Source organism: Stenotrophomonas maltophilia group sp. msm4 (assembly GCF_032025605.1).
In the GTDB taxonomy this organism is placed as follows: domain Bacteria; phylum Pseudomonadota; class Gammaproteobacteria; order Xanthomonadales; family Xanthomonadaceae; genus Stenotrophomonas; species Stenotrophomonas sepilia.
Window position 1 is genome coordinate 1 of sequence record NZ_JAVSKK010000005.1, and the last position, 57,031, is coordinate 57,031.

The following is a 57,031-nucleotide window of genomic DNA, read 5'->3' on the forward strand; positions in this document are numbered from 1 at the left end:
CCCCGGGGCCCCCCCCCCCCCCCCCCCCCGGCTCTACCTGGCTGACAGCACCTTCAGCACCGCCGCCTCATCCACGTCCGGCACCACTTCGGCGCGGCCCATGCCGCGCCACAGCACCAGGCGCAGGCGGCCGGCCACATTCTTCTTGTCCAGGCGCATGCGGCCGAGCAGGGCCTGCGGGTCCAGCCCGGCCGGGATCGCCACCGGCAGGCCGAGGCGTTCCAACAGTGCCTGCAGGCGAGCGCGGTCGGCGTCGTCGGCCAGGCCCAGGTCGGTGGACAGCTTTGCCGCCAGCACCATACCGACCGCCACGGCTTCGCCATGGTTCAGCGCATCGCGGCCCGGAGCCGAGTAGCCCTGCTCGGTCTCGATGGCATGGCCGAAGGTGTGGCCGAGATTGAGCAGGGCACGCTCGCCCTTCTCGAACGGATCGCGCTCGACGATGGCGGCCTTGTGCCGGCAGCTGCGCGCGATGGCTTCGGCCAGCGTGGCATCCTCGCCGGCCAGCAGCGCATCGGCATGCTGCTGCAGCCATTCGAAGAACACCGCATCGCCCAGCGCGCCGTACTTCACCACTTCGGCCAGGCCCGCGCGCAGTTCGCGCGGCGGCAGGGTAGCCAGCACGCGGGTATCAGCGATCACCGCACGCGGTGGATGGAACGCGCCGACCAGGTTCTTGCCGGCAGGGATGTCGACCGCGGTCTTGCCGCCCACCGACGAATCGACCATCGCCAACAGGGTGGTCGGCAGCTGCACGCAGTCCACGCCGCGCATCCAGCAGGCGGCGGCAAAACCGGCGAGATCACCGACCACGCCGCCGCCGAGGGCGAACACGCAGGCGTCGCGGGTGGCGCCGAGCGCGGCCAGCGCTTCGATGGCACGGCCGAATTCGGCCAGGGTCTTGGACGCTTCGCCGGCGGCCAGCACGTGCTCGCCGACGATCAGGTCGGGGCGTGCGGCGAGCAGCGTCTGCTTCACCGGCGCCAGATAGCGCGGGGCGACTTCGCTGTCGCTGAGCAGCAGCACATGGCGGCCGCGCACGTGTGAAACCAGTGCAGCGCCATCGGCCAGGGCACCGGCGCCGACGGTAATGGAGTAGGGGCGATCGCCGCCAACGGCGACCTGCAGCAGGGCGGGGGAAGTCATGCGGTCATGTCCTGGCGCTGCCATTGCGTGGCCAGCTTGACTACCAGTTGGGCAGTCGCGTCGGCAGCGGTATACGGGTCGGTATCGAGGGTGAGGTCGGCCAGTTCTCGGTACAGCGGGTCGCGCTGTGCGGCCAGATCATGCAGTACCTGCTCGCGGTCCGGGCGCTGCAGCAGCGGCCTGCCCTTGTCGCGGGCCAGGCGCTCCAGCTGCGCGGCCACGCCGACCCGCAGGTAGACCACGAAGCCGCGCCGGGCAATCAATGCGCGGTTGCCGGGGTCCAGCACCGCGCCGCCGCCGGTGGAGACCAATTGGCCGCGGCCTTCCAGCACGCGGGCCAGGGCCTGCCGCTCATGGCTGCGGAAGCCGGCTTCGCCGGTGTGCTCGAAAATGGTCGGGATGCTGGCGCCGGCGGCATCGACGATGGCCTGGTCGACGTCCACGAAGTCCAGCGTGAAGCGCTCGGCCAGGCGGCGGCCGATGCAGGTTTTGCCGGCGCCCATCGGGCCGATCAGGATCAGGTTCGGAGCAGGATTCATGCCCTGTGATGCTAACACCTCCGTGCCCTGGCCTTTACGTCCTTCACGTCAGGGTAGGTGTTCCTGCGGGGTCTCCCGCGCCAGCCGGAGTACAGGCCATGACGGTCGCCAAGGTCATCGAAATCACCGCCTCCTCGCCGAAAAGCGTGGAGGACGCCGTGCGCAGCGGGCTGAAGAAGGTCTCCGAGACGGTCAAGGGCATCCAGGGCGCCTGGGTGAACGAGACCAAGGTGGTCACCAATGGCAGCGGCGAGATCACCGAGTGGCGGGTCAACCTGCGGGTGACCTTCCTGGTGGAATAGGCGCGCTCAGCGCACGTCCTGCACCTGGCGCTGGCCATCCAGTACCACCACGTGGTCGGCGATGGCGGGCAGGGTGTGCAGTGCCTGCCGACTGACCCGCTCGTAGTACTGCACGAAGCGCTCCAGCTGTGGCCGGCTCATGCCGTGCCGGCCCGGCTGCGCGGCCTGCAGGTTCTGTTCCTGCTGCCAGCGCCAGCGCGGTACCACCGAGAAATCCGGCGGCTGAAGGAACCATAGCCGGTCGCAGCGCTGCCACAGCGCCGTGTAGTCGTGGGCCAGCGCCTGGTTGCACCAGCGCCGCCAGCGGCCATCAGCGTCGGCCTCGCGCTCCAGCGCGTTCAACGGGCTGTCCAGCGCGATGTCATCCTGCGCGGGCGTGCCCAGGAACCAGCCTTCGAACACCAGCAGGTCCAGCGGTTGTTGCAGGCGCGGCCATTGCGCTTCTGGCAGGCGTTCGTCGGCCAGCTTGTCGAAACGCGGCATCGCGAAGGGCTGGCGTGCGGCCACCGCATCCAGCACTGCGTGGGCCAGCGGCAGGTCATGGGTGCCCGGCGGGCCCCGAGTGATCAGCAGTGGATGCACCTGGCGGGCAAGCCGTTGGCGCTGTGCGCGGGTCAGGTATACATCATCGATCGACAGCGTGGCCGCGTTCAGGCCGCGTGCCTGGGCGCGTGCCACTACCTGCGTGGCCAGCGTCGATTTGCCGCTCCCCTGCAGGCCGCTGATCGCCAATACTGGAACCGCTGCGCCACTGCCCAGTGCGTCGTCCAGCACCTGTTCGGCCAATGTTTCGGGGAATCCTTTCACCTGGGGCATATACGCAGCAGCGACCATGCAGCCACAATAGCCCAATCCGTGTGAGAAGAACGCAATCATGAGCGACCTGTACGCCGAAGCCCTGTCCACGTTTGCCAGCCTGTTCGAAGAGGCCAGGCAGAGCCGCGAGGTCGAGCCGAACGCCATGACCGTGGCCACCGCCGATACGCACGGCCGTCCCTCGGCGCGCACCGTGCTGCTGAAGGCGTTCGATGAGCGTGGCTTCGTGTTCTACACCCACCTGGACAGCCACAAGGGCCGGGAGCTGCAGGCCAATCCGCAGGCTGCACTGCTGTTCCTGTGGCGCAGCCTGCGCGAGGCCGGCATCCAGGTGCGCATCGAAGGTCGTGTCGAGCAGGTGGCCGATGCCGAGGCCGATGCCTATTTCGCCAGCCGCCCGCGCATGAGCCAGATCGGTGCCTGGGCCTCGCAGCAGTCGAAGACGCTGGCCACGCGCGAGGAGTTCGACGCGCGCGTGGCCGAGGTCGAAGCCCGCTTCGAGGGCCAGGACGTTCCGCGCCCGGACGGCTGGAGCGGCCTGCGCGTGGTGCCTGACCGCATCGAGTTCTGGTACGGCGCGCAGTTCCGCCTGCACGAGCGCTGGTGCTATGAAGCCGGTGCTGAAGGGCGCTGGAGCAAGCGACTGCTGTACCCGTAAGGCTGACTGATGCAACGCCTGCCGCTGTACCGCGTGGTGGTGTTCGTGCCGTCGGCAGCACTGGACGCAGTGAAGCAGGGCATCCTTGCGGTGGATGCCCTGGCGGCGGGTGACTACGAGCACGGCATGTGGTGGTCGGCGCCGGGGTTCGAGCAGTTCCGCCCGCGGGTGGGTGCATCGCCCGTCCAGGGGGAGGAGGGGCGCACGGAAGTGGTTGACAGCGTGCGCCTGGAGTTCTGCCTGCCTCGGGATCCGCAGCGGTTGCAGCGCATCTTCGAGCAGGGCATCGTGCCGCATCATCCGTGGCGGGTGCCGGTGGTGCAGGTGGAGGAAGTCGAGCTGCTGCTGACGGGTGGGCAGCCGTTGTAGAGCCGAGCCCATGCTCGGCTGATGTTTCCGCACGCGCAGCCGAGCATGGGCCCGGCTCTACAGCCCCTCCGCGCGCAGCCAGCGCCACAGCGTGGTGCGGGATACCCCCAACGCCTGTGCCATGCCCTCACGGTCATTGCGGTGATCCTGCAACAGCGTTTCCAACTGCGCGCGCGGCGGACGCTTGCCGTTGCTTTCCAGCGGCAGCATGGTGGCGCTTTCTTTCACCAGTTCGGGCGCGAGCTGCAGCAGACGCGCTGCATCGATCAATCCTTCCCCAGGCTGCCAGTGGATGCGTAGTCGATCCACCAGATTGCGCAGTTCGCGCACGTTCCCGGGCCACTGGGCCGCGCTCAGCACCGCCAGTGCCTCCTCATCCAATGGCGCGTCGATGCCACGCAGCTGGCGGAAGAAGTGCTGTGCCAGCAGCGGGATGTCACTGCGCCGCGCACGCAGCGGGGGCAGGGCGATGCGTAGTGCGGCCAGCCGGTAATACAGGTCGCGACGGAAGCTGCCGGTCGCCGCGCGCTGTTCCAGCGACTGCAGGGTGGCGGCCACCACGCGCAGGTCGACTGCGGTCGGTTCGGTAGCGCCGACACGCAGCACCTCGCGTTCTTCCAGCACGCGCAGCAGGCGGGTCTGCAACGGCAGCGGCAGTTCGCCGATTTCATCCAGGAACAATGTACCGCCATCGGCGGCCTCGACCAGGCCGACGCGACCACCGCGCCGTGCACCAGTGAAGGCGCCATCGTTGTAGCCGAACAGTTCCGCTTCCAGCAGTGATTCGCTGATGGCGCCGCAGTTCAGCGCGACGAAGCGGCCACGGCGGCCGCTGGCCGCGTGCAGCTGGCGCGCCACCAGTTCCTTGCCGGTGCCGGTTTCACCGGTGACCAGTACGGTGCTGTCGTGCGGCGCATAGAGCGCGATCTGCGCGCGCACGTGCGCCATTGCTTCGCTGTCGCCGAGCAGTTCATGCGCATCGGCACGCGCTGCAGGGCGCCGGCGCGGGGCGGCGTGGTTGCCGCCGGAGCGGGCCAGGGCCCGGGTCAGCTCCAGCGCATGTTCGAACGCCTGCCGCACCGAGTCGGCCGAATAGAGCAGCACGCCGGGCAGGCCGGCCTGCTCGGCATGGTCAATGGCCATGCCGGTGCCGACGATCACCTCGATGCCATTGGCGCGCAGGTCGGCGATACAGTCGCGCGCGTCCTCACGGGTGACGAAGCGGCGATGCTCGATATCCAGGCCGAAACTCTGCTGGAAGTTGCTGAACACGGGCACGTCGCTGGCGTGGGTGACCAGGCCAATGCGGCTGGCGATGCGGCGGGCACGGGCCAGCGCTTCCATCAGGTCGAAGCCGTTGGCCTGGATCGGCACCAGTGGCAATTCCAGCCGGCCGCGCAGCCAGGCCGCGTTGGAGCCGCCGGCGATCACCACGTCGCAGTGCTCGCGGCGCAGCCGTTGGCCGATCACGTCCACCGCTTCCTCGAAGCCGAGGTTGATCTGCTCGATGCGCGCACGGCGGTCGAACTCGGGAATGACGTCGCCGAGCAGGCCGGTCAGGCGCGAAACGCTGACGGTCCAGATCACCGGGCGACCGGGGTCGGCGTCGGCGTGGCGCAGGAGGGAGCGGGGCAGGTACATGGCGGCGGGAGGTCGACGGAATGTTTCATGATACATCCGTTTCAATGTTTCATATGTTTCACTATCGCGTGGCGGTCATCCTCGTGAAATCAACGGCTTGCAGCTTGGCATGGTGCTTGCGGCTACCTATCCGTTCTCCAACCTGGATTGCCGCATGACCGCTTCCGCCCCTTTCTCCGCCGGTGCCCGCTTCCGTGAGGCGCTGGCTGCCGAATCGCCGCTGCAGGTGATCGGCGCCATCAACGCCAACCACGCCCTGCTGGCCAAGCGCGCCGGCTTCCGCGCCATCTATCTGTCCGGCGGCGGTGTTGCCGCGGGCTCGCTGGGCCTGCCGGATCTGGGCATCAACACCCTGGAAGACGTGCTGGTGGACGTGCGCCGCATCACCGATGTCTGCGACCTGCCGCTGATGGTTGACATCGACACCGGCTTCGGTCCGAGCGCGTTCAACATCGCGCGCACCGTGAAGTCGCTGATCAAGGCCGGCGCGGCCGCCTGCCACATCGAAGACCAGGTCGGCGCCAAGCGCTGCGGTCACCGTCCGGGCAAGGAAATCGTCTCGCAGGGTGAAATGGTGGACCGGGTGAAGGCGGCCGCCGATGCCAGGACCGATCCGGACTTCTTCCTGATCGCGCGTACCGACGCCATCCAGGTGGACGGCGTGGACAAGGCCATCGAGCGCGCCATCGCCTGTGTCGAGGCCGGTGCCGACGGCATCTTCGCCGAGGCCGCCTACGATCTGGATACCTACCGCCGCTTCGTCGACGCGGTGAAGGTGCCGGTGCTGGCCAACATCACCGAATTCGGTGCCACCCCGCTGTTCAGCCGCGATGAACTGGCTTCGGCCGGTGTTGCGATCCAGCTGTTCCCGCTGTCGGCGTTCCGCGCGGCCAACAAGGCGGCCGAGAACGTCTACCAGGCGGTGCGCCGCGATGGCCACCAGCGCAACGTGGTGGAAACCATGCAGACCCGCGAAGAACTCTACGACCGCATCGGCTACCACGCCTTCGAGCAGCAGCTCGATGCGCTGTTCGCCGCCAAGAAATAAGCAGTACCCTGCACCATCAAGTTTCGGAGGGAAACATGAACGATACGACCGCAACCCCGACCTTCAAGCCGAAGAAGTCCGTCGCCCTGTCCGGCACCGCCGCCGGCAACACCGCGCTGTGCAGCGTGGGCCGCAGTGGCAACGACCTGCATTACCGTGGCTACGACATCCTGGACCTGGCCAACACCAGCGAGTTCGAGGAAATCGCCTACCTGCTGGTGCACGGCAAGCTGCCGACCCGCGCCGAGCTGGTTTCGTACAAGGCCAAGCTGAAGTCGCTGCGTGGCATCCCGGCCGCGGTGAAGGCCGCGCTGGAAGAACTGCCGCCGTCGGCACACCCGATGGACGTGATGCGCACCGGTGTGTCCGTGCTCGGCTGCGTGGCGCCGGAGAAGGATGACCACAACCATCCGGGCGCGCGCGACATTGCCGACAAGCTGATGGCCTGCCTCGGCTCGATGCTGCTGTACTGGTACCACTGGAGCCACAACGGCCGTGCCATCGACGTGGAAACCGACGATGACTCGATCGGTGGCCACTTCCTGCACCTGCTGCACGGCGAGAAGCCGCAGGACTCGTGGGTGAAGGCGATGCACACCTCGCTGATCCTGTACGCCGAGCACGAGTTCAACGCCTCGACCTTCACCTGTCGTGTCATCGCCGGTACCGGCAGCGACATGTACAGCGCGATCTGCGGTGGCATCGGCGCACTGCGTGGCCCGAAGCACGGCGGCGCCAATGAAGTGGCGTTCGAAGTGCAGAAGCGCTACGACAATCCGGATGAGGCCGAGGAAGACATCAAGGCCCGCGTCGAGCGCAAGGAAGTGGTGATCGGCTTCGGCCATCCGGTCTACACCGTGTCCGATCCGCGCAACAAGGTGATCAAGGACGTGGCCCGCGAGCTGTCCGAAGAACAGTCGAGCATGAAGATGTACGACATCGCCGAGCGCCTGGAATCGGTGATGTGGGACATCAAGAAGATGTTCCCGAACCTGGACTGGTTCAGCGCCGTCAGCTACCACATGATGGGCGTGCCGACCGCGATGTTCACCCCGCTGTTCGTGATCGCGCGCACCGCCGGCTGGAGCGCGCACATCATCGAGCAGCGCATCGACGGCAAGATCATCCGCCCGAGCGCCAACTACATCGGTCCGGAAGACCGCGACTTCGTCGCCATCGACAAGCGCGTCTGATCCACCTGCTGTCCCCATCCGGCCGGCCGCGTGCCGGCCGGATGCTTTCGCCGCCGCACCGCCGGCACCCGGCCCGCCCCAAGCATTCCGCCAGCCCATGAATACCGATTACCGCAAGAACCTCCCCGGCAGCGCGCTGGACTATTTCGACGCGCGCGCCGCCGTCGATGCAATCCAGCCCGGCGCCTACGCCACTCTGCCGTACACCTCGCGCGTGCTGGCCGAGAACCTGGTGCGCCGCTGCGATCCGGCCACGCTTGGCGACTCGCTGAAGCAGCTGATCGAGCGCCGCCGCGACCTCGATTTCCCATGGTTCCCCGCGCGTGTGGTCTGCCACGACATCCTCGGCCAGACCGCACTGGTTGACCTGGCCGGCCTGCGCGATGCGATCGCCGACAAGGGCGGTGACCCGGCCAAGGTCAATCCGGTGGTGCCGGTGCAGCTGATCGTCGACCACTCGCTGGCGGTGGAGTGCGGTGGTTTCGACCCGCAGGCGTTCGAGAAAAACCGCGCGATCGAGGATCGCCGCAACGAAGACCGTTTCCACTTCATCGACTGGACCAAGCAGGCGTTCCAGAACGTGGACGTGATTCCGCCGGGCAACGGCATCATGCACCAGATCAACCTGGAGAAGATGTCGCCGGTGGTCTACGTGCAGGACGGCGTGGCCTTCCCGGATACCTGCGTGGGCACCGACAGCCACACCCCGCACGTGGATGCGCTGGGCGTGATCGCGATCGGTGTGGGCGGCCTGGAAGCCGAGAACGTGATGCTCGGTCGTGCCTCGTGGATGCGGCTGCCGGACATCATCGGCGTCGAGCTGACCGGCAGGCCGCAGGCGGGCATCACCGCCACCGACGTGGTGCTGGCGCTGACCGAATTCCTGCGCAAGGAGCGCGTGGTCGGCGCGTACCTTGAATTCTTCGGCGAGGGGGCGGCGGCACTGACCATCGGTGACCGCGCCACCATCTCCAACATGTGCCCCGAATACGGCGCGACCGCCGCGATGTTCTACATCGACGGGCAGACCATCGATTACCTGCGCCTGACCGGCCGCGAGGAATCGCAGGTGGCGCTGGTGGAGAACTACGCCCGCACCACTGGCCTGTGGGCTGACGACCTGGCCACCGCGCAGTACGAGCGCGTGCTGCGCTTCGACCTGTCCAGCGTGGTGCGCAACATGGCCGGCCCGTCCAACCCGCACAAGCGCGTGGCCACTTCCGAGCTGGCCGAGCGCGGCATCGCCGACGAGGCCAAGCTGGCAGCGGGCAAGGCCGAGCAGGCGCAGGGCCTGATGCCGGATGGCGCGGTGATCATCGCCGCCATCACCAGCTGCACCAACACCTCCAACCCGCGCAACGTGATCGCTGCCGGCCTGCTGGCACGCAAGGCCAACGAGCGCGGCCTGCTGCGCAAGCCGTGGGTGAAGTCCTCGCTGGCGCCCGGCTCGAAGGCGGTGCAGCTGTACCTGGAAGAGGCCGGCCTGCTGCCGGACCTGGAGAAGCTGGGCTTCGGCATCGTCGCCTTCGCCTGCACCACCTGCAACGGCATGAGCGGCGCGCTCGATCCGGCCATCCAGCAGGAGATCATCGACCGGGACCTGTACGCCACGGCCGTGCTGTCGGGCAACCGCAACTTCGATGGCCGCATCCACCCGTATGCGAAGCAGGCGTTCCTGGCGTCGCCGCCGCTGGTGATCGCCTATGCCATCGCCGGCACCGTGCGCTTTGACATCGAGAAGGACGTGCTGGGCGTGGACGCCGACGGCAACGAGGTGCGCCTGAAGGGCATCTGGCCGAGCGACGCCGAGATCGACGCCGTGGTCAAGGCATCGGTGAAGCCGGAGCAGTTCCGCCGCGTCTACAACCCGATGTTCAATGTGCGCGTGGAGCACGGCGCCGCGGTCAGCCCCCTGTACGACTGGCGCCCGCAGAGCACCTACATCCGCCGTCCGCCGTACTGGGAGGGCGCACTGGCCGGTGAGCGCACGCTGTCGGGCATGCGCGCGCTGGCGGTGCTGCCGGACAACATCACCACCGACCACCTGTCGCCGTCCAACGCGATCCTGGCCTCCAGTGCCGCCGGTGAATACCTGGCGAAAATGGGCCTGCCCGAAGAGGACTTCAATTCCTACGCGACCCACCGCGGCGACCACCTGACCGCGCAGCGCGCCACCTTCGCCAACCCGAAGCTGTTCAACGAGATGGTGCGCAACGACGACGGCAGCGTGAAGCAGGGTTCGCTGGCGCGCGTGGAGCCGGAAGGCAAGGTGATGCGCATGTGGGAAGCCATCGAGACTTACATGGAGCGCAAGCAGCCACTGATCATCATTGCCGGTGCCGACTACGGCCAGGGCAGCTCGCGTGACTGGGCCGCCAAGGGCGTGCGCCTGGCTGGTGTGGAGGCGATCGTGGCCGAGGGCTTCGAACGGATTCACCGTACCAACCTGATCGGCATGGGCGTGCTGCCGCTGGAGTTCAAGCCGGGCACCACCCGCCTGACCCTGGGCATTGATGGCACCGAAACCTTCGATGTGGTCGGCGAGCGCACCCCGCGCGCCGAGCTGACCCTGGTCATCCACCGCCGCGACGGCCAGGACGTGATCGTGCCGGTCACCTGCCGCCTGGACAGCGACGAGGAAGTGGCGATCTACGAAGCCGGTGGCGTGTTGCAGCGCTTCGCCCAGGACTTCCTGGAAGGCGCCAAGGTGGCGTGATACCGGCCTGAATGCCTGCCCCCGGAGGCCGGGGGCGGGCTTGTCCGACACCTGGGCAGGGCGCACACTGACTTGGCAAAAACTGCCATTGGAGAGTCTCATGGCCACCATGAACATTTCGCTGACCGACCCGCTCAAGCAGTTCGTGGACGAGGAAGTGCGTGAAGGCGGCTATTCCAGTACGTCGGACTACGTGCGTGACCTGATCCGCCAGCGCCAGCGCAGCAAGGCCGAAGAACTGCTCAAGCAGCTGATTGCCGAGGGTCTGGCTTCTGGGCCTGGCGTCCCGGTGACGGCCGACACATTCGAGCGCATGCGTCGTGAACTGACCGAAAGGATGGAGCGTGAGGGCGATTGAATGGCGACCCAGGGCCGAAGCCGACGCAGCCGATGCCGCACTGTGGTTCGCACGGCAGGGTGGGCTGATACTGGGTCGGCGCTTTCTCGCCGAGTTGGAGGCCACGCTTCAACGCATCGCGGTATTTCCAGGCTCGGGTTCCACCCGGCACGCCGACCTCGCAGCACAGCTACCGGTGCCGTTGCGGTTCATGCTGGTTCCGGGCTTCGAACGCTACCTCGTCTATTACCTCGATCTACCGGACCGCGTGGACATCATGCGCGTGTGGTGCGTTGATCGTGGTCTTGACGCACTGATGCAAGACATTTCCTGAAATTCAAACGCGTGGATTCGACCATGACCTTCCTCCCGCAACTCCGTATTCCCGCCACCTACATGCGCGGTGGCACCAGCAAGGGCGTGTTCTTCCGCCTGCAGGACCTGCCCGACGCCGCGCAAGTGCCGGGCGCCGCACGCGACGCGCTTTTGATGCGCGTGATCGGCTCGCCCGATCCGTATGGCAAGCAGACCGACGGCATGGGCGGTGCAACGTCCAGCACCAGCAAGTGCGTGATCATCTCCGCCGCCTCGGTGCCGGACCACGATGTGGACTACCTGTACGGCCAGGTCTCGATCGACACCGCCTTCGTCGACTGGAGCGGCAACTGCGGCAACCTCAGCACCGCGGTGGGTCCGTTTGCGATCGCCAATGGATTGATCGATCCGGCCCGCGTGCCGCGCGATGGCCTGTGCACCGTGCGCATCTGGCAGGCCAACATCGGCAAGACCATCATCGCCCATGTGCCGATGCGCGACGGCGAAGTGCAGGAGATCGGCGATTTCGAGCTGGACGGCGTGACCTTCCCGGCGGCCGAGATCCAACTGGAATTCATCGATCCGTCCGATGACGGCGATGCGGGCGCGATGTTCCCGACCGGCAACCTGGTCGACACCCTGGACGTGCCGGGCGTGGGCAGTTTCGAGGTGACCATGATCACCGCCGGCATCCCGACGATCTTCCTCAATGCGGCCGACCTGGGCTACACCGGCACCGAACTGCAGCCTGCGATCAACGAGGACAAGGGGGCGCTGGAGCGCTTCGAGAAGATCCGCGCCTACGGCGCCTTGCGCATGGGGCTGATCAAGAACCTGGAAGATGCGGCGACCCGCCAGCACACGCCGAAGGTGGCCTTCCTGGCCCCGGCGCAGGACTACGTGTCGTCCAGTGGCAAGGCCATTCCGGCCTCGGCGATCGACCTGCATGCGCGTGCGTTGTCGATGGGAAAGCTGCACCACGCGATGATGGGTACCGCTGCCGTGGCGATCGGCACCGCAGCAGCGATTCCTGGCACGCTGGTCAATCGCGCGGCCGGTGGTGGCGAACGTGAAGCGGTGACCTTCGGTCATCCCTCCGGCACGCTGCGTGTCGGCGCACAAGCCGGGCTCGTTGACGGCCAGTGGACAGTGACCAAGGCCATCATGAGCCGCAGCGCCCGTGTGCTGATGGAAGGCAAGGTGCGGGTGCCGGCCGAATAGTGCTCTGGTAGATGCCAACCTTGGTTGGCATGCAAGCGCCAACCAAGGTTGGCGACTACCGGGACACGCGGCCTGACCTGCTTTCCGGCGAGGAGATCGACGATGTCCGACAGCCACACCCCATCCAACGAGCGTGCAGCGTGGGATGCGCTGCTGGTGGGCATCGTCGACTACGTGCGCGACGCGCGCATCGACTCACCGCTGGCGTTCCAGACCGCGCACCACTGCCTGCTCGACACGCTGGGCTGCGGCCTGGAAGCGCTGTCCTTCCCGGCCTGCAGCAAGCTGCTTGGTCCCCTGGTGCCGGGCATCAGCGTGGTCAACGGCGCCCGCGTTCCGGGTACGCATTACGTGCTGGACCCGGTGCAGGCCGCCTTCAACATCGGCGCGATGGTGCGCTGGCTGGATTTCAACGATACCTGGCTGGCGGCCGAATGGGGGCACCCTTCGGACAACCTGGGTGGCATCCTTGCCGTCTGCGATTGGCTGGGGCGCAACGCGCAGGCTCTGCGACGCCCACCGCCGACCGTGCGCGACGTGCTGCTGGCGATGATCAAGGCGCACGAGATCCAGGGCGTGCTGGCGCTGGAGAATTCCTTCAACCGGGTCGGGCTGGACCACGTGTTGCTGGTCAAAGTGGCCACCACCGCCGTGGTTGCGCAGCTGCTCGGCCTGGATCGCGAGCGCATGCTCAATGCGTTGTCGCTGGCCTGGGTCGATGGCCAGTCCCTGCGCACCTACCGGCACGCACCCAACACCGGCTCGCGCAAGAGCTGGGCCGCCGGCGACGCGACCAGCCGTGGCGTGCGCCTGGCGCTGATGGCGGCCAGTGGCGAGATGGGCTACCCCAGCGTGCTCAGCGCGCCGACCTGGGGCTTTGAAGCGGTGTCGATGCATGGCAAGGCACTGACGCTGGGGCGACCGCTGGGCAGCTACGTGATGGAGAACGTGCTGTTCAAGATCAGCTACCCGGCCGAGTTCCATGGCCAGACCGCGGTGGAGGCGGCCATCACGCTGCACCAGCAGTTGCGCGCGATGGGGCGGCGGGTCGAGGACATCGCGCATATCGCGATCCGGACCCAGGAAGCCTGCATCCGCATCATCGACAAGCAGGGCCCGCTGCATAACCCGGCCGACCGCGACCACTGCGTGCAGTACATGGTCGCCATCGCGCTGCTGCACGGGCGGCTGGTGGCCGAGGATTACGAGGACGACGTTGCAGCTGATCCGCGCATCGATGCCCTGCGGGCGAAGATGGCCTGCCATGAGGATCCGCAACTCAGCGCCGACTACCTGGACCCGGACAAGCGCAGCATCGCCAATGGCCTGGGCGTGCGCTTCAGCGACGGTACTGAGCTGCCCGAGGTACTGGTGGAGTACCCGCTCGGCCATGCCCGGCGCCGGGCGGAAGGCATTCCGCTGCTGATGGACAAGTTCCGCCGGCACCTGGCCCACCGCTTCCCGACCGTCCAGCAGCAGCGCATCCTGGCGGCCTCGCTGGACCTGGTGGCGCTGGCGGCAATGCCGGTGACCGACTATGTGGACCTGTACCTGCCGGGGTAGGGCCGCTCTGGTAGAGGCCAACCTTGGTTGGCAAGTGGGGGGGCGCCAACCAAGGTTGGCGGCTACCGGGTCCCGGGCGGGACCGGGTTTCCGACCGCCGGGGCGCCAACGCCTTGACGCGGCCTGCCTATAATGACCACCTCGATCAAGGAGTGACGACATGAGCGGTCCGGCACGGCGGAAGCGGTGGGGATGGGCGGCGGCGGTACTGGCAGGAGGCCTGTTGCTGGGCCTGGCCGGCTGCCGCAACGACAGCGGGCAGTTGCCCAAGGCCAGTGGCGAGGCGATCACCACCAAGGCCGAGCAAGTGAAGGAATTCACCCTGCTGCGCGCCTACCCGGACCAGAAGAATGACGGCCTGTCGCTGGCGCTGGAGTTCTCGCGCCCGCTGGTCGGCACCCAGGATTTCGACACGCTGGTGCGCTTCGAGGAGAAGGTCGGCACCGAGGACAGCAGCTGGACGCTGTCCGATGACGGCCTGACCCTGCGCTACCCGTTCGTCGAGGCCGGCAAGGAGTTCAGCCTGGTGGTCTCGCCGGACCTGCTGGCCGCCGATGGCAGCCGCCTGGGCAAGGAACTGAAGCAGAAGGTGTTCAGCGGCGAGCTGAAGCCGGTGGTTGGCTTCGCCTCGCAGGGCAGCGTGCTGCCTGCCAAGGACAGCCGTGGCCTGCCGGTGGTCTCGGTGAACGTGCCGGAAGTCGACGTCGAATTCCTGCGCGTGCGCGAGAAGGATCTTCCGACCTTCTTCAGCCAGTACCAGCGCGGCGGCCGCCGTGGCAGCTGGGAGCTGAGCAGCGACTACGAGCGCAGCCCGATCAACAAGCTGGCCGAGCCGGTGTACGTCAACCGTTTCATCCTGGGGGGCAAGAAGAACGAGCGGGTGCTGACCTACCTGCCGACCCAGGACATCAAGGAACTGCAGGAGCCGGGCCTGTACTTCGCCCTGCTCAAGCGCACCGGTGACTACGAAGGCGAGTTCGACACCGCGTTCTTCTCGGTCAGCGACATCGGCCTGCATACCCGCGCCTACAAGGACAAGCTGTTCGTCCATACCGCCGGCCTCAAGGACGGCGCGCCGCTGAAGGGCATCGACCTGCGCGTGCTCGACGCCAAGGGTGAGGTGGTGCTGAAGGGCAGCACCGACGGCAACGGCAATGCGCTGCTGAACTACACCCTGGATGCCACCCACGTGCTGGTCGCCAGCAGTGGCAAGGACACCAGCTTCCTGCCGTTCAACCAGCCGGCGCTGGACCTGAGCGAGTTCGCTGTGGCCGGCCGCGACAACGCGTGGTTCGACGTCTACGCCTGGTCCGGCCGCGACCTGTACCGCCCGGGCGAGACCGTGCGCCTGTCCGCGCTGCTGCGCGACAACGACGGCAAGCCGGTCAAGGCACAACCGGTGTTCCTGCGCCTGAAGCAGCCCGACGGCAAGACCTTCCGCGAGACCCGCCTGCAGCCGGGCGACCAGGGCTACATCAATTTCGAGCAGGTGATCCCCGCCGAGGCGCCGACCGGCCGCTGGCAGGTCGAGTTCCGCACCGACCCGGCCAGCAAGGAAGCGATCCAGGGCATGACCCTGCGCATCGAGGAGTTCCTGCCCGAACGCATGAAGCTGGACCTGGACAGCGCGCAGAAGACGCTGAAGCCGGGTGAGGACCTGCGCCTGCAGGCCAATGGTGCCTACCTGTATGGCGCACCGGCCGATGGCAACCGCTTCACCGCACGCATGGCGGTTGCCGCCGAACAGAAGCCCGTGGAAGGCCTGCCGGGCTATTTCTTCGGTGACCCGACCCTGCAGCTGCCGCGCGAGGCCAAGGACGTGATCGATACCACGCTGCCGGCCAATGGCCAGCTGCGTGAGGATGTGGCGCTGCCGGAAGAGGCGGCCAAGGCCAAGGCGCCGATCGCCGTGGTGCTGTCCGGCAGCCTGTATGAAACCGGTGGCCGCACGGTCACCCGCACCCTGAAGCGGGTGATGTGGCCGGCCAACGCGCTGGTCGGCGTGCGCCCGCTGTTCAACCCGGACGATGGTGCCGATGCCAACGGCAACGCACGCTTCGAGCTGATGCGCGTGGATGCCGCTGGTACGCCACAGCCGGCCAAGGGCCTGAAGATCACCCTGGTGCGCGAGCTGCGCGACTATCACTGGACCTTCAACGACAACCGCTGGGATTACGATTTCACCCGCCGTTTCGAGAACAAGGAAACCCACACCGTCGATGCCGGCAACAGCGCGGTCGCCTTTGATTTCCCGGTGGAGTGGGGCGAGTACCGGGTGGACGTGTTCGATCCGTCCACCGGCCTGACCAGCCGCTACCCGTTCCATGCCGGCTGGAGCTGGGGCGATGACAACCGTGGCCTGGATGCACGCCCGGACAAGGTCAAGCTGGGCCTGGACAAGACCGGCTACAAGGCCGGTGACACCCTGGAAGTGACGGTGACCCCGCCGCACGCCGGCAAGGGCATCCTGATGGTCGAGACCGACCGCATGCTGTACGTGCAGGACATCGACGCCAAGCCGGGTTCGACCTTCAAGATTCCGGTCACCGCCGACTGGGAACGCCACGACGTCTATATCACTGCGCTGGTGTTCCGTGGCGGCAGTGCGCCGAGCAAGATCACCCCGGCCCGTGCCGTGGGCGTGGTGCATGTGCCGATGGACCGCAAGGGCCGCACCGTGGCCGTCGGCCTGGTCGCGCCCAAGCAGATGCGGCCCGAGCAGGACCTGCCGGTAACCGTCAGTGCGCCGCAGCTGGCCGGCAAGACCGCGCACGTCACCGTTTCGGCGGTGGACGTGGGCATCCTCAACATCACCCGTTTCCCGGTGCCCGACGCCGGTGCACACTTCTTCGCCCAGCGTCGCCTCGGTATCGATGCCTACGACATCTACAGCCGGGTGATCGAGAGCTTCGATGGCGGCAGCGGCAAGCTGAAGTTCGGCGGCGACATGGCGCTGCAGGCATTGCCGCAGGCCAAGCGCCCGACCGCGCGCGTGCAGACCGTGGACCTGTTCTCCGGCCCGGTACAGCTGGATGCCAAGGGCAATGCCCGCATCCGGCTGAAAGTGCCGGACTTCAACGGCACCCTGCGCGTGTCGGCGCTGGTCTACAGCGATGACCAGTACGGCAAGCGCGACGTGGAAACCATAGTGCGCGCACCGATCCTGGCCGAAGCCAGCATGCCGCGCGTGCTGGCCCCGGGCGACCGCAGCACGGTGACTCTGGACGTGCAGAACTTCACCGGCAAGCCGGGGCAGTTCAACGTGAAGGTGGAGAGCGAAGGCCCGCTGAACCTGGGTGAGGGCAGCCGCAGCGTGCAGTTGAATGCCGATGCCAAGACCACGCTGAGCTTCCCATTGTCGGCACGCGAAGGCCACAGCGTGGCCAAGGTGCGGGTGCGGGTGGACGGCAACGGCTTCAAGGCCGATCGCCGCTACGACCTGCCGGTGCGTGCGGCGTGGCCGCAGGTGCTGCGTTCTCAGGTGCGTACGCTCGATCCACTGGCCGCAGTCAGCCTCGACAACAGCCTGACCGATGGCCTGATGTCCGAGTCGGTCAATGCCCGCCTGCTGGTCAGCCCGCTGCCGCCGATCCCGTTCGCCAGTGCACTGCAGGGCGCGCTGAACTATCCATATGGCTGCGCCGAGCAGACCACCAGCAAGGGTTACGCCGCGCTGATCCTGGACCAGGCCACCTCGTCGATGCTCGGCGCCGATGGCCTGGATGCCAAGACCCGCCGCGAGCGCATGGAAGGTGCGTTCGGTCGCCTGGCGTCGATGCAGGTGGCCAACGGCAACTTCTCGATGTGGGGTGACGACGGCTACGTGAACCCGTGGCTGACCCCGTACATCACCGAGTTCCTGCTCGATGCCAAGGACGCCGGCTTCGCCGTGCCTGACAACGTGCTGCAGAAGGCGCTCAACCGCCTGAGCGAGGATCTGCTGTCCGGCGGCAATCAGTTCTATGGCCAGGAGGATCGCGAGAAGCTGAAGTTCGCCAACCAGGCGTATTCGGGCTACGTGCTGGCTCGGGTCAATCGTGCACCGCTGGGTACCCTGCGCACGCTGTACGACAACGAACGCAGCAAGGCGGTCGGTGGCCTGTCGCTGGTCCACCTGGGCGTGGCGCTGTCGCTGCAGGGTGATGCCAAGCGTGGCCAGGCCGCGCTGGCGGCGGCCTTCGCCAAGTCCAGCAGCGAGCGCCCGTCGTACTTCGGCGACTACGGCAGCGCGATCCGCGATGACGCGCTGATGATCGCGCTGACCCACGAGAACAAGTTGGCCAAGCCGGCCTGGGACGCGCGCGCGGTCGACCTCGGTCGTGGCCTGGATGCGCGCCGCAATGCCGGCTGGATGTGGCTGAGCACGCAGGAGCAGGTGGCGATTGCCCGCCTCGGCAAGGCGCTCGCCGCCAACCAGAAGGCGCTGGTAGCCGGTGAGCTGGTGATCGGTGGCACCACCGAAGCGATCGGCGAGCGCAAGCTGTTCGGACGCAACTTCAGCGCCAGCGAGCTGGCCAGTGGCGTGCGCTTCACCCCGCAGGGGCAACCGCCGATGTTCGCCAGCATCGACGTGGCCGGTATCCCGCGCAGTGCACCGGCACCGGACAACAGCGTAGTGGGTATTGAACGCAGTTACTTCGGTACCGATGGCAAGCCGTGGTCGCCGCGCCCGCTGAAGGAAGGCGAAGCGCTGATCGTGCGCGTCACCGTCACCGCCGACACCACGATGCCCGATGCACTGCTGACCGACCTGCTGCCGGCGGGTCTGGAGATCGAGAACTTCAACCTGGGCGATGCCAAGCAGTGGGCCGACGTGGTGGTCGATGGCATCACCATCAGCGACCGGGGTGAGGCCGCCGATACCAAGCACGAGGAGTTCCGCGACGACCGCTACGTGGCTGCGCTGAAGCTCTCGCGTGGCAGCAAGGCCAACGTGTTCTACCTGGTGCGCGCGGTGACCCCGGGTACCTACTCGGTGCCGCCGCCGCTGGTGGAGGACATGTACCGGCCGCAGCTGCGCGGTGTCGGCCGCAGCAACCCGACCACGATCACGGTGGTACAGCCGTGACCGCGCGGACGGGCCGCGACGGCGCGGCCCGTCCTGCTGGCAACCCGCAATGAAGAACACGATGACGACCCGGCTGGCGACCCTGCGCCGCCGGTGGCGGCCGCTGTGGCCGTGGCTGCGCTGGGGCATGGCCGCTGCGCTGGCGCTGCTGCTGGTGCTGGATTTCGCCTTCCCGCCGCCGCTGCCGAAGCAGCGTGATACCAGCACCCTGGTGGTGGCTGCCGACGGCACGCCATTGCGGGCGTTTGCCGATGCCGAGGGCGTGTGGCGGTATCCGGCCTCGGTCGACAGCGTCTCGCCGCTGTACCTGCAAGCGTTGCTGACCTACGAAGACCGCTGGTTCTGGCGCCATCCGGGCATCAACCCGCTGGCGATCCTGCGGGCCAGCGGCCAGCTGCTGCGCGGCGGCCGCATCGTGTCCGGTGGCTCGACCCTGACCATGCAGGTCGCGCGCATTCTCGATCCGCACTCACGCACCCCGTGGGGCAAGCTGAAGCAGATGCTGCGTGCAGTGCAGCTTGAGGTGCACCTGAGCAAGCAGCAGATCCTGGCCCTGTACCTGGAGCGTGCACCCTACGGCGGCACCATCGAAGGCGTGGAAGCGGCCAGCTGGGCCTATCTGGGCAAGCCGGCGGCGCAGCTGTCGCATGCCGAGGCTGCGCTGCTGGCGGTGCTGCCACAGGCGCCCAGCCGGCTGCGCCCGGACCGCCATCCGGAAGCTGCGCAGAAAGCGCGCGACAAGGTGCTGTCACGCATGGCCGAGCTGGGCGCGTGGACACCGGAAGAAGTGGAGGATGCGCGCATCGAGAACGTGGTGGCGCGTTCGCTGCGCCCTCCCTTGCACGCCGCGCTGCTGGCGCAGCGCCTGCACTCGGCGCATCCGGGCCAGGCACGCATCCAGAGCAGCATCGACATCGGCCTGCAGCGCACGCTGGAAGAGCGCGTGGCCAGCTATTTCTCGACGCTGCCCGAGCGTACCTCGGCGGCCCTGCTGGTGGTCGACAACCGGACCCTGCAGGCACGCGCTTATGTCGGCACATTGTCCTTCGGTGACCGCCAGCGGCTGGGTCACGTGGACATGGTGCAGGCCTGGCGTTCGCCAGGCTCCACGCTCAAGCCGTTCCTGTACGCGATGGCGCTGGACGATGGCCTGATCCATTCGGAAAGCCTGCTGGTCGATGCACCGCAGAGTTTCGGCAGCTACCGCCCCGGCAACTTCGACATGGCCTTCAATGGGCCCATCGGTGCCTCTGCCGCATTGCGGCTGTCGCTCAACGTACCGTCGGTGGACCTGCTGCAGCGGGTCGGCGCCGCGCGCTTCGCTGCCCGGCTGTCGCACGCGGGCATCCAGCTGCGCTTCCCGCCGGGCAGTACGCCCAACCTGTCGCTGATCCTGGGCGGCACCGGCGCGCGCCTGGAAGACCTGGTCGGCGCCTTCGCCGCGCTCAACCGGAGCGGTATCGCCGGCCGCGTGCGTTACACCGACGACGAGCCGATGATCGAGCGGCGCCTGGCCTCGCCGGGCGCCAGCTGGATCGTGCGCGAGATGCTCGAATCAAACCCGCGCCCGGGATACAGCGCCGGGACGTTCGATGTCGGTGGCCGCCCGCGCGTGGCGTGGAAGACCGGCACCAGTTACGGGTACCGCGATGCGTGGGCGATCGGCAGTACCCGCCACTACACGGTGGGCGTGTGGGTGGGCCGGCCGGACGGTACTCCGTTGCCGGGCCAGTACGGCGCGGTCACCGCGCTGCCGCTGATGTTCGAAGTGGTGGACAGCCTGCCGCGCCAGCGTGGTGATTCGGCGGCCGCGCCGATGCCGGCCAGTGTCAGCCAGGAAGACATCTGCTGGCCCACTGGCGAACGTGCCGAGGGGCTGCCGGCGGCACTGTGCCAGCGCAGGATGCCAGCCTACCTGCTCGATGGCGCCGCACCGCCGACCTTCCCGGAGCGCGAGGCGCGGCGCTGGCAGCCGGGGCGGCAGCGCTACCTTGCCGACGCGCGCACCGGCTTGCGTGTATCCGCCGATTGCCGCTTGCCGCACGAAGAAGTCGCGCGTGAGATCGCGCGCTGGCCGGCGCTGTTGTCGCCGTGGCTGCCCAAGGCCACACGCGACGCCTCGCAGCTGCCGGCGCTGTCGCCGGACTGCCGTGATGATGGCCGGGAGGCCAGCGTCGCGCTGCACATCGATGGCCTCAATGATGGCGCCGCACTGGCGCGTGCGCCCAACGCCGAACATGGCGTACGCCTGCAGCTGCGCGCGCTGGGCAGCGAGCAGGCGGTGGACTGGTTGCTGGATGGACGCTGGATCGCGCAGACCCGCGGCGCACAGTTGATGCAGCGTGAGTTCGCCGATCCCGGGGCGCATACCCTGACCGCCTTGGCCGCGGACGGCGCGTGGACGCAGGTACGGTTCACTGTCCTCCGGTAGGTGCCGGGCCATGCGCGGCGGGATGGCATTGCTCCGCTTTGGTGGGTGCCAACCTTGGTTGGCACGCGAACGGCAAAGCGCCCACCAAGGTGGGCATCTACCAGAGCATCCGCAGCGCAATCATTCCCCGATCCACCCATCCAGCAGATCGGCGAACTCGTCGGCGTGTTCCTCTTCCTGCGCCAGGATCTCTTCGAGGATGCGCTTGGTGGTGGTATCGCGGTCGCCGATGAAGTTGATCATCTCGCGGTAGCTGTCGATGGCGATGCGTTCGGCCACCAGGTTCTCGCGGACCATGTCGCGCAGGTCGCTGCCTTCCTTGTATTCGGCATGCGAGCGCGCGGTCAGCGTATCCGGGTTGAAGTCGGGCTCGCCGCCGAGCTGCACGATGCGCTCGGCCAGCTTGCCGGCATGCGCCTGTTCCTGCTGTGCATGTTCAAGGAATTCGGCTTTCACCGCGTCGGCCAGCATGCCCTTGGCCATGAAGTAGTGCCGGTAGTAGCGCAACACGCACACGTACTCGGTGGCCAGTGCGTCGTTGAGCAGCTTGATCACCACCTTGCGGTCGGCGCTGTAGCTGTCGGTGATCGCACCATCCTCGATGTTGCGCCGGGCGCGCTCGCGCAGGGCCGTGCGCTCGCTGATGCCGGGAATCTGCGCGGCGGGCCTGGGGGCTTTGGCTGGCTTGCTGGACATGGCTGGCCGTTTCCTCTTGCGGTGGGAGATCAGGTGGGCAGGTGCTCCAGCACGTAGTCGGCCGAAGACACTTCGAATTGACCGGGCTGTTCAACCCAGGCGGCGCGGACCACGCCGTCGACCACGTACAGGGCGAAACGGCGCGAGCGGATGCCCATGCCCGAGGCACTGGCGTCGAGCTCCAGGCCGAGCGCGCGGGTCAGTTCGGCATTGCCGTCGGACAGCATCAGCAGGCCGTCGGGCACGTGCTGATCGGTGGCCCAGGCCTTCATCACGAACGGGTCGTTGACGGCCATGCAGTAGACATCGATGCCGCGCTGGCGGAAGGCCTCGAATTTCTCGACGTAGCCGGGCAGGTGGCGGGCCGAGCACGTCGGCGTGAACGCGCCGGGCACGGCGAACAGCACCACCTTGCGCGCGTCGAACAGCGAATGCGTATCGAGCGTTTCAATGCCCTCGCGGATGCGCTTGAGGGTCACTTCCGGAATGCGGTCGCCGACATGGATGGTCATGGGGGAACTCCTTGCTGGGGCAGCGTAGTGGGCCGGATGGGACAGGGACGTCAAGACATTGGAAAACCGGCGTGCAGGCCCCATCTTCAGGCTTTGCGGAGCGGGCTTCCAGCCATAGCCTGGGGCAGGGCGATGGCAACCGCATTGCGCAGGATCAGTCGGCCTCACCGGCGCCGCACGAGGGGCGGCGTAGCATCGCCGGCGCGTAGAATGAACCCGGGGCGGCGCCACCGGCGCGGCCGAAGCAGATCGAGGTAGCTGGATGGAATTCAAGGATTACTACGCCACCCTGGGGGTGGAACCGAGCGCGGGCGAGGCGGAGATCAAGACCGCCTACCGGCGGCTGGCACGCAAGTACCACCCGGACGTCAGCAAGGAAGCCGGGGCGGAGGACAAGTTCAAGGCGGTCAACGAGGCCTACGAGGCGCTGCGCGATCCGGAAAAGCGTGCAGCCTACGACCAGCTGCGCGCGCAGGGCTATCGCCCGGGCGAGGAGTTCAACGTGCCGCCGAACTACGGCGGCGCCGGTGGTTTCAACTTCGAGGAAGTGTTCGGGGGTGGTGGCGCCAACGGCGGCTTCAGCGACTTCTTCGAAAGCCTGTTCGCGCGCCAGCGCGGCGGTGCCGGTCCTGGCCCGGGGTTCAGCAGCCAGGGCCATGCCCCCAACCGCGACACCCGTGCCAAGCTGTCGGTCCCGCTGGAAGCGGCCTACAGCGGCGACAGCCTGCGCATCACCGTCAACGGCAAGCAGCTGGACGTGCGCGTGCCCAAGGGCATCCGTCCGGGGCAGGTGATCCGCCTGGCGGGGCAGGGCAACCATGGTGGCAACCTGCTGCTGGAAGTGGAGTACGCCGCACACCCGCAGTTCGAGGTCGATGGCCGCAACATCCTCTACACCTTGCCGGTCACGCCGTGGCAGGCCGCGCTGGGTACCAGCATCAGCGTGCCGACCCTGGGCGGCGCGGTGGAACTGAAGATCCCGGCCGACTCCGATGCCGGACGCAAGCTGCGCCTGCGCGGGCGGGGCCTGCCGGGCAACCCGGAGGGCGACCAGATCGTCGAGATCGAGATCGTGGCCCCGGCCGCGACCGACGAGGCGCAGAAGAAGGCCTACCGGAACCTGGCCAAGGCGTTTGGCGAGACGATCTGAGCACGCCTTCCGGTAGTGCCGGCCGCTGGCCGGCAATGAGCTGTGATTGCCGGCCAGCGGCCGGCACTACCGCGCGCGTCTCAACCCTGCCCGGCGAACACGCGCTCCAGCACTTCGGACAGCTCGTCTTCCGAGAACGGCTTGGTGATGTAGGCCTTGGCGCCCTGGCGCATGCCCCACATGCGGTCGGTGTCCTGGTCCTTGGTGGTCACCAGGATCACCGGGATATGCCGGGTCGCCTCGTCGCGGGCGAGGGTGCGGGTGGCCTGGAAGCCGTTGAGATTGGGCATCACCACGTCCATCAGGACCAGGTCGGGCAGCTCGGCCTTGGCGGTTTCGACCCCGGCCGCGCCATCGGTGGCGGTCAGGATCTGGTGCCCGAGCTTCTCGACGATGCGCTGTATCCCCAACAGCTGCGACGGTGAGTCGTCGACGATCAGAATGCGTGCCATGTTGTTCCCCATGTAATGCCCGCAGTGTAGTGCGGGCTCATTACCGGCGGGAGGGGCGCATCTGCCGTCTGTCGCCTGCCTGCGACGTTCAGTCGATCCGCACCACGGTGCGGCCCAGCGATCCGCCCGCCAGCATCCGCTCGAACACGGCCGGCAGGCCATCAAGGCCGACCTCGGCGGTACAGATGCGGTCCAGGTGCTGCGGTTTCCATTCGTTGCCCAGCCGCGCCCAGACGTCCTCGCGCAGCCCGCGTGGCGCATTGGCCGACGACACGCCCAGCAGCGACACACCACGCAGGATGAACGGCATCACCGTCATCTCCAGGGTCGGGCTGGCCGCCAGGCCGGCACTGACCACGCTGCCGTAGGGCGCGGTCTGCGCCAGCAGGCTGGCGAGCATGGCGCCGCCGGCATTGTCCAGGCCCCCACCGAAACGCGCCGATTGCAGTGGGCCGGTGTCGGCCAGGGCCTCACGCGGCAGCACCTCGGTGGCGCCGATGGCGTGCAGGAAACCGGTCTGGTCGGGTTTGCCGCTGATCGCATGCACCGTGTAGCCGGCGCGGCTGAAGATCGACAGTGCCAGCGCGCCGACGCCGCCACTGGCGCCGGTGACCGCCAGCGGTCCAAGTTCCGGGCTCTGCCGGTTGTCCTGCATGCGCAGCAGCGCCAACGCCGCGGTGAAGCCGGCGGTGCCCAGCACCATCGCCTCGCGTGGGCTCAGCCCGGCCGGTTGGGCGATCACCGCACGCGATTCCAGCCGCACATACTGGCTGTAGCCGCCGTCGCGGGTCTCGCTGAGGCCGCAGCCGGTGGCCAGCACCGCGTCGCCTTCACGCCATTCCGGATCGGTGCTGGCGACCACGGTGCCGGCTACGTCGATGCCCCCCACCAGCGGGAAGCGGCGCAGGATCTTTCCCTTGCCGGTGCCGGCCAGAGCGTCCTTGTAGTTGACCGAGGACCAGCTGGCGCGGATCAGAACCTGGCCGGGGCTGAGGTCTTCGACCTTGAGCTGGGCCAGGCCGCTGCGGTAACCGGCGTCGTCGTTTTCGATGCGGAAGGCGGTGAACGGGGTGGTGGGGGCCATCGGCATTGCCTGACTTCGAGGAAAACGCCACCTTACCCCGTTGCCCCCCTTTCGATCCTGCCAATCCGCCCCATCTTGTATGATCAGTAATGGTTTCACGGCTGGCGCCGCGGGAAGGGCCCGCGCCGCAGCCCACATCTTGATGGAGCGTGCATGGCCTGGAATACACCCGGCGGCAACAAGGGCGGACAAGGCCCCGAGGACAATCGACGCGGGCCGTTCGGGTCGCGCGGCGGTGGCAATGGTGGTGGCTGGGGCGGATTGCCCGGGCCGCTGAAGGACCTGTTCGACGGCGGCATCGTGCGTTGGGTGGTGGCGGCCGTGGTGCTGCTGGTGCTGTTCTCCAGCTTCCAGCTGATCGGTGAACAGCAGCGTGGCGTGGTCCTGCGCTTCGGCCAGTTCTCGCGCATCCTGCAGCCCGGCCCGAACTTCAAGTTGCCGTGGCCGATCGAATCGGTCACCAAGGTCAACGCCACCGAGATCAAGACGTTCTCGATCCAGGTGCCGGTGCTGACCCGGGACGAGAACATCGTCAACGTCTCGCTGAACGTCCAGTACCGCATCGACGACCCGCAGCAGTACCTGTTCGGCACCGTCGATGCCAACCAGGTGTTGGAGCAGTCGGCGCAGAGCGCGGTGCGCGAGGAAGTCGGCCGTGCCGACCTCAACGCTGTGCTGAACAACCGCGGCCCGCTGGCCGTGGCTGCCGAGGAGCGCCTGCAGGCGCTGCTGAAGGCGTTCAAGACCGGCCTGACCGTGACCGGCCTGACCCTGCAGGACGCCCGTCCGCCGGAAGAAGTGAAGCCGGCCTTCGACGAAGTCAACGGTGCCCAGCAGGTCAAGGAACGCCTGATCAACGAAGCCCAGGCCTACGCTGCCAAGGTCGTGCCGGAAGCCCGAGGCCAGGCCTCGCGCGCCCGTACCACCGCCGAAGGCTACAAGCAGGCCGCGGTGTCCAAGGCCGAGGGTGACGCGCAGCGCTTCAGCCTGTTGCAGGCCCAGTACAAGGACGCCCCGGAAGTGACCCGCAAGCGCCTGTGGCTGGAAACCGTGCAGCAGGTGCTGAGCGAGAACCGCAAGGTGATCGGCGGCGATGGCCGCCAGCTGATCTACGTGCCGATGACCGGCGATACCCGTCCCACCACCTCGGCCCCGGCCGCAGTGGCGAACCCGGACGTGGTGATGCCATCGCTGCCGGGTGCAGCGGTGGAAGCTTCCCGTGATCCGGGCCGGCCGGTGGGCCGCCCGACCGGGCGACCGAGCGGCCGTGAGGAGGGCAGCCGATGAAGAGTCCTATCTGGATCGCCGTGATCGTGGCGGTGGTGCTGGGCCTGCTCGGCTCGGTGTACGTGGTCCGTGAGGACCAGACCGCCATGGTGCTGAACCTGGGCAAGGTGGTGCGTTCGGACATCAAGCCGGGCCTGCACTTCAAGGTGCCGGTGGTGGAAACGGTGAAGGTCTTCGACCGCCGCTTCCAGGTGCTCGACACTGCGCCTGCGCGCTACTTCACCGCCGAGCAGAAGGACGTCAGCGTCGACTTCTTCGCCATCGGCTACATCTCCAACGTAGGTGACTACTTCCGTGCCACCGGCGGCGACCCGCGTGTGGCCAACGCCCGCCTGGCGCCGATCATCACCGACTCGCTGCGCAACCAGATCAACTCGCGCACCCTGCAGCAGCTGGTGTCCGGCGACCGCAGCGAGCTGATCGCCGAGCAGCTGAAGGGGATCAACGAGGCGGTGGCCGGCCTCGGCATGCAGATGATCGACCTGCGCATCAAGCAGGTGGACCTGCCGACCGACAGCCAGGTGATCAACGACGTGTACGAGCGCATGCGCGCCCAGCGCAAGCAGGAAGCGGCCAAGCTGCGTGCGGAGGGCGAGGAGCAGTCGCTGACCATCCGTGCCCAGGCCGACCGCGACAGCACGGTTCTGATCGCCGAGGCCGAGCGCGATGCACAGCGCCTGCGCGGTGAAGGCGATGCCGAAGCGGCCCGCATCTACGGCAAGGCTGGCTCGGCTGATCCGTCGTTCTATGCGTTCTACCGCAGCCTGGAGGCTTACCGTGGCTCCATGACCGACGGCAATGGCGTGATTGTGCTCGACAAGAACGACCCGTTCCTGCAGTACCTGAAGAACGACCGCTGAGGTCGCAGGGCAGTACCCCACGGGGCCCGGCCAGACGCCGGGCCCCGTGCTTTTTCCGGAGTTCCCCATGAAAGATCTGTTCGCCGCCGTCTGCCTGGTCGCGGTGCTGGAAGGCCTGTTCCTGTTCGTGGCGCCGTTCGCCTGGAAGCGCATGGCCGAGCGCCTGCTGGACCTGCCCAGCCCGGCCCTGCGCAGCTTCGGCGGGCTGGTGCTGCTGGCCGGCCTGAGCCTGCTGTGGTGGGCACGGCACTGACCCCGCCCTGTAGCGTCCGAGACCATGCTCGGGCGGCGCCGCGCAGCGGCGGGAAGGCAGCCGAGCATGGGCTCGGCTCTACATGAGACGCCGGCCTGACCGGTGGGTGAAGCCGCCGGTCGGAAAGGTGGCAGCGGACCCCGGAAACCCGGATAATGCACAAAAGCCGGACGGGCCTCCCCGTTCGGCTTTTTCCGTGTCTGGGCCTTCCATCGCCGGCCGCTCCCCGTCTGGAGCCGCCCTCCAGGTGCTGGCCAGCCCCGCCACGGTTTACCCGTCCGCGGCCCCGATGGCCGCAACAAATCGAGGAGCCCGTCATGGGTCAGTCTGTCGTAGTGTTGGGTGCCCAGTGGGGCGATGAAGGCAAGGGCAAGATCGTCGATCTGCTCACTGAGGAAATCGGCGCCGTCGTGCGCTTCCAGGGCGGCCACAATGCAGGCCACACCCTGGTCATCAACGGCAAGAAGACCGTCCTGCACCTGATCCCGTCGGGCATCCTGCGTGACGATGCGCTGTGCCTGATCGGCAACGGCGTGGTGATCTCGCCGGCCGCGCTGCAGAAGGAAATCGCCGAGCTGGAAGCCTCCGGCGTGGAAGTGCGTTCGCGCCTGAAGATTTCCCCGGCCGCGCCGCTGATCATGCCGTACCACATCGCCCTGGACCAGGCGCGCGAGCGCGCTGCCGGTGGCAAGGCGATCGGCACCACCGGCCGTGGCATCGGCCCGGCCTACGAAGACAAGGTGGCGCGTCGCGGCATCCGCATCGCCGACCTGCATTACCCGAAGCAGCTGGAAGAACTGCTGCGCACCGCGCTGGATTACCACAACTTCGTGCTGACCAAGTATCTGAACACCGATGCGGTCGACTTCCAGAAGACCTTCGACGAAGCGCTGGCCTTTGGCGAGTACGTGCAACCGATGAAGTCCGACGTGGCCGGCATCCTGCACGACCTGCGCAAGCAGGGTAAGCGCGTGCTGTTCGAAGGCGCGCAGGGTGCGCTGCTGGACATCGACCACGGCACCTACCCGTATGTCACCAGCTCCAACACCACCGTCGGTGGTGCGCTGGCCGGTTCCGGCGTCGGCGCCGATTCGATCGACTACGTGCTGGGCATCGCCAAGGCCTACGCCACTCGCGTCGGCGGCGGCCCGTTCCCGACCGAACTGGACGACGAAGTCGGCCAGGGCATCCGTGACCGCGGCGCCGAATACGGCGCATCGACCGGCCGCCCGCGTCGTTGCGGCTGGATGGACATCGTCGCGCTGAAGCGCGCCGTGGCCATCAACGGCATCAGCGGCCTGTGCATCACCAAGCTGGACGTGCTCGATGGCATGGAAAAGCTGAAGGTCTGCATCGCCTACGAATACAACGGCAAGCGCACTGAATATGCTCCGCTGGATGCGCAGGGCTGGGAAGAGTGCACCCCGGTATACCTGGAGTTCCCGGGCTGGAGCGAGAACACCCACGGCATCACCCAGTGGGACGAACTGCCGCCGGCGGCACGCGCCTACCTGCGTTCGCTGGAAGAACTGGCCGGCTGCCCGATCAGCATCGTTTCGACCGGCCCGGACCGCGACCACACCATGGTCCTGCAGGACCCGTTTGCCTGAGTGAGAGACCGGTAGCGCTGGGCCCTGCCTGGTGTTGCTGAAGGAAAAGCCCCGCGCAAGCGGGGCTTTTTCGTTTTCGGTACTGTGGCGGCACAGCCGGCAGGGCAGCGCAGCGATGACGGAGACTTCGGCATGAAGGGCGAGACGGTCGCACGGGTGACTCTGTGGCTGCTGTGGAGCCTGTGGACGCTGGCCTGCATCGTGCTGGTGCTGGGCGCGCTCGCCAATTACCTGGCTTCGCGCACGCAGACCCTGCCGCTGGTGCTGCAGCCGGGCGCGACCGCCGAGATCACGGTGTACCGCTTCATCGACGACCCGCTGCGACTGCGTCTGCGTTATGCGGATGACGGCGCCGATCCGGCGGTCGATCCCGAGCTGCGCCTGCGCGCGGAAACCCCGACCGATCGCACCGAGTTCCGCGCGGACAGCCGCTCGGCGGTGACCGATCCGGAGATCCACCGCGCACTGGAATCGGTCGAGCGAGACCGGTTCGCCGCCTCGTACTTCGGCTACGGCCGCAGTGACGCACTGCGGCGAGGCCGTTCCTCGCTGCGGCTGACCGTGCTGGAGGTCGACCCGGCGCTGGTCGGTCGTGCGGCCTCGGTGGACCTGCTGCCGCCGATGGACGTGCTGAAGCTGACCGACCTCGACTACCTCTGGCTGTGGCCGTTCTTCTTCTGGAAGATGGCGGCGCTGTTGCTGATGATTCCAGGAGCTGCGTTGGCCGTCTTTACTGTGGCATTGCGACGCTGGCAGCGCCGGGCATCATCGCTGCCGACTTCAGCAGCGGATAGGGATTGATCGACTCTCCCTTCCACCACTGCTTCTCCGGCCCCAGCACATGCACCTCGAAATGCAGGTGTGGGGCCTCGGCGCTGGCGTTGCCCGTGCTGCCGACGTAGCCGATCACCTCGCCGCGCTTGATCACCTGCTTCTCGGCCAGGCCATCGGCGTAGCGCTGCAGGTGCGCGTAGTAGTAGCACCAATGCCCGCTGGGCTCGAACTGGTAGATCGTCAGGCCACCGCGCTCGCTGTCGAACAGTTTCTCCACCGTGCCATCGGCCACCGCCAGCACCGGCGTACCTGCATCGGCCATGATGTCGATGGCATCGTGTACGCGGCCCTCGCTGCGTGCATCGGTGAAGGTATCGCGCAGCTGCGAGGGCAGGATGCCCTGCACCGGCAGCAGCAAGCCGGACGGTGCATCGGCAGCCTGGGCGGCCGGCGGCGCGGTGGAGGCGGGTGGGGCTGTTGCGCCTGGCGCTGCCGGTTCCGTCACCGGCGCGGCGGCCACCGTCGATGGCGCTTCCGGCAGCGCGTCGGTCACCGGCTCATCCATATCGCGGTGCAGCCACCAACCTGCACCCAATCCCAGCAGAACACCCAGCACGATCAGTTGCGAAAGACGCATCGACTCACTCCTGCATCACGACAGGCACCGAGGTGTCCACTGCGTCGGCCACGCGCAGTGCATCCCAGTTGGTCATGCGTACGCAGCCATGCGACTCGGTCTTGCCCACGTGGCCGGGTTCAGGCGTGCCATGCAGGCCGTAATGCGGCTTGGACAGATCGATCCAGACCCGGCCGACCGGATTGTTCGGGCCGGGCGGCAGCGTGGCTTTCTTTTCCCCCTTGCGGGCATCCCAGAACAGCTTGGGGTTGTAGTGGAACGGCGGGTCGCGGTACACGCCCAGGATTTTCCATTCACCGATCGGCAACGGGTCGTGCTGGCTGCCGGATGACACCGGCACCTGCGCGATCAGCTTGCCCTGCGCGTCCAGTAGCTGCAGCGTGGAGTCGGATTTGTCGACCACGATTCTGGCGGCCTTCGGCAATGCGGCCGGGGCGATGTTGGGGACCTGGATGCGGCTGCCAGCCCTGGTCAGATCCACGCCGGGATTGAGCATCTTCATCAGCTCTGGGGACGCGTGGAAGCGCTCGCCCAGGGCTTCTTCCACACTGCTGTAGCCCAGCGGTTTCAGCTTGGCCTGGTCGGCGGGTCCTTTCGGTATCGGCTGGAACGGGCCGGCGACATCCTCAGCAGTCAGCGTGTAGCTGGCCAGCGGCGTGATCGTATCGGCCTGCAGAGCCTTCCAGGTGGCGTCGTCCAGCTCACCCGTTACGGTCAGGCCGTGTGCCGTCTGGAAGCCTGACACCGCCCGCCGCTGGTTGCTGCCTACCTCACCATCAATCTGGCCCGGAGAGAAGTTCGCACGATCCAGCAGCACCTGGGCATGCAGTGCGGAGCGCACTGCGGTGTCCGGGCCAGCCTTCTCGGCAATGGGGGCGGGCAGGTTGGGCGGCGGCGCCTGCGCGAAGGCCGGCGACGCCAGCAGCGAGATTGCGAGCAGGGTGGATCGGGACACAGATGAGCGCATTGGGATCTCCAGCAGGTACGCCGCCACCTTGCCCGCGGGCGGCGCCGAGCCGCCGTGAAAGGGATCTGATGCCCGCGTGAGCAGGCATGTCATTGCGGCCGGTTGCCAGCGGCAGGTGCCGCTGGGGACGGGGGCTCACCAAGGTGAACGGTGGCCGACGCCGTCGATGGGCGGCGATCAAGATTGCCTGCCGTGCCGCCGATAAGGCCACATCCCCCCGTTTTGGATACCCCCATGAACTACTTGAGGAACGTCAGGGTTGCCTGGCGTCTTGGGCTGGGCTTTGGCCTGTTGCTGCTGCTGGTTGCCGCCGTAGTGGCCACCGGCGCCACCGCCAGCGTCGTGCAGAAGCGCGCGATGCAGCAGGTGGTCGACGTCAGCGTGGCCAAGGTGCGCCTGTTGTCGCAGATGCTCGACGCCAACAACCAGATGATGGTGGTGCGGCGCGAAATGCTGATCCGCCAGGGCGACGACCGCGGCAGCGATGAGAAGCGCATTGCCGATCTGGTCAAGCGCTATGAGGCCAGCTGGGCCGCCTACCAGGCGCTGCCAGGCGATGCGGAGGGCAAGGCCATCGCGGAAACCATCGCGGCCAAGCGTGCCATCGCGCGCCCGCTCAACAAGCAGACCAGCGAACTGATGGAGCAGGGCGACTACCCGGGTGCCGTGGCACTGACCCTGGGCCCGGTGCAGGAAGCGGCCAACGGCTGGAACAAGGCACTGTCCGATGGCGTGGACTTCGAGGAGAAGGAAAGCCGTGAGGCAGCCGCCGAGGCCATCCGCCTGGGTGAGCGCAGCCTGCTGCAGCTGCTGGTGCTGGGCGGCGTTGCACTGCTGGTCGGCATCGGTGCCTCGGTGATGATCGGGCGCAGCCTGACCGGCCCGCTGGCCCGCGCGGTGAACCTGGCCGAGCGCCTGTCCAAGGGCCAGCTGGACCAGGAGTTCCGCCTCGGCGGCCGTGACGAACTGACCCAGCTGGGCGAGGCGATGGCCAGCGTGCGCCAGAGTGTGCAGGCGGCGATCGGCGCGCAGTTGCAGATGGCCGAGCAGCACGAGGCCGGTGCAATCCGCTATCGCATGGACGCCAGTGCGTTCCCCGGTGATTTCGGCCGCATGGTGCAGGCCACCAACAGCCTGGTCGAGTCGCACGTGCAGGTGGAACTGCTGATGGCGGAGGTGATGCAGCGTTACGCCATGGGTGACCTCAGCCGCGACCTGCCGGACTACCCGGGCGAGAAGGGCACGCTGACCCGCACCCTGGCAGCGGTGAAGCAGAGCCTGATGGCGATCAACGCGCAGATCGATGAACTGGCCCGCGCCGCACGCGCCGGCGATTTCAGCATGCGTGGCGATGCCGCTGCGTTCCAGTACCAGTTCAAGACGATGGTCGAGCACCTCAACGGCATGATGGCCAGTTCGCAGGCCAGCATCGCCGATGTTTCCGACGTGCTGCGCGCGATCTCGCATGGCGACCTGACCGCACGCATGGAGGGCGAGTACGACGGCGTATTTGCGCGCATGCGCGACGATGCCAACACCACCACCGCGCAGCTGACCGGCATTGTCCGCGGCATCCAGGTGGCTGCCGACAGCATCAACAACGCGGCCCAGGAACTGGCCGCGGGCAACAACGACCTGTCGCGCCGCACCGAGCAGCAGGCCGCGAATCTGGAAGAAGCGGCCGCGTCGATGGAGGAGCTGACCTCCACCGTACGCCAGAACGCCGAACTGGCGCGTCAGGCCGACAGCGAAGCGCATGCCGCCGGTGCCGCCGTGCGCGAGACCGAGCAGGCGATGGCACAGATGGCATCGGTGATGGGCGAAATCGATCAGTCCTCGGCGCGCATCTCGGAAATCTCCACGGTGATCGACGGCATCGCGTTCCAGACCAATATCCTGGCGCTGAATGCGGCAGTGGAAGCTGCGCGCGCAGGCGAGCAGGGCCGTGGCTTTGCCGTGGTCGCCAGCGAAGTGCGCACGCTCGCACAGCGTGCCGGTGTCGCCGCCAAGGAGATCAAGGAACTGATCGAGGACGCCGCTTCCAAGGTGAAGAGTGGCCTGGCGGTGACCGTTGAATCGGAAGCCGCGATCGCACGCGTGGCGCAGGCCAGTTCGCGCACCACCCAGCTGATGAGCGACATCGCAGCGGCCAGCAAGGAGCAGGCCGCCGGCATCGAGCAGGTCAACCAGGTGGTGGTGCAGATGGACCAGGTGACCCAGCAGAACGCCGCGCTTGTGGAAGAAGCCACTGCCGCGAGCCGCGCGCTGGAAGAACAGGCGCATGCACTGACCACGTCAGTGGCGGTATTCCAGCTGGAGCAGGGGCCGCGCATGCCGGTCATGCCGGCGCGGGCGGCGTAAGCGACCTGTAACTGGATACTGGATGGCGCCCTGCCTGCGATGTCCCGCATGCAGGGCGTCGATGCACCCACCGGAACGATGCCGCGGGCTAGCGCCCGCGGGCTGAGCGTTCGATCAGCCAGCCGGCTGCGTACAGCAACAGCAGTGTTGGCGGAACCAGCACTGCATATGCGGTCGACCAGGGCTTGCCACGCAGCAGGCCGCCTGCGCCGATGGCATCGAGTGCGGCAGACTGCAGGGTGATGGGGAGCGCCATCAGGATATAGGTACCCTTCGGGTCCCCCTCCGACTGCGCGCCGTGAACCAGCCATGCGGTCAACAGCAGGTAGACCACGCAAAGCGCAAGACCGGTCCAGCTCAGGAGTCGCCGCATCTTCATCCGCATGCCCCGGTTCAACGGACGTCGAAGCGGGCCTGCAGCGGCAGGCTCACCTTCCGCAGCAGATCCCGGACCACCACCTGCGCAGTCCACGTGCCTTTGGGATCACCGGCCTCGGCGACGAACTTCAGGTGCAGGTTGGTCATGTACAGCAGGTTTGGCGGGCCGGTCAGGGCGGCGGTGAAACAGGGAACATCGCGTTCGTCGATACTGGTGCTGCCGTCCGGGCGCAGCATGCGCAGATCGCAGTGCACCTTGGGTACGCGGTTTTCGTCCAGTTGCGGGTTGGAGAGGAACGTCAGCAGGAACAACTCACCGCCCGGGTGGACTTCGTCGGCCTCGTTGAAGCGGGGAGTGGTCTCCGGCGGGGTCGCCCACTTGGCCCGCCAGTCGGCATCGGAAGTGACCAGCAGCGATGCCGCGAAGCCGCCGCTGGATGTCATGGCATCGGTCTCCGTCAACGCTTTGCCATCCCCATTTATCCAACCATCGCTGGCGGAGCTGTTCAGTGGCAGCATCATGGCCATCATGGCCAGCGCGCAGGTCCATCGCATCAACGGCTCTCCCGGGTAGCCGCGTCCCGCGGCAGAGCGGGTAGTATTGCCCAACATTGGCCGGCAAAGCAGCAGGACAGCCGGAGCAGGGGTTCCGTTGCCTGCCGATGTGGGTGGATGCTTGCCAGCAAAGGAGGTGGCATGGGAATCGGGAGCGAGGAAACGCCGATCTGTTTCCCTGCATCGGCCGCGCCGCAGCACGTGCTGATGCTGCCCGGTCTGGATGGCTCCAGCAGGCTGTCGCCCCCGTTCCTGTCGGCACTCCAGGCTTACGGTCTGTCAACGCAGGCGATCACGCTGCCCGCGCAGGGACCGCAGGATCACGCCACGCTTGCCCAACGGCTGTGGTCGCAGCTGCCCAGTCGTCCCTTCATCCTGCTCGCCGAGTCTTTCTCGGGCCCGTTGGCTGTTGAACTGGCCACGCGCCATCCCACCGGGCTGCGCGGACTGGTGCTTGCAGCGACCTTTGCGCGTCGGCCGGTGCTACTGCCGGCAGCCAGCGCAGCCCTGCTGTCGCCGGCCTGGCCGCTGCCTCCCGTGGCATTGCTGGCGCGCCTGTTGCTGGGGCCGTGGTACACCCGCGGGCACACGTCGATGCTGCGCGAAGCGTTGGCCAGGACTCCGACGAGCACGTTGCGGCAACGCGCCGCAGCGACCCTGCGGGTCGACGTGCGTGCATTGCTGCCGGCAATCCAGGTGCCGACGCTGTGCCTGCACGCGTGCCACGACCGCCTGCTGTGGCCGCCCAGCGTGGCCGAGCTGCAGGCCCTGTTGCCCGATGCCCGCCATGTGTCGTTGGAGGGGCCACATCTGCTGCTGCAGGCGCGTGCCGACGCAGCTGCAGCCGAAGTGGCCGCGTGGATGAGGACGTTGCCGCGTTGAACGATGCGCTCAGCTGCGGGCGCGGGTACGTGCCGCTTTCCTGGCCGCCACCTTGCGCACGGTCTTCTTCGCCGCACGGGTCTTGGCCGCCTTCTTCGCTGCAGCACTGCGCGAGGCGGCTGTACCGGCCTTCTTGACCGCTGTCTTCTTTGCGGCCTTCTTGGTGGCGGTCTTACGAGCCGGTGCCTTCTTTGCCGCCGCCTTCTTCGCAGGCGCCTTCTTCGCGGCCGTCGCCTTGGTCGTGGCCTTCTTTGCGGCTGACTTCCTGGCAGGCGCCTTGCTGGCCGCCTTCTTGCTCGCCGCCTTCTTCGTACCCTTGCGTGCGCTGCCGCTACGTTTGCCGCCACCGTCCTGCTTGTTCACGGTGGCCCAGGCGATGCGCTCGGCAGTCCCTTCACTTGCGCCACGCTCGCGCTCGCTGTCCTCGATGTGCTCGGCCTGGCGCTTCTGTTTCTCGGTATATGCGGATTTGTCACCACGGGGCATGACGGTTCTCCTGTTGTAGTAGTCAGGCCAGCAGGCGCAGCTTGGGTTCACGCGCCCACTGGCGGGTGGCGGCCGCCGCCAGGAAGGCCTTGGCGTCTTCCGCTTCGACGATGCCGGCATCGTTGCCGACGCGCGCCGCCTTCAGCAGCGCCTGGCCGCCTGCGTCGCTGGCGATGGCCTTCAGGTGCGCCCACGCCTGGCTGACGAACTCGATGGCTGCACTCTCTTTCGACAAGGCCTTCGCGGCTTCCGGACTGAGCACCACGGCTACCGCATCGAACACGGCCGATGGTGTGCCCGCCAGTTGCCCATCTGCCGCCTGCATCGCCCCATCGCTCAGCGTGGCGCCGCCTACTTTGGGCGCGACCAGCTTCACGTCTGCACCTGCCTTCCGCGCCGCTTTGCTCAGGCTGGCCATCACGCGCGCGTCGGAGCCCTCATCAAACAGGATGCCGATGCTGCGTCCTTGCAGGGTGGGCTTGTTGCGCCCGATCACGCGCACCTCGGGAGCGGCAGGCATGTCCTGCGCCGGCGTGGCGGTCGGCGCGGGGTCGGGCAGTGCAGGCAGTGCGAGCCCATCGGCTACGCGCTGCGCCAGTGATTCGTCGATGTTGCGCAGGTGGCTGACGGTACGCACCCGCACCTTGAGTGTTTCCACCTTGGACAATTCGAACACGAGTGCCGATGCCAGATGCGCCTGTTCCGGCTTCTCGAGGCTACGGAAGAACATGCGGGCCTGGCTGTAGTGGTCGGCGAAGCTCTCCGCGCGGGTGCGGCCCTTGCGGCCATCGTCGGCGCTGGCATGGCTGCGGAAACCTGCGGGCGTCTCGCGCGGCGAGTCCTCCTGCAGCGAGCTGGGATCATAGGCGACGCGGCCCTTGGGCACCTGCATCTGCATGTGGCCGTCGCGCTGGTGATTGGCGAACGGGCACTTCGGGGCATTCACCGGGATCTGGTGGAAGTTCGGGCCGCCAAGCCGCAGCAGCTGGGTGTCCAGGTAGGAGAACAGGCGGCCTTGCAGCAGCGGATCGTTGCTGAAGTCGATGCCCGGCGGCACGTTGGCCGGGCAGAACGCCACCTGTTCGGTCTCGGCGAAGAAGTTGTCGGGCCAGCGGTCCAGCACCATCCGCCCGATCACCTGCAGCGGCACAAGCGATTCGGGAATGATCTTGGTCGGGTCCAGGTGATCGAACGGGAACGCGTCGGCTTCTTCTTCGGTGAACAGCTGCACCGCCAGTTCCCACTCGGGGAAATCACCGCGCTGGATGGCCTCGAACAGGTCACGGCGATGGAAGTCATTGTCAGCCGATTGCAGTTTCAACGCTTCGTCCCAGACCGTTGACTGGATGCCCAGCTTTGGCCGCCAATGGAACTTGACGAAGGTCGACTCGCCCGCCTCGTTCAGCAGGCGGAAGCTGTGCACCCCGAAGCCTTCGATCATGCGCAGCGAACGCGGAATGGCGCGGTCGCTCATCGCCCACATGATCATGTGCATCGACTCGGGCATCAGCGAAATGAAGTCCCAGAAGGTGTCATGGGCCGAAGCCGCCTGCGGGAACGCACGGTCTGGTTCCATCTTCACCGCATGCACCAGGTCCGGGAATTTCATGGCGTCCTGGATGAAGAACACCGGGATGTTGTTGCCGACCAGATCCCAGTTGCCTTCCTTGGTATAGAACTTGACCGCGAAGCCGCGCACGTCGCGCGGAGTGTCCACCGACCCTGCGCCACCGGCCACGGTCGAGAAGCGGGTGAACACGGGCGTCTTCACGCCTACCTCGGTCAGGATGCGCGCCCGGGTGTGGGCGGCCAGAGACCGGGTCAACTCGAAGTAGCCATGTGCCGCGCTGCCACGTGCGTGCACGATGCGCTCGGGAATGCGTTCGTGATCGAAGTGGGTGATCTTCTCGCGAAGGATGAAGTCTTCCAGCAGCGTGGGTCCTCGAGGTCCCTGCCGCAGGGAGTTCTGGTTGTCTGCCACCGGGATGCCCTGATCGGTGGTCATCGCCGGGTGGCTGCCGCCGGCGCGCGGGTGCAGTTCATCGCCGTTGCCGCGGGGGTGGTTTTCGGTTGCGCGCTTGCCGGTCGGCTTGCTGGCGGCCATGGGGGGGAGGCTCCGGATCATCAAGGGAACCACGACACTGGAACCGAACCCGTTAAACCCAGGTCCGGCAAAGGTGAACGTACGGGCAAAAGCAGGCTCGGGTATGCTTGCCCCATGCGAGTCGAGCCCTCCGACATCGAAGCCCTGTTCGACGCCATCCCGGACGTGCTGTTCTTCATCAAGGACCGCCAGGGGCGGTACACCCACGTCAACCAGACCATGCTGCGACGGCTGGGCCTGCGCGCGCGCAAGGACGTGATCGGGCGCACAGCGGCCGAGATCTACCCGACCGGCCTCAGCGCGGACTATGTCGACCAGGACGCCCGCGTGCTGTCCGGCGAGGTGATCGAGAACCTGATGGAGCTGCACCTGTTCGCCAACCGCGAACCGGGCTGGTGCCTGACCTGCAAGCGCCCGTTGCTGGTCGATGGCGCCATCGAGGGCCTGATCGGCATTTCCCGCGACCTGGGCCAGAAGGACAGCCTGGGCGCCCAGTACGAGCAGCTGCGGCTGGCCCTGGCCCACCTCAACGCGCACTACGCCGAGAACGTGCGCATGCAGACCCTGCTGGACATCACCGGCTTTTCGCTGTCCAAGCTGGAGCGCAGTTTCCGCAAGGTGTTCCAGATGACCCCGCAGCAGGTGCTGACCCGGCTGCGGATCCAGATGGCCATGCACTTGCTGCATGGCGACGACAGCATTGCCTGCATCGGCCAGGCCTGCGGTTTCAGTGACCAGAGCGCCTTCACCCGCAAGTTCAAGGCTGAAACCGGTTTCTCGCCGCGCGCCTATCGCGCCCGGATCGGCGGCAACGTCGGCGAGCCCGCACTGGCCTGAGCCCCCTGCTGCGCTGTGCCTATCCCCGCGGGCCTGGGACAGGGTAAGGTGTCGCCCCTGTAGCCCGCCGCCAGCCCCGCCGATGCCCAATTCGATTCCGACCGCTTCGCCGTCCCGCCTCGGACATTCGCTCAAGCCCCGCCAGCTGATCATGATGGGCCTGGGCAGTGCCATCGGCGCCGGCCTGTTCCTCGGCTCGGGCGTGGGTGTGCAGGCGGCCGGTCCGGCCGTTCTGGTCTCGTATCTGGTCGCTGGCGCGCTGGTGATCATCGTGATGAACGCACTGGGCGAGATGGCGGCGGCCAAACCGACCAGCGGCGCGTTCTCGGTGTACGCCGCCGATGCCATGGGCGCCACCGCTGGCGCCACGGTCGGCTGGTTGTGGTGGGTGCAGCTGGTGATCGTGATCGCCGCCGAGGCGGTCGGTGCGGCCGGGTTGCTTGCCACGGTCTGGCCGGTGGTGCCGGTGCCGATGGCTGCGTTGGCCTTCATGCTGTTTTTCACTGCGATCAACCTGCTCGGGGTGAAGAACTTCGGCGAGTTCGAATTCTGGTTCGCCATCCTGAAAGTGGCGGCGATCCTGGCCTTCATTGCCATCGGCGTGGCACTGCTGATGGGCTGGCTGCCGCAGGTCACCTCACCTGGCCTGAGCAACTTCACCGGACACGGCGGTTTCGCACCGAAGGGCCTGGCCGGGATCGGTGCGGCGCTGCTGGTTGTCGTTTTTGCCTTCGGCGGCACCGAAATCGTCGCCGTTGCGGCGGCCGAAACCGAAGATCCCGAACGCAGCATCGCCCGTGCCATCCGTACCGTGGCCTGGCGCATCCTGGTGTTCTACATCGGCTCGCTGAGCGTGATCATCGCCGTGGTGCCGTGGACCAGCGAAGCACTGAAGTCGCCCTTCGCCGCCGTGCTGGACATTGCGCGCATTCCGGGCGCAGGCACCGCCATCACCCTGATCGCGGTGATCGCGCTGCTGTCGGCACTCAATGCCAACCTCTACGGCGCCTCGCGCATGATGTATTCGCTGGCGCAGCGCCGCGAAGCGCCGGCCGTGCTGGGCTGGACCGATCCGCGGCAGGTGCCGGTCATCGCCGTGCTGGCCAGCGTGCTGTTCGGCTTTGCGGCCACGGTGATGGAGCTGCTGTTCCCGGACCGGGTGCTGCCGGTGCTGCTGAACATCGTCGGTTCCACCTGCCTGCTGGTGTGGACGCTGTCGCTGGTTTCGCAGCTGGTGCTGCGCCGCCGCGCCGATCGCCTGGGTACCCGGCTGCCATTCCGCATGGCCGGTTTCCCGTGGCTGACCTGCTGCGCGCTGGCGATCCTGGCGCTGATCTTCGGCCTGCTGCTGAGCGAGGCGCACACCCGCCTGCAGTTCCTGTCGATGGTGGCGCTGACCGCCACCATCGCCGCCGGCAGCGCCATCGCCCGGCGCATGCGCGAGGCGTGACTGAAGCTGTAGAGCCGACCCTACGGTCGGCTGCGGTTGCTGTAGTTTCTGTAGAGCCGACCCTGCGGTCGGCTGCTGTTCGCGTAGCCGCCAGCCGAGCGCGGGCTCGGCTCTACAGCCGGCATACATCCGCCGTGCCATCCTGATCGCGTGGGCCGCCAGCGGCCCGTCGACCAGGAGTACCGCATGCTGCGCAGCCGTCCCTTCCTGATGTTCACCGGCCAGGCCGAGGCCGCCCTGGCCCTGTACGCCGAAGCCTTCGCCGATTTCCGCCTGCTGGCCCTGCAACGCCACCCCGAGGGGGCCGGCGCCGGCGTGCCCGGCCAGGTCCGCCAGGCGATCTTCCTGCTCGGTGGCACGCATTACCTGTGCTTTGACAGCCTGGACGTGCACGATTTCACCTTCTCGCCGTCGATCTCGTTGTTCGTCGAGTGTTCCGGTGCCGAGCAGTTCGAGCGTGCGGCACGCGTGCTGGGCGAGGGCGGCCATTGGTTGATGCCGGTGGGTGATTACGACTTCAGCAATCGCTACGGCTGGGTGCAGGACCGCTTCGGGGTGTCGTGGCAGCTGAGCCTGGGGCAGATGCCGGACCCGTGATCGGGTAACTGTGGGTGTGGACCCTGGTTCACACGCCCTCATGAAAACGGCCCGCTTGCGCGGGCCGTTTTCTTTATCGATGCAGTGAGGAATCAAGCCTCGACTTCATCATCCTTGTAGGCATCGACCGGGATGCAGGCGCACATCACGTTCTTGTCACCGTACACGTTGTCGACGCGTGCCACCGGCGGCCAGTACTTGCTCTGCTTCAGGCTGGCCAGCGGGAAGGCGGCCAGTTCGCGCGGATAGGCGTGGGTCCACTCGCTGGCGGTCACCGCGGTGGCGGTGTGCGGCGCGTTCTTCAGCGGGTTGTCCTCGCGGTCCAGGCGGCCGTCTTCGATCGCGCTGATTTCCTCTCGGATCTGGATCATCGCGTTGATGAAACGGTCCAGCTCGTGCAGCGACTCGCTCTCGGTTGGCTCGACCATCAGCGTGCCGGCCACCGGGAAGCTCAGGGTCGGGGCGTGGAAGCCGAAGTCGATCAGGCGCTTGGCGACGTCCTCGGCACCGATGCCGCTGGTCTTCTCCAGCGGGCGCACGTCCAGGATGCACTCGTGCGCCACCAGGCCGTTACGGCCGGTGTACAGGGTCTTGAAGTGCGGGGCCAGGCGCTTGGCAATGTAGTTGGCGTTGAGCTGCGCGACCTGGGTGGCCTTGCGCAGGCCTTCGCGGCCCATCATCGCGATGTACATCCAGCTGATCGGCAGGATCGAAGCACTGCCGAAGCTGGCCGCGCTGACCATGCCGACCGGGCCGTTGTCACCCAGCTTGCCCGGCAGGAACGGGGCCAGGTGCTCCTTGACCGCGCATGGGCCCACGCCCGGGCCACCACCGCCGTGCGGGATGCAGAAGGTCTTGTGCAGGTTCAGGTGCGAAACGTCCGAACCCCACTTGCCCGGCTTGGCCACGCCGACCAGGGCGTTCATGTTGGCGCCGTCGGTGTACACCTGGCCGCCGTGCTTGTGGATGATCTCGCAGATCTCGACCACCTCTTCCTCGAACACGCCGTGCGTGGACGGGTAGGTCATCATGATTGCGGCCAGGCGGTCGCTGTACTTCTCGGCGTTGAGGCGGATGTCCTCGACGTCGACGTTGCCGTTGGCATCGGTCTTGGTCACCACGACCTTCATGCCGCACATCTGCGCCGAGGCCGGGTTGGTGCCGTGCGCCGAGTCCGGGATCAGGCAGATGTCGCGGTGGCCTTCGCCGCGCGAGCGGTGGTAGGCACGGATCGCCAGCAGGCCGGCGTACTCGCCCTGCGCGCCGGAGTTCGGCTGCAGGCTGACCGCGTCGTAGCCGGTGCATTCGACCAGCATCGCTTCCAGCGTGTCGATCAGTTCCTTGTAGCCCAGCGCCTGGTCGGCCGGCACCAGCGGGTGGATCTGCGAGAACTCCGGCCAGGTCACCGGGATCATCTCGGCGGTGGCGTTGAGCTTCATGGTGCACGAGCCCAGCGGGATCATCGTGCGGTCCATCGCCAGGTCCTTGTCGGCCAGCGAACGCAGGTAGCGCAGCAGTTCGTGCTCGCTGTGGTGGGTGTTGAACACCGGATGGGTCAGGAACGCGGACTGGCGCAGCAGGCCGGCCGGCAGCGCGTCGGCGGTGCTGGCGTCCAGCGCCTCGACGTCAGCCTGCGCGCCGAACACGGTGGCCAGCGCGACCACGTCGGCGCGGGTGGCGGTCTCGTCCAGGCTGATGCCGACCGAGTCGCTGTCGATCGCGCGCAGGTTGTAACCGGCGGCGCGTGCCTTGGCGTGGATCTCATCGGCATGCACGCCGGTGATGTGCAGGGTGTCGAAGAAGTCGCCACCGACCTGCACGCCGGCGTTGCGCAGTGCCGCAGCCAGGATCGAAGCCAGGCGGTGGGTGCGCCGGGCGATGCGGGTCAGGCCTTCCGGACCGTGGTAGACCGCATACATCGAGGCCATCACCGCCAGCAGCACCTGTGCGGTACAGATGTTCGACGTCGCCTTCTCGCGGCGGATGTGCTGCTCACGGGTCTGCAGGGTCAGGCGATAGGCCGGGTTGCCCTGGGCATCGATGGAGACACCGATCAGGCGGCCCGGCATCGAGCGCTTGTAGGCGTCACGGCAGGCCATGAACGCGGCGTGCGGGCCGCCGAAGCCGAACGGCACGCCGAAACGCTGACTGTTGCCGACCACGATGTCCGCGCCCCATTCGCCCGGTGCGGCCAGCAGGGTCAGCGCCAGCAGGTCGGTGGCCACGGCCACCAAGCCGCCGCGTGCGTGCACGGCCTCGACCAGGGCCTTGTAATCGCCGATCTGGCCGAAGGTGTCCGGGTACTGCAGCAGCAGGCCGAAGGCTTCCGCTTCCAGTGCTTCGGCGGGGGTGCCGACGCGCAGCACGATGCCCATCGGTTCTGCGCGGGTGCGCAGCAGTTCCAGGGTCTGCGGGTGCACGGCGTCGTGCACGAAGAAGGTGTCCGACTTCGACTTGGCCGAACGCTTGGCCAGGGTCATCGCTTCGGCGGCGGCAGTGGCTTCGTCCAGCAGCGAGGCGTTGGCGATCTCCATGCCGGTCAGGTCGGCGCACAGGGTCTGGAAGTTGATCAGCGCTTCCATGCGGCCCTGCGAGATCTCGGCCTGGTACGGGGTGTAGGCGGTGTACCAGGCCGGGTTTTCCAGGATGTTGCGCAGGATCACGTTCGGGGTGTGGGTACCGTAGTAGCCCTGGCCGATGAAGCTGCGCAGCACGGTGTTCTTGTCGGCGATCGCACGGATCTTCGCCAGTGCCTGCACTTCGGTCATCGACTCCGGCAGCGCCAGCGGCGCCGGCGACTTGATCTTGGCCGGCACGATGGCATCGGTCATCGCATCCAGCGACGCGTGGCCGACGACGTCGAGCATCTGCGCGATCTCGGCATCGTTGGGGCCGATGTGGCGCTCGACGAACGCATTGTGGTGCTCGAGCTCACGCAGGGAAGGGGTGTTCTGGGACATGGCGAAGGATCCGTCAGGAAAGGGCACACGCACGGGCACAAGCCGCCGGTCGGCGGTCTGCGGGGCGCCCCTCTGTCCTTTTGCCTGAGAGTTTGGAAGCGCGGAAAACCGCGGCTTCGTGCCCCTTCGGCGCCGGATCGAACCGGTCTCTCCAGAGTTCTGTTACGGGTGGTATCGGGCCTGAGCGATTACGGGCGTTGCGCCTTCGGCAGCGGTGTTCCGCTTCTCCCACCGTGTTGCCCGCCGATTATAGCCCGTTGCGGCCCCGCTGGCCGTCTACGGGCCTGGCCGCTGCGCCTGAATGGCCGATGGCCCGGACGTGCGTTTTGTGCATCGCTGCATGGCATCAGGCGCAATCCCCACCTATGATGGCCAGATACCCGAATTCATCTGGCGCCCTCCCTGCAGACAGGGACCGGCGCCCGCCGTGCGTGCCACGCATGGCCCTGCCGGACGCCTTTCCCATGACCGCCGCTGTTGCTCCCTCCACCCGCCGCATGGCCCTGCTGCTTGCCGGCCTGGCCATGTTCGGCCCGTTCTCGATCGACACCATCTTCCCGGCCTTCCCGCAGCTGGCCCAGCGCCTGGCGGTGGACGAGGTGGCGGTGCAGCAGACCATCAGCGTCTACCTGCTGTTCTACGGCCTGATGAGCCTGGCGCACGGTCCGCTGTCCGACGCCTGGGGCCGCAAGCGGGTGATCCTCGGTGGCCTGGTGGTGTTCGTCGGCGCCTCGGTGGGCTGCGCACTGTCCACCGACCTGACCACGCTGCTGGCGTTCCGTGCGCTGCAGGGCCTGTCGGCGGGTGTCGGCATGATCGTCGGCCGCGCGGTGATCCGCGATCTGTACCACGGCCATGACGCGCAGCGGCTGATGAGCCAGGTGTCCATGCTGTTCGGCATCGCCCCGGCCATCGCGCCGATCATCGGTGGCTGGATCCTGCTCAGTGGCGCGGGGTGGCCGCTGATCTTCTGGTTCCTGGTGGTGTTCGGGCTGGTCCTGCTGGCGGCCACTGCACGCTACCTGCCCGAGACCCATCCCGTCGAAGCGCGCGTGCCGTTGTCGCCGCGCGTGCTGCTGCGTGATTACGTGCGCATCGGTTTCAATCCACGCTTCCTGCGCCTGGCGCTGGCCGGCAGCATCGGCTTTGGTGGAATCTTCCTGTACATCTCCTCGGCGCCGGTGTTCGTGATGCAGCACCTGCACCTGGGCGAGGGCGGTTTCGCCTGGTTGTTCATCCCGACCATCGGCGGCATGACCACCGGCTCATTCCTGTCCGGGCGCATGGCCGGGCACACCACGCCCACCCGCCAGGTCTCCATTGGTTTCGGCCTGTGCGCATTGTCAGTGCTGTTGAACGTTGGCTACGTGGTGCTGTCGCCACAGTTCGTGCTGCCATGGGCGGTACTGCCGATCTTCCTGGGTGGCATGGGCATGGCGCTGATCTTCCCGATCCTGGCGCTGGCGGTGCTGGACATGTACCCGCATCAGCGCGGCCTGGCCTCGTCGCTGCAGGCCTTCGTGCAGCTGATGATCAGCACCGTGGTGGCCGGCGTGGTGTCACCACTGCTGAGCGGCAGCCCGCTGCACCTGGCACTGGGCCAGGCGGCGTTCTTCGGCGCCGGTTTCGTGTTCTGGTACTGGGAACACCAGCGCGAGCGCGCGGCGCAGGCAGCCTGCACGGGTCACTGAGCAGCGCGCAGGGGTAGGGTGGGCCGCGATGCCCGAAACACTTGCGGCAGGGAACGGCCGGACTAGGCTGGGCATTCCAGCCAGCCGGTGCGTGGGTGCACGACAGCCAGCCGACCCAATGTCGTTGCATGAGGTTTCGCCATGGCTGCGCAGCAGACCTACCGCCTGTTCGAGGTGGCGCTGAAGGAGCGCCGCGTTCTTTCCCCTTCCCTGGACCGCATGGTGTTCACCGGCGCCGACGTGGCGCGGATGAAGACCGAAGGCCCGGACCAGCGCATCAAGGTATTCTTCCCCTTGCCCGGGCAGGACCTGCCACAGGTGCCCAGCGGCGAGGACTGGTATCCCCGCTACCGGGCGCTGCCGGACGATCAGCGCCCGCCGATGCGCACCTATACCATCCGCCAGCTGCGTGCAGAGCTGGGCGAAGTCGATGTTGATTTCGTGCTGCATGGCGAGACCGGGCCGGCCTCGCGCTGGGCCATCCATGCACGCCCCGGCGACCGTGTGGTGTTGCTGGCTCCCGATGCCGACTGTGCCGACAGCAGCGAAGGTTGGGAATGGAAGCCGCCGGCCGGCGTCGGCCAGGTGCTGCTGGTGGCCGATGAAACCGCGTTACCGGCGGTGGCCGGCATTCTTGAGGAACTGGCGGCCATGGTGGATCCGCCGCGTACGCTGGCGCTGCTGGAAGTGGCGCAGGCCGGCGACGCGGTGCCGCTGAAGGCACCGGCTTCCGCCGAGCTGGTCTGGCTGCCGCGCGGGCGCGCGGCGTACGGGGCGCCTCTGTTGCAGGCGGTGCAGGCGCGGCTGGCAGCGGCCTCGGGCGTGGCTGCCGGCGATGCGCCGGAGGAGATCGACGTCGATACGCAGATCCTCTGGGAACAGGCCGATACCCGCGTGGTCGGGCCGCTGTATGCCTGGGTGGCAGGCGAGGCAGCGGCGGTGATGGCGATCCGTCGTCATCTGGTCCGCGACTGCGGGCTGGATCGCCGCGCGATCAGCTTCATGGGCTACTGGCGGCACGGCAAAGTGCTGGATTGAGGGGGTGTGAAGCGGCGTGGCGGGTGGGGTGCGCTATCCTTGCGCCCCCCTCGCAGCGGTATTGCACCATGTCCACCAGCTCCAAGACCCGCCGCGACCAGCGCCGTCGCCAGGAAAAGCAGGCCGCCAACAAGGCCGCTGCCCAGGCCTCGCCGGTGGAGCCGCATGCCGAACTGCGCGACGCGCAGCGCACCCTGCTGGCCGGTGTCGTGCGCCGCGACGGTGAATGGGTGCTGGGCATGGACGGCCGTATCGCCGGCCACAGTGACTCCGCCGCACAGGTACTGGCGCTGATCATGCAGGCCGGTGAACTGCACGAGCGCAACGGCACGCCGGTGCGCCTGATGTACTCCGATGCGCTGCGCGACGCCGCGCACGCCGAAGCGAAAGAGAAGGGCCAGACCTTCGAGGAATTCAAGGCGGAACTGGCCGCGGCGATGGCGGCGAAGAAGGACAGCTGATCGCGCCGAATCTGTAGAGCCGAGCATGGCTCGGCTCTACAACACGGAGAAGGGGCGGATCCTTGCGGATCCGCCCCTTTTCTCATTTCGCCGCCGGGGCCGCGTTGGCCTGCCAGCCACACATCTGGCCTTCGTTCTGCTGCTTCAGCCACTCGTTGACCGGAGTGAAGTACTCGATCATCGGGCCGGCATCGAGCTTGTCGGTGCCGGTCAGCTCCTTCAGCGTGGCCTGCCACGGCTGGCTGGCACCCTTGCTCAGCATCGCCCAGTATTTCTGGCCGGCTTCCTTGTTGCCGTAGAAGGTGCACTCGTGCAGCGGGCCCTTGTAGCCGGCTGCATCGCACAGGCCCTTGTAGAACTGGAACTGCAGGATGCGGGCCAGGAAGTAGCGGGTGTAGGGGGTGTTGCCCGGCACGTGGTACTTCGCGCCCGGATCGAAGAATTCCTCGCCACGGGGGCTGGCCGGGGCCACGCCCTGGTACTTGGCCTTCAGGTCCCACCACGCCTTGTTGTAGTTGTCGGCGGTGATCGAACCATCGAACACGCCCCAGCGCCAGCGGTCGATCATCAGCCCGAACGGCAGGAACGACACGCCCGACAGCGCCATGCGCATCTGGTTGTTGATGACCGCTTCGCGGCTCTCGGTCGGTGCATCGACCAGGCCGATCGAGCTGAGGTACTTGGGCGTCATCGCCAGCACGATGGTGTCGCCGATCGCCTCATGGAAGCCATCGTTGGCACCGCCCTGGAACAGCGGCGGCAGCGGGTTGTAGGCCAGGTCGTAATAGATATGGCCCAGCTCGTGGTAGATGGTGGTGAAGTTCTCTTCGTTCGGCTTGATGCACATCTTGGTGCGCACATCGCCTTCCATGTTCATGTCCCAGGCGCTGGCGTGGCAGACCACATCGCGGTCGTCGGGCTTGATGAACTGGGTGCGTTCCCAGTACGACTGCGGCAGCGACGGCATGCCCAGCGACACATAGAAGTCCTGTGCGCGTTCGGTCATCTGCTTGGCGGTACGCAGTTCGGCTTCGCGCTGGGCCTTGTACTGGGCCGCCACGTTGGCGTCCTTGCCGGCCTTGGCCAGCGCCGCGCTCAGGTTGGCCTGGTACTGCTTTTCCAGTGCAGCGGTGATGTCCAGGCTGCCGGCACCCGGGTACGGTTCCAGCTGGTCCCACAGGTTCGACCAGTCCTGCTGCCACATGTTGCCCAGCAGGTGCGCGGCAATCAGGCCGTTGCCCACTTCGGCCTTGTCCTTGCCGTAGGTCTTGTCCAGCTTGCCGCGTGCATAGCAGTGCAGCTGCTCGTACATCGGCTTGACCTGTTCCCAGAGCCGGTCGGTTTCCGGGCCGATCTGCTCCGGCGGCATGTCGTAGCCGCTGCGCCACATCTGGCCGGCGTCGGCAAAGCCCATGCCCTTGGCGCCTTCGTTCACCAGGCCGACGAACTTCTGGTAGTCGCCGCGCATGCTCTTGGTGGTGCTGTGCCAGCCCTGCCAGGCGTCGAGCTGCTTGTCATAGTCGCGGCTGCGCGCCAGCACCTGTTCCAGCTCGCCCAGCTGGCGGCAGGAGTTCGGATCATTGGCATCGGTGCAGTACTTGCCGGCACCGTAGCTGCCTTCCATGCGCGTGGCGATCTGGGTCAGCTCGGCCAGCTTGGCCGGGTCGCGCGGTGCAGGCATCGAGGACATCAGCTTCAGCAGGTGGATCGCGCGCTTGCTGTCCTCGCTCATCGGCTTGCCGTCGAACTTGGCGGCCTGTTCGATCCAGCTGTTGAGCTGCGTCAGCGAACGCTCGTTGGCCTTGGCCGCAATGCGTTCCGAATCACCGTTGATGTAGGTGGAGGACAGCCACTGCGCCGAGGTCATCTCCGGGTAAGCGGCCTTGAATTCGGCATTGATGCGGGCCACGAACTGGTCGGCGGTTTCACCGGCCGGAGCGCTGCTGCTGGCGGAATCGGTGCCTGGGGCAGCTTCCTTCTTGCAGGCGGCCAGGGCCAGCGTGGCGGCGGCGATTGCCGAGGCCAGCAGGAGATGACGGTGTTTCACGGGCGGTCCTTGGGTGGTGAACGACGGCCGAAGGCTAGTGGGCCGTCGCTGCCACCGCAAGTGGCGGAAGTCGGCCGGGCGGCGCCCGGCACCCGCAGAGGCCAGAGCACAAGCAACAGCAACCGCCGAAGCAACCGCAACAGCGGGGTATCCGTGGGATGGCGCGGCGGTGTGGGCTTGCAGGACACGCCGTAAACCCATCCATGAAGTGACCCCCGGGAGTTGGACATCAGATCCGACCCCGAGGGATACATGAACAGATACGACGCGCGTTTCAAACTGCAGGTCGCCAAACAGGCCTGCAAGACCTCCACATCGGTCAAAGCCGTTGCTCGTCGCTACGGCCTGGAGTTCTCCACGGTCAGGCGCTGGGTGGCGACCTATCGGCTGCATGGTTGGCGGGGATTTCATCGCCAGTCCCAGTCCTATGACCTCGCATTCAAGCTGGCTGTCCTGAAGAAGATGGGCCAGGACGGCATGTCCGGGCGGGAGGCCACCACTTACTTTCAAATTGGCGATGCCGGCGCGGTGGGTCGGTGGCGTCGCCTGTATGCTCAAGGCGGTCGCCCAAGCGCTGGCACCACCTCCGCCGCCGCCCCGAAAGCCGATGAAAAAGACCCGTTCGTCCAAGCCACCTGAGGAAATGAGCCGCGATGAGCTGCTCAAGGAAGTTGCCTATCTGCGTGCGGAGACCGACTACCTAAAAAACTCGATGCCTTGATCCGGGAAGAGCAGGCGGCGCAGGACGCAAAGCGCAAGCCATCCAAGGATTGAGGCAGGTTCATACGCTGTCGCTTCTGCTCGAAGCGGCAGAGCTGTCACGCAGTACGTTCTATTACCAGAACCATGTCCTGGCCCATCCGGATCAGGATGAGGCAGCCCTGTGCGAGCGCATCCGGGCAATCTACGATCAAAGCCAAGGGCGCTATGGGTATCGCACGGTGACGCTGGAACTGGCCAATCAGGGCCATCGGACCAATCACAAGCGGGTACAGCGCCTGATGGGGGAGATGGGCCTGAAATCACGGGTACGCGTGAAGCGCTACCGGTCCTTCAAAGGGGCCGCCAATGTTGTGGTTGGCAATGACCTCAATCGCCAGTTCCATGCCGAGCGGCCCAACCAGAAGTGGGTGACTGACGTCACCGAGTTCAAGGTGCAAGGCATGAAGCTGTACCTGTCGCCGATCATGGACCTCTACAACGGTGAAATCGTGGCTTATCAGATCAAGCGCCAGCCTGTGTTCGATCTGGTAGGTCAGATGCTGGAGGAGGCCATCAAGAAGCTTTCGCCGGATGAGCGGCCAATGATCCACTCCGACCAGGGCTGGCAGTACCAGCATGAGAACTACCGGCACATGCTGGAAAAGCACTCGTTGAAGCAAAGCATGTCCCGACGTGGCAACTGCTTGGACAATGCGGCAATGGAAAGCTTCTTCGGGACGCTGAAGTCGGAGTTCTTCTACCTGAACAGCTTTGACAGCATCGAAAGCCTGGAGGCCGGGCTGGTGGAGTACATCAAGTACTACAACCAAGAGCGAATCAGATTGAAATTGAAGGGGCTAAGCCCGGTAAAGTACCGGGAACAGGCCCAAGCAGCCGCCTGACCCCACCGTCCAAGTCTCGGGGGTCACTTCACCATGGGGGCTCGATGGCGCCATCCATGGCGCCAACGGTCCTGCAAGCCCACACCGCCCCACGTCTGACAGATCGTGGCGGCTGTTGGTAGGTGTCGACCTTGGTCGACACATCTGTCAGGTATCGACAATCAAAATGGGGTCAGATCCGTTTTCTTCCGGAAAACGGATCTGACCCCAAGATCGTTCCAACAGATCGCGGAAAACTGTCGAAGGCGGGGTGGGTCCGGTTGCGGGGGCGTGAGCCGCATGGATGCGGCGACCGAGCTTACATGGACGTACTTGCAGCGTCCCCCGCAACCGGACCCACCCCGCCACCCCTCAGGAAACCCGCTTCTGCTGTTGCTTCGGCCGTTGCCGTTGCCCCTGCAGGTGCAGGGCTGCAAGCCCTGCCAAACACCCCTCAACCTTCGCAGTTGGCGAACACGTCGCGGTCGCGCTCGTACAGCGCCGTCTTAACCTGCATCAGGCCCAGCACCGACGGGAACAGGTTGTCGTGGTCTGTATAGGCCGCCGAACGCTTGCGCACGCACTGCAGGTCCAACCCACGGCTGCTGGCGAAGCCCGGCGAGAACCACATCGTCATCGGTACGCGGGTCTGCTCGGCCGGTGCGATCGCATACGGCACGCCATGCAGGAACAGGCCCTTCTCGCCCAGCGATTCACCATGGTCGGACAGGTAGATCATCGCCGTGTCGTAATCCTGCATGCCCTGCAGGGTACCAATGGTCTTGCTCAGGAAATGATCGGTGTACAACACCGCGTTGTCATAGCTGTTGGTGATCTCTTCGCGCGAGCAGCGGCCGATGTCACGGGTGTCGCAGGTCGGGGTGAAGCGGCGGAACGCGGGCGGATAGCGCTCGAAATAGGCCGGGCCGTGGTTGCCCAGCTGGTGCAGCACCACCACCCGGTCGCCGGGCTTGGCCCGCACCTGGGTGGCCAGGTCCTGCAGCAGGACCTCGTCCATGCAGCGGCCATCGGCGCACAGGCCGGGTGTGGTGGCGTCGGACAATGACTGGAAGTCCAAGCCCTCGCACACGCCCTTGCAGCCGGACTGGTTGTCACGCCACAGCGGCGCGATGCCGGCGCGGTTCAGTACGTGCAGCAGCGACTGGTGCGCACGGATCTTCTTCTCGTCGTAGTCGTGGCGGCCCCACGGCGAGAACAGGCACGGCAGCGAGACCTCCGTGCTGGTGCCGCACGAATGCATGTCCGGGAAATTGATCACGCTGGCCTGCGCCAGTTCCGGAGTGGTGTTGCGGCCACCGTTGAGGCCCCAGTTCTGCGCACGCACGGTCTCGCCCATGACGATCACCAGCAGGCGCGGCTTGCTGGCCGGCGCTCGCGGAGTGGCCTTGGCGTCGGTGCCGATCGGCAGCTTCGGTGCGCGCTGCACCGGGTTGTCGCCACGCAGTGCACGCGGCATGCCCAGCAGCACGTTGGCCGGGGTGGCGAGGTAACGCACTTCGCGCTGGTTGCGCATCAGTGCTGAAACATCCTGGAACGAGATCAACGCGCCGCCGACGGCGGTTACCGCGGCCACCAGCAGGAAGCCCAGCCGCCACAGCAGGGTGCGGCCCCAGCTGCGGCGACGCAGCTGCACGCGCCACAACACCGCCATCGGCAACACGGCCAGCAACAGTACCGGCCACAGCAGCGACACGGTCATCAGCTCGCGGCTTTCCTTGGGGTCCGTCGCCAGCACGTTGCGCAGCATGTCCGCATCCAGGTAGATGTGGTAGCGGCTCATGTAGTGCGCGGCGAATGCGGTCACCAGCAGCAACAGGCTGATCACCACCTTGGCGTTCCAGCGCCAGACCAGGATGCCCAGCAGCACGCCGTGAGCACCCAGCAGCAACAGCAGCAGCGAAAGCGCGTAGCGCAGGCTGCCTGGATGGCTGGCCATCGCGCTGTGCCAGAACAGGCCATTGCCGGCCACCGCGAAGAACAGGCTGGTCAGCGCGATCAGCGCTTCGGTGGACAGCTGCGGCCGCCAGTGGCGCAGACCCGCAAGGGCGGGGAGGCGGGCGGGCCGTTGGACCGATGCGCTCATGCGTTTGCCTCCTGGCGGTTGGCATGGTTCAGTTGACGGTGTGTCAGGACGCGCTTGGCGATCAGATAGAGGCCGAGCGAAAGCAGCCAGCAGATCAATGCAGTGGCGACGTCATGCGAAAGGAAATGCGCACCGCGCAGCTGCTGGCCGATGCCGAACACCAAACCGGCGCCGAGGCCGATCCACAACCCGGCCCAGCGCCACGACGGGCGCCATAGGAGGGCGAAATAGTACAGGCACAGCCAGGCGTAGCCGGCACTGGCGTGCCCGGCCGGGAAGCAGGCCTGCGCGGCCATGCCAGCGGGGCGTGCGGTGAAAAGCCCGATAAATGGCTGGTGGCCGCCGTAGCGCAGCAAGTCCCAAGGGCATTCCATCGGCACCAGTGACTTCAGCAGGGAGATCACGCCGGTGCCCAGCGCCAGGGCAAGTACGACATAAAGCAGCGCCCACCGCAGGGTGTGATCGCGTCCTTTACGCCAGTGGTGGAAGCACAGCAGGAGCACGACCAGCGCCGCCGCAGTGCTCAACCATTTACCGGCCTTGTGCACGACGCTGCGGGTGATCCAGGCGTCCTGTAGCACCCATCGGCTGCCCTCAAGGCGGAACAGGTGATCGGCCACCCACTGGTCGCCGCCGAACCCCATCAGCAGCGCAAACACGGGCAGACCGATTGCGACAGGCAGCCAAAAGTGAGTTACGGCGAATCTTGACGCCAGTGGCGATGACGCAAGCGGCGCGATCGAATCAAGGGGACGAACGGGCATGCTGAGGGAAGGCGGGTTCGGGAATCCGCAGCCATGCTCGTCACCTGCATGTCGGAGAAGGGTCGGACGCTCGTTCGCGCCGGGTTAATGATTTCCCCGGCACGAGTCAACGTTCAGTCTTCTTCGGCGGTCGAGCCGGCCCGTTCGGCGTGGCATTGCGGGTCCCAGGCCGTACCGGGAAGCAGTTGCCAACGATTCCTGTTGGCCATGCCGATGTCGATCACCTTGGCCCGGTCCACGCAGGGACTCATCGCCTCGTCCAGCACCAGCAACCAGCGCTTGTCCGGCGCTTCGGCGAGCCAGGGGCCGGCATCGTGCCATTGCTCGGCCCAGGGCCGCTTGAAGCCGAACTCGCGTACCGGGCGGTCAGCCTGCAGCAGGTTCTGCTCGCGCCAGGCGACCAGCGCCAATTCGGCGTCCGGACCGATCCGCGCGCCGACGCGGCGCATCAGCGCCGATGCCGATGCGTAGGGATCCAGTGCCGGGATCAGCACCAGGCCGTAGAGCATCCACAGCATGCCGTGGGTCAGCAGCACCAGGGTCGTGGCGCGGCGCACCCGCAACCAGACGGCCAACGTGGCCAGCGCGATGGCGAAGGTCAGCAGGCCATCACCCAGCACCGGCAGCAGCGTATCGGGCATGGCCCGGCGCTCCAGTTGCGCCAAGGCCCACGGGTGCTCGGTCATCAGCATCGCGCCGAGCACGCCGGTGGCCAGCATCAGCACCACGCTGTAGCCGAACAGATACCGGCGCACGCACAGCCGGCGCAGCAAGCCCGGCAACAACGGCGCAACCGCCAGTGCCATCGCAGGCAGCATCGGCAGCACATAGACCTCGCGCTTGCCCGGGCTGGCGCTGAAGAACACCAGCACCAGCAGCGCCCAACCCAGCAGCAGCCACTGCCGGCGGTCGCCCCGGCGGATGCGGCGCCACCACGGCTTGAACAGCAGCGGCAGCAGCAGGCTGCCCGGCAGCCACAGGGTCAGGATCACCTGCAGGTAGTACCAGGCCGGTTGGCGATGGTGCCAGGCGTTGGCATAGCGGGTACCGGTCTGCTTGAACAACAGCTCATGCGCGTAGGCCTGCAGTTCGGCGCTGGGCGTGTGCAGCAGGGCCCAGCCCAGCGGCGCAAGCCACACCGACACGCCCAGCAGGAAGGCCGGGATCAGCCACAGCAGCGTTGCCGGGTGGGGGCCGTCAACGCTGCGCCCGCGGCGACGCTGGTACAGCCACCAGCCGAACCACGGCAGGACCATCAGCAGCGGCAGGAAACCCACGCCTTTGGTCACCGTGCCGAGGCCAGCGGCGAACCCCGCCAGCCACAAGGCAGCCAGGTTGCGGCGTTCGCACAGGTGGCGCATCAAGCCCCACAGGGCCACCGTGGTCATGCCGACCAGCACCATGTCGATCTGCGCGCGCTTGGCCATCAGGCCAAACTGCAGGGTGCAGAACAGCGCCGCCAGGGCGTAGAGGGAATGCCGCGGTGACCACAGTCGGCGTGCCAGATCCGACACCAACCACAGGCTGAGCAGGGCGCCCAGCAGCGATGGCAGCAGGAACGACCACTGCCAGCTGCCGACGATCTCGTAGGCCGCCGCCTGCAGCCACATGAAGACCGGTGGCTTCTCCGCATACAGCTCCACGCCCCGGTGCGGCAGCAGCCATTGCCCACTCTCGACCATGGTGCGGGCCGCCAGCACGAAGCGCGGCTCGTCCGGTGGCTGCGGCTGCCGAAGGCCGATCCCCGCTGCCAGCGCAGCAACGATCAACAGCCACAACAGGGGCAGGCGCCAACGGCGGGGCAGGACTACGGGCACGGCAGGCTCCGGGAGCAAAACGGCCATTCTGAGGTGGCGGGGGTTGGAAAAGCGTCAGAGGAGGCCGGGGCGACCGCATTCCGACATGGGCAGCGCTACCATGGTACGAAGTTCCGTGGATGTTTCGTGCATGCGTCTGTTGGTGATCGAGGACAACCGCCAGCTGGTGGCCAACCTGTTCGACTACTTCGAGTCGCGCGGGCACGTGCTCGACGTGGCCCCGGACGGCATCACCGGCCTGCACCTGGCCGGCAGCCATCCCTACGACGCGGTGATCCTGGACTGGATGCTGCCGCGCATGGAGGGGCCGGAGGTGCTGCGTCGCCTGCGCGCCGAGCAGGCTTCGGAGGTGCCGGTGATCATGCTGACCGCGCGCGACGAACTGCCGGACAAGATCACCGGCTTCCGCGCGGGTGCCGACGATTACCTGACCAAGCCGTTCGCCCTGCCCGAGCTGGAAGTTCGGCTGGAGGCGCTGCTGCTGCGTGCGCAGGGCCGGAACCCGCGCAAGCGCCTGCAGGTGGGCGACCTGGTGCTGGACCTGGCGACCCTCGAAGCCCAGCGGGGTGGTCAGGTGCTCCACCTCTACCCGGCCTGCCGGAAGCTGCTGGAGGTGCTGATGCGCGCCAGCCCCGGTGCGGTCACCCGCCAACAGCTGGAGTTCGCCCTGTGGGGCGACGAGCCACCGGATGGTGACCTGCTGCGCTCGCATGTCTATGAGCTGCGCCGCAGCGTCGATGGTCCGTTTGCCGACAAGCTGATCCACACCCTGCCGCGGGTTGGTTACCGCCTTGCGGTGACCGCGGCCGCCGATGCAGGCAAGGATGATGATGAAGGCGCGTAGGCCGGGCCCGCTGTACCGGCGCGTGGTGTGGTGGTTGCTGGGCTACCTGGCCCTGCTGTCGATCGCTGTGTTCAGCGTCGGCAACTACGTGCACGAACACGCCGAACATGCCGCCTGGCGTGCGCTGCTCAACTCCGAACTGGACAGCATCGTCGAGCACGTCGAGCATGAACCGCACTATCGCTGGCAGGATTCGGACACGCTCAGCCTGTACCGCTTCGATGCAGTCAACCTGCCTGACAGCCTGCGTACGCTGCATCCGGGCCTTCACGACGGCGTGATGATCAAAGGCCGGGAGACGGCGGTGATGGTGCGCGAGACCCGGTCGATGGGACGGGTCGCGCTGGCGCTGGACATCTCCGACTTCCATGACCTGGAGCAGTTCGCCACGCGCTGGGTGATGCTGGCCGGGGTGATCATGATCTTC

At 67.0% G+C, this 57,031-nt stretch carries 47 protein-coding genes, 1 pseudogene and 1 riboswitch (1 of these 49 cut by a window edge); of the genes and pseudogenes, 29 read left to right on the top strand and 19 right to left on the bottom strand.

The window, feature by feature from the left end; genetic code table 11:
* Positions 1-33 precede the first annotated feature (33 nt).
* On the bottom strand, positions 34-1,146 hold the full coding sequence (gene aroB / locus ROV93_RS21185) for a 3-dehydroquinate synthase (protein ID WP_072168576.1): 1,113 nt from the start codon (positions 1,144-1,146) through the stop codon (positions 34-36).
* On the bottom strand, positions 1,143-1,685 hold the full coding sequence (locus ROV93_RS21190) for a shikimate kinase (RefSeq protein WP_061478864.1): 543 nt from the start codon (positions 1,683-1,685) through the stop codon (positions 1,143-1,145). The genes aroB and ROV93_RS21190 overlap by 4 nt, the downstream gene beginning before the upstream one ends.
* A 98-nt stretch (positions 1,686-1,783) precedes the next feature.
* Between ROV93_RS21190 and ROV93_RS21195 the strand changes: the two genes are divergently transcribed.
* Positions 1,784-1,987, top strand: coding sequence for a dodecin family protein (locus ROV93_RS21195; protein WP_005410663.1), 204 nt, complete (start codon positions 1,784-1,786; stop codon positions 1,985-1,987).
* Between the two features lie 6 nt (positions 1,988-1,993).
* On the opposite strand, the gene ROV93_RS21200 is transcribed toward ROV93_RS21195, so the two are convergent.
* Positions 1,994-2,821 (bottom strand): kinase, encoded by an 828-nt coding sequence (locus ROV93_RS21200; protein ID WP_072168577.1) that lies wholly within the window; start codon positions 2,819-2,821, stop codon positions 1,994-1,996.
* Between the two features lie 40 nt (positions 2,822-2,861).
* Here ROV93_RS21200 and pdxH point away from each other — a divergent pair, with 40 nt between their 5' ends.
* Positions 2,862-3,461, top strand: coding sequence for a pyridoxamine 5'-phosphate oxidase (pdxH, locus tag ROV93_RS21205; RefSeq protein ID WP_065178210.1), 600 nt, complete (start codon positions 2,862-2,864; stop codon positions 3,459-3,461).
* A gap of 9 nt (positions 3,462-3,470) precedes the next feature.
* Positions 3,471-3,830, top strand: a complete 360-nt coding sequence (locus ROV93_RS21210) for a hypothetical protein (RefSeq protein ID WP_072168578.1) — start codon at positions 3,471-3,473, stop codon at positions 3,828-3,830.
* Between the two features lie 57 nt (positions 3,831-3,887).
* Here the strand turns inward: ROV93_RS21210 and prpR are convergent, their stop codons facing one another.
* The gene (gene prpR / locus ROV93_RS21215) at positions 3,888-5,471 is read right to left on the bottom strand and encodes a propionate catabolism operon regulatory protein PrpR (protein ID WP_072168579.1); all 1,584 of its coding nucleotides are present in this window, start codon (positions 5,469-5,471) and stop codon (positions 3,888-3,890) included.
* Positions 5,472-5,625: 154 nt separating this feature from the next.
* Here prpR and prpB point away from each other — a divergent pair, with 154 nt between their 5' ends.
* From prpB to pbpC, 9 genes are all read left to right on the top strand, one after another.
* Positions 5,626-6,519 (top strand): methylisocitrate lyase, encoded by an 894-nt coding sequence (gene prpB / locus ROV93_RS21220; protein ID WP_088496824.1) that lies wholly within the window; start codon positions 5,626-5,628, stop codon positions 6,517-6,519.
* Positions 6,520-6,554: 35 nt separating this feature from the next.
* Positions 6,555-7,712 carry a 2-methylcitrate synthase gene (prpC, locus tag ROV93_RS21225; RefSeq protein WP_005418357.1) on the top strand — a complete coding sequence of 386 codons (1,158 nt, stop codon included), beginning with the start codon at positions 6,555-6,557 and terminating at the stop codon, positions 7,710-7,712.
* 97 nt (positions 7,713-7,809) lie between these two features.
* Positions 7,810-10,428, top strand: coding sequence for a Fe/S-dependent 2-methylisocitrate dehydratase AcnD (acnD, locus tag ROV93_RS21230; protein WP_312541272.1), 2,619 nt, complete (start codon positions 7,810-7,812; stop codon positions 10,426-10,428).
* Between the two features lie 100 nt (positions 10,429-10,528).
* Positions 10,529-10,786, top strand: coding sequence for a type II toxin-antitoxin system ParD family antitoxin (locus tag ROV93_RS21235; protein ID WP_019338677.1), 258 nt, complete (start codon positions 10,529-10,531; stop codon positions 10,784-10,786).
* Complete coding sequence (locus ROV93_RS21240; RefSeq protein ID WP_072168582.1) at positions 10,773-11,099, top strand: type II toxin-antitoxin system RelE/ParE family toxin; 327 nt, start codon at positions 10,773-10,775, stop codon at positions 11,097-11,099. The genes ROV93_RS21235 and ROV93_RS21240 overlap by 14 nt, the downstream gene beginning before the upstream one ends.
* 23 nt (positions 11,100-11,122) lie before the next feature.
* On the top strand, positions 11,123-12,301 hold the full coding sequence (gene prpF / locus ROV93_RS21245) for a 2-methylaconitate cis-trans isomerase PrpF (RefSeq protein ID WP_072168606.1): 1,179 nt from the start codon (positions 11,123-11,125) through the stop codon (positions 12,299-12,301).
* 102 nt (positions 12,302-12,403) lie between these two features.
* The gene (locus tag ROV93_RS21250) at positions 12,404-13,864 is read left to right on the top strand and encodes a bifunctional 2-methylcitrate dehydratase/aconitate hydratase (RefSeq protein ID WP_072168583.1); all 1,461 of its coding nucleotides are present in this window, start codon (positions 12,404-12,406) and stop codon (positions 13,862-13,864) included.
* A gap of 160 nt (positions 13,865-14,024) precedes the next feature.
* On the top strand, positions 14,025-18,932 hold the full coding sequence (locus ROV93_RS21255) for an alpha-2-macroglobulin (RefSeq protein WP_072168584.1): 4,908 nt from the start codon (positions 14,025-14,027) through the stop codon (positions 18,930-18,932).
* A gap of 49 nt (positions 18,933-18,981) precedes the next feature.
* Positions 18,982-21,363 (top strand): penicillin-binding protein 1C, encoded by a 2,382-nt coding sequence (gene pbpC, locus ROV93_RS21260; protein ID WP_072168585.1) that lies wholly within the window; start codon positions 18,982-18,984, stop codon positions 21,361-21,363.
* A 120-nt stretch (positions 21,364-21,483) separates the two neighbouring features.
* Here the strand turns inward: pbpC and ROV93_RS21265 are convergent, their stop codons facing one another.
* Both ROV93_RS21265 and ROV93_RS21270 read right to left on the bottom strand, forming a co-directional pair.
* On the bottom strand, positions 21,484-22,059 hold the full coding sequence (locus ROV93_RS21265; RefSeq protein ID WP_072168586.1) for a ferritin-like domain-containing protein: 576 nt from the start codon (positions 22,057-22,059) through the stop codon (positions 21,484-21,486).
* 29 nt (positions 22,060-22,088) lie between these two features.
* Positions 22,089-22,571 carry a peroxiredoxin gene (locus ROV93_RS21270; protein WP_072168587.1) on the bottom strand — a complete coding sequence of 161 codons (483 nt, stop codon included), beginning with the start codon at positions 22,569-22,571 and terminating at the stop codon, positions 22,089-22,091.
* Between the two features lie 262 nt (positions 22,572-22,833).
* Between ROV93_RS21270 and ROV93_RS21275 the strand changes: the two genes are divergently transcribed.
* Positions 22,834-23,721, top strand: coding sequence for a DnaJ C-terminal domain-containing protein (locus tag ROV93_RS21275; protein ID WP_061478849.1), 888 nt, complete (start codon positions 22,834-22,836; stop codon positions 23,719-23,721).
* A gap of 80 nt (positions 23,722-23,801) precedes the next feature.
* Here ROV93_RS21275 and pilH read toward each other — a convergent pair whose 3' ends face one another.
* Positions 23,802-24,173: a twitching motility response regulator PilH gene (gene pilH / locus ROV93_RS21280; RefSeq protein ID WP_005410644.1), complete on the bottom strand. Its 372-nt coding sequence runs from the start codon at positions 24,171-24,173 to the stop codon at positions 23,802-23,804.
* A gap of 88 nt (positions 24,174-24,261) precedes the next feature.
* Positions 24,262-25,257 carry a YhdH/YhfP family quinone oxidoreductase gene (locus ROV93_RS21285; RefSeq protein ID WP_072168588.1) on the bottom strand — a complete coding sequence of 332 codons (996 nt, stop codon included), beginning with the start codon at positions 25,255-25,257 and terminating at the stop codon, positions 24,262-24,264.
* Between the two features lie 153 nt (positions 25,258-25,410).
* Here ROV93_RS21285 and hflK point away from each other — a divergent pair, with 153 nt between their 5' ends.
* From hflK to ROV93_RS21310, 5 genes are all read left to right on the top strand, one after another.
* A complete protein-coding gene (gene hflK / locus ROV93_RS21290; protein ID WP_072168589.1) occupies positions 25,411-26,544 on the top strand; it encodes an FtsH protease activity modulator HflK in 1,134 nt (377 codons plus the stop codon).
* A complete protein-coding gene (locus ROV93_RS21295; protein WP_019660037.1) occupies positions 26,541-27,404 on the top strand; it encodes a protease modulator HflC in 864 nt (287 codons plus the stop codon). The genes hflK and ROV93_RS21295 overlap by 4 nt, the downstream gene beginning before the upstream one ends.
* 67 nt (positions 27,405-27,471) lie before the next feature.
* Complete coding sequence (locus ROV93_RS21300; RefSeq protein WP_005410640.1) at positions 27,472-27,657, top strand: DUF2065 family protein; 186 nt, start codon at positions 27,472-27,474, stop codon at positions 27,655-27,657.
* Positions 27,658-27,974: 317 nt separating this feature from the next.
* On the top strand, positions 27,975-29,267 hold the full coding sequence (locus ROV93_RS21305) for an adenylosuccinate synthase (RefSeq protein ID WP_005418326.1): 1,293 nt from the start codon (positions 27,975-27,977) through the stop codon (positions 29,265-29,267).
* 132 nt (positions 29,268-29,399) lie between these two features.
* Positions 29,400-30,068, top strand: coding sequence for a hypothetical protein (locus ROV93_RS21310; RefSeq protein WP_072168590.1), 669 nt, complete (start codon positions 29,400-29,402; stop codon positions 30,066-30,068).
* On the opposite strand, the gene ROV93_RS21315 is transcribed toward ROV93_RS21310, so the two are convergent.
* Both ROV93_RS21315 and ROV93_RS21320 read right to left on the bottom strand, forming a co-directional pair.
* On the bottom strand, positions 29,998-30,678 hold the full coding sequence (locus ROV93_RS21315) for a M23 family metallopeptidase (protein ID WP_072168591.1): 681 nt from the start codon (positions 30,676-30,678) through the stop codon (positions 29,998-30,000). The genes ROV93_RS21310 and ROV93_RS21315 overlap by 71 nt on opposite strands.
* A gap of 4 nt (positions 30,679-30,682) precedes the next feature.
* A complete protein-coding gene (locus ROV93_RS21320) occupies positions 30,683-31,645 on the bottom strand; it encodes a L,D-transpeptidase (protein ID WP_180890816.1) in 963 nt (320 codons plus the stop codon).
* 234 nt (positions 31,646-31,879) lie between these two features.
* Here ROV93_RS21320 and ROV93_RS21325 point away from each other — a divergent pair, with 234 nt between their 5' ends.
* Positions 31,880-34,006 carry a methyl-accepting chemotaxis protein gene (locus ROV93_RS21325; protein ID WP_072168592.1) on the top strand — a complete coding sequence of 709 codons (2,127 nt, stop codon included), beginning with the start codon at positions 31,880-31,882 and terminating at the stop codon, positions 34,004-34,006.
* Between the two features lie 88 nt (positions 34,007-34,094).
* On the opposite strand, the gene ROV93_RS21330 is transcribed toward ROV93_RS21325, so the two are convergent.
* Together ROV93_RS21330 and ROV93_RS21335 are read right to left on the bottom strand one after the other, a co-directional pair.
* Positions 34,095-34,385: a hypothetical protein gene (locus ROV93_RS21330; protein ID WP_032954416.1), complete on the bottom strand. Its 291-nt coding sequence runs from the start codon at positions 34,383-34,385 to the stop codon at positions 34,095-34,097.
* A gap of 14 nt (positions 34,386-34,399) precedes the next feature.
* Positions 34,400-34,906: a hypothetical protein gene (locus ROV93_RS21335; RefSeq protein WP_255299191.1), complete on the bottom strand. Its 507-nt coding sequence runs from the start codon at positions 34,904-34,906 to the stop codon at positions 34,400-34,402.
* Between the two features lie 174 nt (positions 34,907-35,080).
* Here ROV93_RS21335 and ROV93_RS21340 point away from each other — a divergent pair, with 174 nt between their 5' ends.
* Positions 35,081-35,821: an alpha/beta hydrolase gene (locus ROV93_RS21340; protein WP_072168594.1), complete on the top strand. Its 741-nt coding sequence runs from the start codon at positions 35,081-35,083 to the stop codon at positions 35,819-35,821.
* A gap of 9 nt (positions 35,822-35,830) precedes the next feature.
* On the opposite strand, the gene ROV93_RS21345 is transcribed toward ROV93_RS21340, so the two are convergent.
* Both ROV93_RS21345 and ROV93_RS21350 read right to left on the bottom strand, forming a co-directional pair.
* Positions 35,831-36,307: a hypothetical protein gene (locus ROV93_RS21345; protein ID WP_072168595.1), complete on the bottom strand. Its 477-nt coding sequence runs from the start codon at positions 36,305-36,307 to the stop codon at positions 35,831-35,833.
* Positions 36,308-36,329: 22 nt separating this feature from the next.
* Entirely contained in the window at positions 36,330-38,411 is a 2,082-nt protein-coding gene (locus ROV93_RS21350; protein ID WP_072168596.1) for a catalase, read from the bottom strand.
* 114 nt (positions 38,412-38,525) lie between these two features.
* Here ROV93_RS21350 and ROV93_RS21355 point away from each other — a divergent pair, with 114 nt between their 5' ends.
* From ROV93_RS21355 to ROV93_RS21365, 3 genes are all read left to right on the top strand, one after another.
* Positions 38,526-39,248: an AraC family transcriptional regulator gene (locus ROV93_RS21355; RefSeq protein WP_072168597.1), complete on the top strand. Its 723-nt coding sequence runs from the start codon at positions 38,526-38,528 to the stop codon at positions 39,246-39,248.
* An 82-nt stretch (positions 39,249-39,330) separates the two neighbouring features.
* On the top strand, positions 39,331-40,698 hold the full coding sequence (locus ROV93_RS21360) for an amino acid permease (RefSeq protein WP_061478840.1): 1,368 nt from the start codon (positions 39,331-39,333) through the stop codon (positions 40,696-40,698).
* Between the two features lie 186 nt (positions 40,699-40,884).
* The gene (locus tag ROV93_RS21365; RefSeq protein ID WP_005418291.1) at positions 40,885-41,295 is read left to right on the top strand and encodes a VOC family protein; all 411 of its coding nucleotides are present in this window, start codon (positions 40,885-40,887) and stop codon (positions 41,293-41,295) included.
* 92 nt (positions 41,296-41,387) lie between these two features.
* On the opposite strand, the gene gcvP is transcribed toward ROV93_RS21365, so the two are convergent.
* Positions 41,388-44,255, bottom strand: a complete 2,868-nt coding sequence (gene gcvP, locus ROV93_RS21370) for an aminomethyl-transferring glycine dehydrogenase (RefSeq protein ID WP_072168600.1) — start codon at positions 44,253-44,255, stop codon at positions 41,388-41,390.
* Between the two features lie 62 nt (positions 44,256-44,317).
* A riboswitch (glycine riboswitch) is annotated at positions 44,318-44,420 on the bottom strand.
* Between the two features lie 299 nt (positions 44,421-44,719).
* Between gcvP and ROV93_RS21375 the strand changes: the two genes are divergently transcribed.
* The 3 genes from ROV93_RS21375 to ROV93_RS21385 all read left to right on the top strand — a co-directional run bounded on the left by ROV93_RS21375 (position 44,720) and on the right by ROV93_RS21385 (position 47,445).
* Positions 44,720-45,946 carry a multidrug effflux MFS transporter gene (locus ROV93_RS21375; RefSeq protein ID WP_072168607.1) on the top strand — a complete coding sequence of 409 codons (1,227 nt, stop codon included), beginning with the start codon at positions 44,720-44,722 and terminating at the stop codon, positions 45,944-45,946.
* 141 nt (positions 45,947-46,087) lie between these two features.
* Positions 46,088-46,984 carry a siderophore-interacting protein gene (locus ROV93_RS21380; RefSeq protein WP_072168601.1) on the top strand — a complete coding sequence of 299 codons (897 nt, stop codon included), beginning with the start codon at positions 46,088-46,090 and terminating at the stop codon, positions 46,982-46,984.
* Positions 46,985-47,052: 68 nt separating this feature from the next.
* Positions 47,053-47,445, top strand: a complete 393-nt coding sequence (locus ROV93_RS21385) for a hypothetical protein (RefSeq protein ID WP_005418286.1) — start codon at positions 47,053-47,055, stop codon at positions 47,443-47,445.
* Positions 47,446-47,527: 82 nt separating this feature from the next.
* On the opposite strand, the gene ROV93_RS21390 is transcribed toward ROV93_RS21385, so the two are convergent.
* Complete coding sequence (locus ROV93_RS21390) at positions 47,528-49,492, bottom strand: M2 family metallopeptidase (RefSeq protein WP_072168602.1); 1,965 nt, start codon at positions 49,490-49,492, stop codon at positions 47,528-47,530.
* Positions 49,493-49,744: 252 nt separating this feature from the next.
* Between ROV93_RS21390 and ROV93_RS21395 the strand changes: the two are divergent.
* Positions 49,745-51,096, top strand: a pseudogene (locus ROV93_RS21395) (IS3 family transposase).
* 433 nt (positions 51,097-51,529) lie between these two features.
* On the opposite strand, the gene ROV93_RS21400 reads toward ROV93_RS21395, so the two are convergent.
* The 3 genes from ROV93_RS21400 to ROV93_RS21410 form a co-directional block, all read right to left on the bottom strand.
* A complete protein-coding gene (locus ROV93_RS21400) occupies positions 51,530-53,179 on the bottom strand; it encodes a phosphoethanolamine--lipid A transferase (RefSeq protein WP_072169174.1) in 1,650 nt (549 codons plus the stop codon).
* Positions 53,176-53,943 (bottom strand): phosphatase PAP2 family protein, encoded by a 768-nt coding sequence (locus ROV93_RS21405; RefSeq protein WP_072169173.1) that lies wholly within the window; start codon positions 53,941-53,943, stop codon positions 53,176-53,178. Before ROV93_RS21405 ends, ROV93_RS21400 begins: the two co-directional genes overlap by 4 nt.
* Positions 53,944-54,056: 113 nt before the next feature.
* The gene (locus ROV93_RS21410; protein ID WP_072169172.1) at positions 54,057-55,760 is read right to left on the bottom strand and encodes a glycosyltransferase family 39 protein; all 1,704 of its coding nucleotides are present in this window, start codon (positions 55,758-55,760) and stop codon (positions 54,057-54,059) included.
* Between the two features lie 130 nt (positions 55,761-55,890).
* Between ROV93_RS21410 and ROV93_RS21415 the strand changes: the two genes are divergently transcribed.
* On the top strand, positions 55,891-56,604 hold the full coding sequence (locus ROV93_RS21415) for a response regulator transcription factor (protein ID WP_072169171.1): 714 nt from the start codon (positions 55,891-55,893) through the stop codon (positions 56,602-56,604).
* Positions 56,591-57,031, top strand: partial view of a HAMP domain-containing sensor histidine kinase gene (locus ROV93_RS21420; RefSeq protein ID WP_088497636.1) — the 5' portion only. It continues 846 nt past the right edge of the window; 441 of the gene's 1,287 nt are visible here — the first part of the coding sequence; the start codon lies at positions 56,591-56,593; its stop codon lies off the right edge, out of view. Before ROV93_RS21415 ends, ROV93_RS21420 begins: the two co-directional genes overlap by 14 nt.

Coding starts and splice junctions, on each gene's coding strand:
- ROV93_RS21200 (WP_072168577.1), bottom strand. CDS start 2,821: ATGGTCGCTGCTGCGTATATGCCCCAGGTGAAAGGATTCCCCGAAACA.
- prpR (WP_072168579.1), bottom strand. CDS start 5,471: ATGTACCTGCCCCGCTCCCTCCTGCGCCACGCCGACGCCGACCCCGGT.
- ROV93_RS21385 (WP_005418286.1), top strand. CDS start 47,053: ATGTCCACCAGCTCCAAGACCCGCCGCGACCAGCGCCGTCGCCAGGAA.
- ROV93_RS21235 (WP_019338677.1), top strand. CDS start 10,529: ATGGCCACCATGAACATTTCGCTGACCGACCCGCTCAAGCAGTTCGTG.
- ROV93_RS21320 (WP_180890816.1), bottom strand. CDS start 31,645: ATGCGCTCATCTGTGTCCCGATCCACCCTGCTCGCAATCTCGCTGCTG.
- ROV93_RS21310 (WP_072168590.1), top strand. CDS start 29,400: ATGAAGGGCGAGACGGTCGCACGGGTGACTCTGTGGCTGCTGTGGAGC.
- ROV93_RS21405 (WP_072169173.1), bottom strand. CDS start 53,943: ATGCCCGTTCGTCCCCTTGATTCGATCGCGCCGCTTGCGTCATCGCCA.
- ROV93_RS21195 (WP_005410663.1), top strand. CDS start 1,784: ATGACGGTCGCCAAGGTCATCGAAATCACCGCCTCCTCGCCGAAAAGC.
- ROV93_RS21415 (WP_072169171.1), top strand. CDS start 55,891: ATGCGTCTGTTGGTGATCGAGGACAACCGCCAGCTGGTGGCCAACCTG.
- ROV93_RS21365 (WP_005418291.1), top strand. CDS start 40,885: ATGCTGCGCAGCCGTCCCTTCCTGATGTTCACCGGCCAGGCCGAGGCC.
- ROV93_RS21380 (WP_072168601.1), top strand. CDS start 46,088: ATGGCTGCGCAGCAGACCTACCGCCTGTTCGAGGTGGCGCTGAAGGAG.
- ROV93_RS21250 (WP_072168583.1), top strand. CDS start 12,404: ATGTCCGACAGCCACACCCCATCCAACGAGCGTGCAGCGTGGGATGCG.
- ROV93_RS21350 (WP_072168596.1), bottom strand. CDS start 38,411: ATGGCCGCCAGCAAGCCGACCGGCAAGCGCGCAACCGAAAACCACCCC.
- aroB (WP_072168576.1), bottom strand. CDS start 1,146: ATGACTTCCCCCGCCCTGCTGCAGGTCGCCGTTGGCGGCGATCGCCCC.
- prpF (WP_072168606.1), top strand. CDS start 11,123: ATGACCTTCCTCCCGCAACTCCGTATTCCCGCCACCTACATGCGCGGT.
- acnD (WP_312541272.1), top strand. CDS start 7,810: ATGAATACCGATTACCGCAAGAACCTCCCCGGCAGCGCGCTGGACTAT.
- ROV93_RS21255 (WP_072168584.1), top strand. CDS start 14,025: ATGAGCGGTCCGGCACGGCGGAAGCGGTGGGGATGGGCGGCGGCGGTA.
- ROV93_RS21315 (WP_072168591.1), bottom strand. CDS start 30,678: ATGCGTCTTTCGCAACTGATCGTGCTGGGTGTTCTGCTGGGATTGGGT.
- ROV93_RS21285 (WP_072168588.1), bottom strand. CDS start 25,257: ATGGCCCCCACCACCCCGTTCACCGCCTTCCGCATCGAAAACGACGAC.
- ROV93_RS21210 (WP_072168578.1), top strand. CDS start 3,471: ATGCAACGCCTGCCGCTGTACCGCGTGGTGGTGTTCGTGCCGTCGGCA.
- hflK (WP_072168589.1), top strand. CDS start 25,411: ATGGCCTGGAATACACCCGGCGGCAACAAGGGCGGACAAGGCCCCGAG.
- gcvP (WP_072168600.1), bottom strand. CDS start 44,255: ATGTCCCAGAACACCCCTTCCCTGCGTGAGCTCGAGCACCACAATGCG.
- pdxH (WP_065178210.1), top strand. CDS start 2,862: ATGAGCGACCTGTACGCCGAAGCCCTGTCCACGTTTGCCAGCCTGTTC.
- prpB (WP_088496824.1), top strand. CDS start 5,626: ATGACCGCTTCCGCCCCTTTCTCCGCCGGTGCCCGCTTCCGTGAGGCG.
- ROV93_RS21340 (WP_072168594.1), top strand. CDS start 35,081: ATGGGAATCGGGAGCGAGGAAACGCCGATCTGTTTCCCTGCATCGGCC.
- ROV93_RS21355 (WP_072168597.1), top strand. CDS start 38,526: ATGCGAGTCGAGCCCTCCGACATCGAAGCCCTGTTCGACGCCATCCCG.
- ROV93_RS21400 (WP_072169174.1), bottom strand. CDS start 53,179: ATGAGCGCATCGGTCCAACGGCCCGCCCGCCTCCCCGCCCTTGCGGGT.
- ROV93_RS21335 (WP_255299191.1), bottom strand. CDS start 34,906: ATGATGCTGCCACTGAACAGCTCCGCCAGCGATGGTTGGATAAATGGG.
- ROV93_RS21325 (WP_072168592.1), top strand. CDS start 31,880: ATGAACTACTTGAGGAACGTCAGGGTTGCCTGGCGTCTTGGGCTGGGC.
- pilH (WP_005410644.1), bottom strand. CDS start 24,173: ATGGCACGCATTCTGATCGTCGACGACTCACCGTCGCAGCTGTTGGGG.
- ROV93_RS21300 (WP_005410640.1), top strand. CDS start 27,472: ATGAAAGATCTGTTCGCCGCCGTCTGCCTGGTCGCGGTGCTGGAAGGC.
- ROV93_RS21345 (WP_072168595.1), bottom strand. CDS start 36,307: ATGCCCCGTGGTGACAAATCCGCATATACCGAGAAACAGAAGCGCCAG.
- ROV93_RS21295 (WP_019660037.1), top strand. CDS start 26,541: ATGAAGAGTCCTATCTGGATCGCCGTGATCGTGGCGGTGGTGCTGGGC.
- ROV93_RS21360 (WP_061478840.1), top strand. CDS start 39,331: ATGCCCAATTCGATTCCGACCGCTTCGCCGTCCCGCCTCGGACATTCG.
- ROV93_RS21275 (WP_061478849.1), top strand. CDS start 22,834: ATGGAATTCAAGGATTACTACGCCACCCTGGGGGTGGAACCGAGCGCG.
- ROV93_RS21330 (WP_032954416.1), bottom strand. CDS start 34,385: ATGAAGATGCGGCGACTCCTGAGCTGGACCGGTCTTGCGCTTTGCGTG.
- ROV93_RS21265 (WP_072168586.1), bottom strand. CDS start 22,059: ATGTCCAGCAAGCCAGCCAAAGCCCCCAGGCCCGCCGCGCAGATTCCC.
- ROV93_RS21305 (WP_005418326.1), top strand. CDS start 27,975: ATGGGTCAGTCTGTCGTAGTGTTGGGTGCCCAGTGGGGCGATGAAGGC.
- ROV93_RS21375 (WP_072168607.1), top strand. CDS start 44,720: ATGACCGCCGCTGTTGCTCCCTCCACCCGCCGCATGGCCCTGCTGCTT.
- ROV93_RS21190 (WP_061478864.1), bottom strand. CDS start 1,685: ATGAATCCTGCTCCGAACCTGATCCTGATCGGCCCGATGGGCGCCGGC.
- pbpC (WP_072168585.1), top strand. CDS start 18,982: ATGAAGAACACGATGACGACCCGGCTGGCGACCCTGCGCCGCCGGTGG.
- ROV93_RS21270 (WP_072168587.1), bottom strand. CDS start 22,571: ATGACCATCCATGTCGGCGACCGCATTCCGGAAGTGACCCTCAAGCGC.
- prpC (WP_005418357.1), top strand. CDS start 6,555: ATGAACGATACGACCGCAACCCCGACCTTCAAGCCGAAGAAGTCCGTC.